The following is a 55,229-nucleotide window of genomic DNA, read 5'->3' as shown; positions in this document are numbered from 1 at the left end:
CGTGCTGCCCCACTTGGGCCCGGCGGGGAGCGTGACGGTGGCGCCACCCCTGTGAGGCGTCCAGCGGTAGACGGAGGTGTCCGCCTGCCGGCCCGTGCTGGTCAGCATTCCGGTCGGACCCGTGCTGAGCAGTTTCGAGTCGGCCGGGATGTCGAGCGGTGCCTGCTCGTCCGCCGGTTCCTGGGCGGTGGCGGGCGGCGCCGGCTGCCCGGCGGCGACCGCCGGAGCCGTCAGCGCCCCGGTCGTCACCGCGAGGGCGACGGCGACGGAGGCGCTGAGGTGACGCCGGGTGATGCGTCTGTGGTGCTTCACGGGGGTGGGTTCTCTCCGAGTTCTGAGGAGGGTGAGGGCATCGGCAAGTCCGCGGAGCCGGCGGACTTGACGCGGATCAGTGGATGTCGTGCGGCCAAGCCGTGCAGTCCGCGGACGCGTACTCGACGGGGCCGAGGGGGGTCTGCCACCGGCCCGTCCCGCGGTGGACGAGCAGGCCCGGATCGGGGCTGGTGGGCGTGCCGTTCGCGGCCAGGTCGTTCAGGCTGTCACCGTCGATGTCACCGAGGCCCGGGGCTCCGTCCGGAAACCGGTCGGTGCACCGGCGAACGCCGTGGTGCCCGGCGGCACGCCGAAGGGCTCTTGCCGGTCGGCTGCCGGGGCCGCGGCAGCCGTGCTCGCTCCGAACGCCGGGCTCGTCACTGCCGCACTGGCCGTCGCTGCGAGGGGGACCGTGGCGGCCACGGCGAAGCGTCGGCCGGCGCGGCGAAGGTGCTTCAAAGGGGGATTCCTCCGGAGGTCCGTGGTCGAGTCGGTGTGCCACGCCCAAAGGACTCATGAAGGCCGTTCAAGGTTGTACAGCAGTTCGGAAGACAACCGCCAGTTCTTCGAGTCTGGTTCAGGTCCGCGTGCGGTCGCCACCTCGCGTAGTCGCCCAATCGTTGGAGATCGCACGTCCGAGTGCGAACGCGTATACAACCCCAGAGGGCTGTCGTGAGTCCTGTGATCGTGGTGCATGGACGCCACGACCGCAGCGCTCCTGGAGAATCACCCTTGAAGCACCAAAGCAGTGTCGGCCGGCTCGCCCTCTCCGTCTCCGTCGTTCTCACGGCGACGGCCGGCCCTGCCATGGCAGCCGGTCCGGGAGCCGCCCTTCCCACGGCGGACGGGGGCCCGGTCTCGACCACGGCCCCGCAGGAGCAGAAGCGCGCGTTCGTCATACCCGGCGACGCAGATCTGTTGGCCGGAGGCCCGTCCGGCTTCGTGACCTACGCACCCGTCGGATCGAAGTTCACCTACCAATGGCACCGGTCCGAGGACGGGGCGACCACCCCCCTTCCTGCCAGTTCCGACGGCTCCCTCCCCGGCGTCGCCCTCGACAGCGACCATGTCGTGGTGCGGGCCCAGGAGAACGTCTACCGGATCCTGGACATGGCGGGCGGCGAGCCCGTCGATATCGACGCGTCCTCCGTCGGGACGGGCAGGAGCTTCAAGATCCTCGTACAGGGGACGCTCGTGCTCTGGAAGATCGGCACCGACGAGGAGAGCCTGCACCTCCTGTCCAAGTCGGCGGACACGACGATCCACCGTCAGGTCACCGGTCTCCCTTCCGACATGACGATCAGGGGCGTGGGGTATTCCCTGCCAGGCACCCTCGCCGTCCACTACCAGGTCAACGTCGGCCACACGTCCCAGGAGCGCCTGGCCGTCATCGACCTCGCGGAAGCGAAGGTGATCGAAGACCGGGCGCTGGCCGACGCCTCCCCCTTCTCCGACATCGCAGTCTCCACGACTCATGTGGCCTGGATAGAGCAGAGGCCCGACGGATCCGGCACCCTGGTGACCGCTCGCCGCGGCACGGAGGAAGCGACACGTCACCCGGCCATCATTTCCACCACCGCGCAGATCGGGCTGCTGGGAGACTGGGCGGTGTACGGGGGTCGCGACCAAGACCTCTCAGCCGTCTCCCTGGAGGGCGGCGCCACGATCAAGCTGCTCAAGGGCATGAAGGTCCTGGCCGGCGCCGATCAGGGCCTGCTGGCGCAGGGCACCACCCCAGAGCGCGGCACGGGCGTCTACCGGATCGGGCTCGGGCCGGACGGCCGGCCCGCCGCGGTGTTGCTGGCGACCAACGGCGTGACCACGGCGACCACGGTCGTGTCCCAGCAGGTCCCCGCCATAGCCGACTTCCGCGCGGCCGGCGCCAAGACGGTGCTGCGGTGGACATACGGCCGCAGCGACCTGCTGGTGAACCTGCGCGTCACGCACAAGCAGACAGGCAGGACCTGGACCGCCGGCACGACGCTTCTGGGCACGGACACCGAGGCCGCCTTCGAGTGGAACGGGACCTTCAGCACAGGCATTGCCGCCTACAACGGCCCCTACGAGTGGAAGATGACCGCCACCCCGACCAGCGGCATCGGCGGCACGGCCGAGCGCACTGGCACCCTGACGGTCACGAGCGGCACCGCGGCGCACGACTACTCCGACAACGGCTCACCCGACATGCTCGTCCGAACCGGCGAAGGCCGCCTGGTCTCCTACGACGTCGGGCAGTTCCTCCCCCAGCTCGACGGGTACTGGGAACGGACCGATCGGGGCGGCGGCTGGAACGTGTACGACCGACTCCTGTCTGCCGGGAACCTCGACGCGACCCCGCACTCGGACATCATCGCCCGCAACAAGACCACCGGCGATCTGTGGCTGTACCCCAACACCGGCCACTCCCTCGCCAAGCCGGTCCGGATCGGCGGCGGATGGAACACCTACGACAAGCTCGCGGCAGGATCCGACCTCACCGGCGACGGCCGCCCCGACCTGATCGCCACCGACAAGGCGGGCGTCCTGTGGCTGTACAAAGCCACGGGCTCCGTCGCCAAACCGTTCGCGCCCCGTGCCCGGATCGGCGGCGGATGGAACACCTACAACCTCCTCACCGCCACCGGCAACATCGGCGGCGCCAAAGCCGGCGACCTCTTGGCCCGTGACAAGGCCGGCGTCCTGTGGCTCCACCTCGGCAAAGGCGACGGCACCTTCGCACCCCGCACAAAGGTCGGCGGCGGCTGGAACGCCTACCAACAGATCATCGGCATCGGCGACGCCGACCACGACGGACACCCCGACCTGATCGCCGAAGACGGCTGGGACGGCGTCTCCTGGGTCACCTTCTACAAGGGCACCGGCGACTGGAAAGCCCCGCTCGGCCCCCGCCAGTCACCCGGCCGCGCCCCGTACTCCGCCCTGGGTGCACCACACCCCCTCCTCTTCTGAGACCCCCTGGCTCCGTCCTGAATCCCCTGAAGATCCAGCACGGCACCTCAATCCGCCGACTCCACGCCGGCTCGTCGGTTGCGCCGGCCCGACTGTCGCTGGACCAGGCGCTCGCCGCAGCCGAGCGGCGAATCCGCAGCCGGCCGACCTGGCCGTCGGCCTTGATGCCGGAACACTGCTGGACGGCCTTGACGGCGGCTTCGGTCCCCCGCCGGGCGCAACCGTCCAGCAGGCAGTTCAGCCCCCGCTCGGTGCAACCTCTCCGGGATGGGCGCGCCCTCCAGCCGGTCGAGCCGTTCGTCGAGGACGCGGAACAGGCGGGCCCGGTTCTGGACGCAGTCATCGACGCCGACACCAAACTCGTGGTCGCCGCGACACGTCCGGTGCCCGACAACACCGCCGGCGCGAAGGCCTGACGCGACTCCGGCCTGGCCGCGACACAGGAACGGCTCGGCAATCCGGGCGACCGCTCCGGGCAGTAACGGCGACTCATCACTGTAGGAGCCCCGATGACGTGGCCAATGCGCAAGCCATCCCTGCGGGATGGGCGGACTGTCGCTCCGCCCTCACCCAAACGTACGCTCGCGCGGGTTCGACGACCAAGACCCACCCCGGCCGCAGTCGGCGGGGCAGCACCGCTATGAACAGGAGAGCGCGGTGCAGGACGACTTACTCGTGGTCGGCTTCGACCTGGAGACCCTGCGGGAGGTACACATCGCCGAGGGACCGCCGGAGCGCCGGAAGCGCCTCGGGCACGGCGGCACGGGCCAGCTGGTGTGCTTCTCCTGCTTCCACGGGTTCGAGACCCCCGTGGGCACCCGGGTGCCACTCGCGACACGCGGGCGGCCGGGCGGGAAAGCCCACCGGCACTTCGCCCACCCGCCCAGGCAGGCCCCAGCCGGCGGCCACGGCCCGGAGACCATCTGGCACATCACGACCAAGCACACACTGGCGGCCTGGGCACGGACGAGACCCGGAATCGCCCGAGTGCGGCAGGAACAAAGGACCGAGGACCACAACCACCAGGCCGACGCCGAAGTATTACTGGAGAACGGAACGAACATCCCACTGGAGGCACAGCGCAAGCAGCTCCAGGCCATGAGCCCGACCGGCTTCGAACACGCCTACGCCGAACTCCTCGCCCGGGACGGCTTCCCCCACCCCCGGCGAGTCGGCGGAGCCGGCGACCTCGGCGCAAGAGCAGGACCGGTAATCCGACTCGTACAGGTCGCGGTGTTCGGACGTTCGGCATCGAGTTCCGCAGCTCCACGCCCGTCGCGAGCAGCGCCAGAGGCCAGAGCGCGAACAGAGAAGCCCAGCCGAGCGGCCGGTCTATGCGGCAAGCAGGTCCCCACGATCAAGGGCCTGGCACAGCACCGTGGAGATCTCCTCGGGCAGCAGGTTCAGGCCGGCGATGGCCTTGGTGGTGAGCGGGACCTCTTCGAGGACGTACTCGCCACGGTCGGTCCGAGCGAATTCGGGGCCGGTCCGGTTCTCGAAGTCCCACGTGTCGATACGGGTGAGGTAGAAGAACTCCTCCTCTCCCTTGGCGTTCTCCATCTCGTGAAACAGGCGGACGATCTCGGCGTCGCCGGCGATCTCCTCGCGTACCTCGCGCAGGAGGGCGTCCTCCCGAGTGACATCGCTCTCCTCGACGCCACCCCCGACGATCACCCAGTAGGGGTCGGAGCCGGGGCGGACGCGCTTCATGACGAGCGTGGTGAACTGCGGGGTGATCAGGATGGCGCGGACGCGCTGCTTCATGGGGTTCCCTTTCCGGGCTGGGCGTCGGGGCGTGGTCAGTGGAGTTGCCAGCCGCCGTCGATGTGCAGCGACTGGCCGGTGATGAACGATGCGCTGGGTCCGGCGAGGAAGGCGATGGCAGCTGCCACGTCTTCGGGCTGTCCGCGGCGGGGGACGCACTGGCAGGCGATCTGTTCCTCGGGCCGTGCTCGGTGGTGGGCGGGGAGACTGTCCTCGGCGGCGACCTGGATCGCTCCGGGGACGACAGTGTTCACGCAGATGCCGTGGGTGCCAGGTTCCCTGGCCAGCGAGCGGGTGCGGCCGATCAAGCCAGCTTTGGCGGTGCTGTAGGCGGTGAGGATGTACGCCACACCCACACCGCCGGCCTGACCGCCATCGCCGTCGCCTACGGCTACGCGAGCCGCGAGGACCTCATCGCCTCCGGGGCCCATGGGCTGCTGGGCACCGCTGCGGACCTGGCCGCCTGGTGCCGGACCCAGACCGCCAACGGGGGCCCAGTACCGGCGCCGGCTCCGTCCCGCACCACCTGACCGCATCCCGAGCATCGCCCGCCCACCCCCGGGGAGCACCCGATACCCCAAGGGCCGGTAGGCCCTGCCCGGAAGGACCTTCCGCATGGCCGACACAACCACTGCGGCGCTGGACCGGCTGGCCCGCACCGTCACCACCGCACACCCCAACAGCCAGCCGCTGACCGACACCGACCGGGCAGCCCTCGCTCCCCTGCTCATCTCCCCCAACGACCTTCGGGCCCGTCTGGAGACCCATCTGGACGGCGAGGAGGGGCGGGTGAGCGCTGCCGCCGCGCGAGTCGCGCGGATCACCGTGGGCGCGAGCGCCCCGGCATCGGCGCGGCTAGCGTCAGCCGTCGTGGTGACCGTAGGTGCCAAGGATCTGCTCGGGGCTCTCACCTCTGAAGACCACGTGTACGTGCAGGTGCTTGGACTCCTGGTAGAGCCCCAGGTTCGTGGTCACCGAGCACGATCCATGCTCCTTCTCGACGTCGGCGGCCACCTCGCGCACCAGGGCGAAGACCTCCGTCAGGAGACCCGGGTCAGCACCGCCCAGATTCGTCAGCGACGATACGTGCTCCTTCGGAATCACCACGATGTGCACCGGGTGCGACGCGTTGGTGTGGTGGAAGGCGAGGGCCCGGTCCGTCTCGGCGACGATCTCGATCGGCACCAGGCCGGACAGCGCCTGGTGGCAGTAGAAGTCGGAGACGGCAGCATCATCGGTCGTCACAGTCAGTCGCCTTCTGTTTGCGTCGGACGGATCGGACGCCGACCTGCGTGGCGCGGCTCACCGTCCCTCGGGAATCCACTGCACCCGATCACGATCGAACTCACGATAAGCAACGGGTTGTTGCTGGCGGGTCCGATTCCCCAAGCCACCCTCGAACCCGCGCTAACCCCCACCCGATCAGGTGACGCGGCGCAGACGCAGGACCGCTGGCGCCCGGCCCGGCACAAGGCGGGTGGAAGAACGCCGGGCATCGCCTCCGAGTCAGTCGGCCTGTACTGGCGCGCCAATCGCTCGGGCGATACGGCGGCCGACAAGGCGCTCGGCAACGTCCAGCGCATACCAGCCGGCCCCGGTCACCTCGGATTCCTGGATGCGTCCGACCTCACCGCGGATCGTGGTGCAGGCGTATCCGATGTCCAGGTGGTAGTGCTCCGGCTCGTTCTTCTGGGGTCGGGCCGGCACCTTGCCGTACTCGACGTAGACGGGCGTCGGCGAGACCACGGAGACCTGGCGGGGGTCGATGCCGGTCTCCTCCGTCAGCTCGCGGACCGCCGCCTCGACCAGCGCGGCATCGGTCGGCTCAAGGTGGCCGCCGGGCCGCAGGGTGATCCCGTAGGCGAGGTGCTCGATGAGCAGGATCTCGGCGTCGTCGCGGACAAGCAGGGTACCGACGGTCACGTGCATGGGGAAGCTACACCGGGAGGCGAAGCCTCGGCCCTGCTCCAGGAGTCGCAGGGCCTCGGACAGCTGCTCGGCATCGTCCGGGTAGCGCTGCAGATAGGCATCAAGGGCGTCCGGGATATCGGAATCAGTGATCGCCATGAGTCACCTCCACGATGGCCAGGGAGGAACACTCCTGATGAGCAACTGCCCAGATTCGGGAAACCAGCACGTGCACCGTCAGCTCCGGTGAAGGTGCGCGGTGTACGGGGAAGCCCGCAGCCTACAAGCCGGGCCGGAGTCGCTCCACGCCAACGCGCCCACCGCGACCTCCGTAGCGGCATCGTCGGCGTTTCGGCCAACCACCCTTCAGTGCACTCCTGTTGCGGGAAGCGGGTCGATGCATCGCTCACGCTCCTTCGCCCGCACCATCCCGGGATTTCATGCCCGACCGAAATACACACGTTCGATATCCCGGCCGGCTCGTTGAGCCTCACGAACCGGCCCCGACCACGAGACTGGGGGACAGCTTGACCGTGGAAAGCACATCCAAACAGGCGCACGCAGGCGAAGCTGGGGGAACTCACCCGGAGAACACGAGCAGCGCCCAGGAGGAGGAGTTCCAGTTCCGGGACGAGTCCCGGCTGGGGGCCGGCGCGCAGATGACAGCCGCCACGATGGCACGGCGCCTGCCCTCGTTGGTACGGCGGTCGCTGACGATGGCCTGGCAGGTGGACCGGGGCGCGACGGCCGGGCTGCTCGCGTGCCAGATCGGCTCCGGCGTGCTGGCCGCCCTGGGGCTGTTCGCCGTCACCGGGACGCTCACCGCGCTGATCTCCTCCGGCGACATCACCGAACGACTAAGGGAGGCGGCTCCGCAGCTGGCAGTCGTCGCCGCGGCCACCGGGCTGCGTGCCCTGCTGGGAATCACGGTGACGTGGCTGACCGGTCGGCTGCGGCCCGTGCTGGCCCGGGCCGCGGAGGTGAGCATGGTCGAGGCGGCGCTCGGCGCCGAGGCCGCGGCGAACAACAAGCCCGGCTACAACGACTCCTACGACATCGCCGACCGCGGCGCCCAGGTCACCCCCGACCTCGTCGAGGAAGCCCAGGACGTCCTGGCCTCCACCGCGACCCTCGCCGCCGGAGCGACCGTCCTCGCCGTGATCCACCCCCTTCTCCTTCCCCTCCTGCTCTTGGCGTGCCTGCCGCAGGCCGCCGCGTACGTGCGAGCCGCGCGGGTGGTGTATCTGGCGGGACTGGAGACGTCGGGGCGCCGGCGGATGCTGCACAAACTGCGCTGGCACATGTCCTACATGGAGTCCAGCGAGGAGATGAGAGCCTGCCTCGCGGGCCCCTTCCTCCTCGGCCGCTACCGGCGCCTCGCCGCGGTGGTCAACGCCGCCGAGCGCAAGGCCGCCAGCACCGGGGCCTGGATGGGTCTGGTCGGGGCGGCGGCTGGCGGCGTCGCCTCGGCGGCGGTCTGGGCGACGCTGCTGTGGCTCCTGGTCTCCGGCCGGATGGACCTGGCCGCCGGAGGCGGCGCGGTGTTCGCTCTACAGACGGCGACCAGCTCCGTGCGCGGCATCATCAACGGCGGAGCCCGGCTGGTCCGCACCGGCTGGTACGTGCAGGACTGGCAGCATTTCCTCGACAACGCCCATGGGCAGGCAATGTCAGCCTCGCGCGGTTCCGAGTTGCTGCCGGGGGCGCCGGAGCGGTTCGAGGTCCGCGACGTGACCTACCGGTACGACGGTGCGCAGAAGGACAGTCTCACCGGGGTGTCGCTGCAGGTGCGGCGCGGGGAGATCGTGGCGCTGGTCGGGGAGAACGGATCGGGGAAGACGACGCTGTCCCGGCTGATCTGCGGCCTGCTGCTGCCGACCTCGGGGGAAGTCGCCTGGGACCATGCGACGACTGCGCGGATGGATCCGTGGGAGGCGTGGAAGCACGTCGCGCTGGCGCCGCAGCGGTTCACCTACCTGCCGCTGACCCTCCGCGACAACGTCAGCCTCGGGCAGGGCGACACCAGCGACGCCGCCCTCATGGCTGCCTGCGAGGCGTCCGGCGCCGCGGACATGCTGCCCGACCTGCGGTCCGGGCTCGACACCCTCTTGACGTCCGAGTGGTTCGGGGGCCATCAGCTGTCCGGCGGGCAGTGGCAGCGCGTCGTCCTGACCCGGGCGTTCCACCGGCAGGCGGCCCTGCTCGTGATGGACGAGCCCACGGCCGCCCTCGACGCCCGTGCTGAGCATCATGTCTTCACCGGCCTGCGGCAGTTGGCCAAGGACCGGGCCATCCTCCTGATCACCCACCGGCTCGCCAATGTCGCCGTCGCCGACCGGATCGTCGTCCTCGACCGGGGACGCCTCGTGCAGGAGGGAACGTACGAACAGCTCACTGCTGAACCCGGGCTGTTCCGGACCCTGTGGGAGCTGGAGCAGCGCACCGGCCATGAGGTGAACCGTCCCGCCTGACTCGGTGCCGTCGCCCTGGGCCGCCCCGGCCGGCAACAGCCGGGGCGGCTACCCCGTATCCGCCGATCCGCCGCCTCACCGAGAGGGCTCCCGATGGACGAAGAACCGACCGCCAGCCGGGGCACTACCCCGCCGCAAACGACGTACCGGAGCATCTGCCACGTGATGGTCTTGCTCCAGCGTCCCGGTGATGGCCGGGTGCTCACCCTCCGGCACCAGCTCAGCTCCTGGCACTCGCCCGACTTGCTCACCGTCGTCGGAGGCCGGCTCGAAGCCGGCGAGTTCTTCGACGAGGGCTCGGCGCGCGAACTCGTCGAGGAGACCGGCATCCGTGTTCCACCGGCCCGGCTCGAGTTCTGCCAGCTGGTCCACCTGCACGCCGCGGACGGAGAGCGGCTGGCCGGCGTCGTGTTCCTGGCGCGGGAGTGGGAGGGCGATCCGTACAACCGGGAGCCGGACACGCACACCGAGCTGGTCTGGGTCGATCCCGCCAGCCCGCCGAAGGGCTGTCACCCCTTCACCCATGAGGTCCTGCGCCGCTTCGCCGCCGGGGACCGGTACGCCAACGTGACCGCCCCCGAACTGGCCGGCGGGGGTGGGTCCCGGTGACGGTCGCCGCCGGGGTGCGGAAGTCCACGGCCTGGACGGTCCCGGGCTACCGGTGCCTGCTCGGGAGCGAGGTCGTTCCTCCAGGTCCTGCCGGTCCTCCTGCTTCTGGCGTCCCCCGTACGCGCTCTGCGGACCATGCCCCCCGCCCGGCTGTGCCGCCCGTCCGAGAGGGAGCATCATGACCACCACCACGTCCACCGCGAGCCCCGCCTACTGGGAACCGCTCTGGGCCGACGGCCGCCGCTACCGGAAGCTGTGTGAGACCGAGAAGCAGCTGATGGCCGAGCACCTCGACCTCGGCTGCGGCCTGCCCGCCCTCGACGTCGGTAGCGGCGACGGCGCCCTGGCCCGCTACTTGCAGCACAAACTCGGCTACCGCACGGCGGGGATCGACTGCTCCCCCAGTGCCATCGCGCTCGCCGCCGCCCAGGACACCGGGCCCGGACCGGTGCCGGCCTGGCAGTGCCTGGACTTCGCCACCAGCGACCTCACCACCCTGCCGGATCCTGCCTACGCTCTCATCGCCTGCCGCCTGGTCTACCGGTGGATGGACGACAAGCGGTCCTTCCTCGACCGAGTCCACCGACTCCTCGCACCTGGCGGCACCTTCTGGGTCGTCACCGAGATCGCCGGCCGCCGTACGACCACCGACCCGGCCCTCCTCGGGCTCGGGATCTCGCCCGCGGACGCCGAACTGCTCACGACCGGCTGGTCCGTCGTGCGAACCGCCGACCTCGGCGTCCTGCGCTGCTACGCCCTGCACCCCTGACCACCGCTCTGCGAACGGAAGGAAACCTCTCGTGCTGGACATCGAAAAGCACGCCGGCGAGATCTGGAACCTCTACGGCCTCCACCAGCTCGGCCGGACCTTCGACCTGCCGGAACTGGACGGCTGGGCCTGGGACATCCTGCAGGCCGGCCCCGGCATCGACGTGCTCGGCGAGGTGGCCGGTATGCGCGTCCTGGACCTCGGGGCCGGAGTCGGCCGGCACGCCGCACGTCTCGCCGCCCTCGGCGCCGACGTCACTGCCATTGACGCCTCTTCCATGCAGGACCAGCGTGCCCTCGCCCGCTACCCCGACACCCCCGGCCTGCGCCTGGTATGCGCAGACGCGGTCGACCACCTGCTGGAAGCCGCCCCGTACGACCTGGTCTACTCCGTCAGCGGCGTACCGTTCATGGACCCGCACCGCCTCCTGCCTGCCCTGGCCACCGGCCTCAAGCCAGGCGGGCGGCTGCTGTTCAGCGCGCTGCACACCAACTCGGCCGGCGACGGGCCGTCCGACTCCGTCACCGCGCGCCCCGAGATCCTGCGGCTGCCCGGCACGGATGCCGAGCACCAGATGCACATGTGGGTCCTCGAACCCCAGCTGTGGGAGGACCTCCTCGTCGACCACGGCCTGGTCGTGGACACCGTGACGGCCATGGACTCGCCGCAGGCCGGCCAGCCGCTGTCGTACCGGCTCTACACGGCCCGCCGTCCGGAACGGGTGCCGAGCCGGCCCCGCTCGAACAACCCGCCCCTGCCTCACGCCGCCGTCGGGGTGGGTGTGATCGTGCATGGTCCGGACGGTCTCCTGCAGGGGAAGCATCGACGTGGTACCTGGGAGCTCCCCGGCGGCTCCGTGGAGCCGGGCGAGACCTTCGCCGAGGCCGCGGTACGGGAACTTGCCGAAGAAGCCGGTCTCGTCGCCGTTCCCACCGACGTGCGGGTGCTGGGCACGCTCCTTGACCGCGTCGGCGACGTCGTCCGAGTGACGGTGCCCATCCTCGTCACCCGGTGGTCCGGCGTCCCGCAGCAGCACGAGGACGCCATCGGCCCCGGCCGAGTGCCGTCGCTGGAGGCGTGAGTCGTAGATCGAGGACGTCGAACTCGACCACGGCGCCTACCGCTTCGAGCTGTCCTGCTGGTGCCACGAGGCGGAGTGGACGAAGGACGTCACCGTCGCCGAGACCTGGACGCTCGCACAGGAACGTGCTCTTGGCCGAGTGCGCTGGCGCGGTATGGGCTGCAACGCGGCAGTGGGGGCGGGCGCGGTGCGGGTGGGGGCACAGACAGGACGCACATGGCCCAGCGCGGTGCAGGCGACGACGCCGGGCCGTGTGTCGGTGAACTAGTGACTGCTTCGGTCAGTCGGCCGTGGGCTCGAGGAAGTACTCGCAGGTGTCGAGGTCGAAGGTGAGACCGGTGAGCACCGCGAGCTTGGTGGCCTGCTCTTCGGTGACCAGGTATGTGTCCCCGAGATGGTCAGGATGTGCGATGCGGAAGATCTTCGCCAGGGTTTCCTCGCAGAGCGAGCTCACGTCCCACCGGTCGTCGGTGAAGTCCTCGGTCTTGCGATACTGGGCGATTCGGTAGATCACTTCTCCACCTCTCGTGTGGGGTCGCGCGGCGTGGTCTGCTTCCCGGTGCGGTAGTCGTACACCCCGATATGCTTGCCGTTCTTGCTGTACTTCTCGACCGTGTCGTGCTGACGGTCGTGCTCGTAGATGTTGCCCTTGGAATCCTTCCAGCGGGCACGCCCCCCTGGACTGGCGTCTTCGACTTGGTGCGCTGGGTTCCAGGAAGGCAGGCAGGTCCTTCGGGGTAGGCGCGGGACCGGTCTGCACCTTCTGGGAGGCGTTCGTCCTGCCCGTGCGTTGCGGAGCGCGACGTTGAGGCCTTCGTCGATCCGGGGATTGCCGTCCGCGGGCCACGACGGCGCCGCCGACGATCAGTCCGGCGCCAACGGCGATTGCGGGAGCCCCGGCCAGACAGCCGAAGCTGGTGAGGCAGACCGCTCCGCCGCCGACGATGCCGCCGACGCCGGCTTCCATGGCGTAAGTGTTCAGGGCGGTCTCGAAGGCTGCGGTCAGAACGTCGGTGTTGGTGAAGATCTCGGTGGCGTAGATGCCGACCGTGTTGGCCTTCTCCTCCAGCCAGTCGGGGACCCAGCCTTCGTCGACCTCCTGCTCCTCGGCTCCGGCCTCGGCCTCCGCCTCACGCCGGAGCAGGCGGGGAGCAGAAGCGGGTACGCCCCCGGGGAGCGGACTCCCAGGGGCGTGCGCCGTGCCGAAGACTCAGCGTTCGCCGTTCCACGACCGCCACAGGTCCGAGTACGGTCCGCCCGCGCCGACCAACTCGTCGTGGGTGCCCAGCTCGACGATGCGGCCGGACTCCATGACGGCGATGCGATCGGCGTCGTGCGCGGTCTGCAGCCGGTGGGCGATGGCGATGACGGTGCGGTCCGACCGGACGGCGGCCACTGCCCGCTCCGCCTGCCGGGCCGTCGTCGGGTCGAGCAGTGACGTGGCCTCGTCCAGGATCAGGGTGTGCGGGTCCGCCAGATGCACCCTGGCCAGGGTGAGCTGCTGTGCCTGGGCGGCCTCCAGTTCGACTCCGCCTGAGCCCAGCGGGGTGTCCAGGCCCTCCGGCAGTTCGGCCACCCAGTCCGCTTCCACCGACCTCAGGGCCGCGAGGACGGCCTCGTCGTCGGCTTCGGGCGCGGCCATGGTCATGTTGTCGCGAAGGGTGCCCATGAACACGTGGTGCTGTTGCGTGATGAGGACGATGCGGTTGCCCAGTTCGCCCGCCGCGGCCTGGTCGGCGACGGGCACGCCGCCGACCAGGACGTGGCCGGTGTCAGGGACGTCCACACCGGACAGCAACTTGGCGAGGGTGGACTTGCCGGCTCCTGACCGGCCGACCACCGCCAGCCGTTCACCGGGACGGACCAGCAGCTCCACGTCCTTGAGGATCTCGTGCCCGGGGACGTAGGAATACCCCACGCCCTTGACCTCGATGAGGTCGTCCACGGGGGCCGACACAGGAGCGTCAGCTGTGTGCGACAGCAGCCCGACACCCTTGATGCGGGCGAACGAGGCGCCGCTGCGCTGCAGTTGTTCGACCCAGATGAGCATCTGGTTGAGCGGTTCGACCAGCTGCCACATGTACAGGCTGCCCGCCACCACGACTCCCAGGGAGATCGCGCCGTTGAGGTAGCCGAACCCGCCCACGAGCAGGATGAGCGCCATGGGCAGCGTGTGCGCGAACTCGGTGACCGGGAACAGCACCGTCCGTAGGGAGAGGGTGCGCATGCCGGCGCGGTAGGTGGTGTCGATGGCCTTGTCGAGGGTGCTGTTCCGCAGTTCGCGCAGCCCGTAGGCCTCGACGGTACGGGCGCCGTGCGCGGTGGAGTTGAGGATCTCGGAGACATCGCCGGCGGCCGCTCCCTCGGCGAGGTAGGCGTCGCGGGAGCGCGCGAGGTACCAGCGGCTCACGCCCCACACGAGTGGCAGTCCCACGACCGAGCAGAGACCGAGCAGCGGGTCGAGGAGGAAGACCGCGGCGAAGATGAACACGACCTGGATGCCGGAGATGAACATGTCCGGAGCCGCATTGCGCAGCGTGGCCGCGACGGTCGAGACGTCCAGGGTGGTACGGGTGACCAGATCACCGGTGCTCACCTCGTCCGCGACACGCCCCGGCAGCGAGAGGGTGCGGTCGACGGCCTCCTCGCGGAGCCTGGCGAGCGCGCGCTCGCCGAAGCGATGGGAGAGACCTCGCGCATAGCGCGACAACACCAATCGGGCCGCCGAGAAGCCCAGAACCGCCGCGGCCAGTCCGTCGACCGCGGAGACGGACAGGTCACCGGACTCGACCCTGGTCACGATGCGGCCGAGGAGCCAGGGACCGGCCGCGCCGGCAAGCGCGGCAAGGCACGTCAGCAGCAGCATCGCGCAGACGGCGCCCGAGTCGTCCCTCAACAGCTGCCAGCCGGCCTGGCGAACCGTCCTGGCATCGGCGATCGGCAGGCGGGGCGTCTTGTCGGACCTGCTCATCGGGACTGTCCTTCCACGGGCTGTGCCACGGCGGCTTCGCCAGGGATCTCGGTGCTGCCGCGGAACACCAGTGCCGCGTATCCCGGCTGGTCGGCGAGGAGCTCTCCGTGCGAACCGGTCGCCTGCACCCTTCCGTTCACGAGGTAGGCGACTTCGTCGGCCTGGCCGAGCACGAGCGGCGATGTGCTGACGACGAGGGTGGTCCGCCCGTGCCGGTGCGTTGCCACCCGGGCGGCAACGGTTGCCTCCGTGTGCGCGTCCAGTGCCGACGTCGGTTCTACGAGCAGGAGCACTGCCGGATCCGCGAGCAGGGCCCGCGTCAGCTGCAGCCGCTGGCGCTGTCCTCCCGAGACGTTGCGGGCCTGATTCTCCAGGCGGGTGTCGAGCCTGTCGGGGAGCGCGTCGATGATGTCCTCCGCTGCGGCGGCGTGCAGCGCCCGCCGGATGTCCTCGTCGCAGCGGCCGGTGCTGCCGGAGACGACGGAACGCAGGGGGCCCGGGAACATATAGGCATCGTTGTCCGTGAGCAGAATGTGCCGCCTGAGAGCCGTGCGGTCCCAGTCGGACAGCTTGAGGTCCCCCCAGGAGGCCTCGGAGTCCGTGTAGCCGGCCAGCCGGTCCACCACGGCGCGCGGCTCGTCGGGACGGGCACCGACCAGAGCCGTCACTTTCCCCGGGGCCACCACCAGGCCCGATACAGGGTCGTGCAGCAGGCCGGGAGCGGCTGGGGGGTCGAGCCGGGTCCGGTGCTCCTCGGGAGCCGGCGCGAGCGCCAGGATGTCGACCACCCTCCGTGCGGAGACGAGCCCGCGCGGCAGGTCATCCGCCCCTTCGATCAAGGATGAGACGGGTACCAGCAGAGCGGCAACATATCCGTAGACCGCCACCAGCTCACCTACGGTGATGGCCCCACTGGCCGCCATCCGTGCGCTGATCCACGTCACCACGGCAAGGAAGACCATGGGCAGGCACGCGGTGAGTGCCTGGACCCAACTGGTGATGGCAGCGACGCGGTATCCGAGGGGGACCAGAGCCTGGGAGCGTTCCCGGTACCGCCCGGCGAACAGGGGCTTGCCGCCGATCCCGTTGAGGACGCTCAGGCCGGCCACCATGTCGCCGGCGAGGGAGGTCAGAGCACCCTGGTCCTCCCGGTAGCGGCTTTCGGCGCCGTGCAGTTTTCCCAGCAGAGGGCCGACGGTGAGGGCCAGGGCCGGGACGCCGAGAAGGACCACCACGGCGATGACGGCCGAGATCCGGACCAGCAGGACGGCCGTTGCGGCATACGCGATGACCGCACCTACGCCGGGTCCGGTGATGGTCAGTGTCTGGGCGATCCTGCTGATGTCGCCGACTTGGAGGTGTGTGAGCTCACCCGCAGACACCTGTCGGGGTAGCGCCGACCCCAGCCGGGTGACGTGGCGCGTGACGACCTGGACCGTCCGGTAGGCCGCGTCCACACGGATGCGCGTCATGGTGCGGTGCCGCAGGATGCCGAGGATCGCTGTCCCGGCCCCGGTGACGACCACGGCTCCGATCCAGAGGAGCAGCATCCCGGTGTCCCGCGCCTTGAGCCCCTCGTCGATCGTCTTCGACAACAGGTACGGCGGAAGCATGAGCGCACACATCCACGTACTGCCCCATAGGGTGCCGACCAGTACCCGCCTGTACTGACTTGTCGTCAGCCACCACAGGAACCGCAGCGGGCTCCGATGATCCGGCAGGCCCGGGGACTCGTAAGGAACCCGGCGCGCGCCTTCGGGCAGGTCTGGTCCATGTATCATCTCGGCCGTCCTTGCGTGGGATCGAGGGGCGTCAGCGAATGATCCGGCTGCGGTACTGCATGCGCCGTACGCAAGAAAATGCCATACGACCGAAGGGCCATACGCCGTGAGGTCGCAATGCGCCAACGAAGGTGACAACGTCGAGCCCTTCGCCTCGGCGTATCGCCATCCGCTCGGCCTCATCGGGTAAGCCGGAGCAAGGTTCCTGGCCGAGTACGCCGACTGACTGCAGTCTGTTGGGGAACGATCACTCGCCCCACGGGAAAAGATCTTCAAAGGGGCGAGTAGCGCCTGGTCAGACACACTCGTGAACGCCCCCGAGCAGGGCCGAACCCGATCACGGCCGGGCAGCGGGGGGCTCACCGCAATTCGGACCCGTGCCGGCAACGGTCCGCGTGCCCCGCATCGGGCCGGCCGCGCGTCCGTCCCGATCGCGTGCGCGCCGGCAAGGCGTACGCCTCCCGCAAAAACCGCGCCTACCTGCGCCGCCGGCGGGATCCGCCACGCACCTCGGCCCTAGCCTCTGCCCCGCCTTGTCCCTCAGGCTGCGTGATTCACATCGTTCGGGGGATCATGAACTTCACGCGATATCGCAGGCCGTCGGCCTTCCTGCGGCTGACGGTGGCAGTCGTCCTCGGCGTCGCGGCCGTAGCCGGACTCGAGTCGGGAGACGAGGGCGCGCTGATCCTGCTTCTCCGGCTCCGCGAGTATGTCCTTTTGCTGGGATGCCTCTCCCTGGCAGCACTGACGGGCGGTCCTCCTGGGGCTGGCAAAGACCTCGCTACGCGTGCCACTGGCCATCATGCTGCTCGTCATCGGCGTCCCGACACTGCTAATCGGAGGCTGGGCCTCGGCGGTGTTCGGCGGCTCGGACGAGGCGGTGAAGACCGAGTCGGCCCCCCGCCGCGGCGACCGCCAACTGGTTGTGATGGCACGCAGCGGCTCCCTCGACCCGGTTTGGTGCGTCTACGTCCACCAGGGAAACCCACCATTGGAACGCCGTTGGACCGCCGACTGCTTCAGCGGCGACTCCGAAGACAACGCACTCAGCGGGACCGTGTGGACGGCTCCCGACCGGATTCGCATGACCACCGAGGGTGACGTACGCCATCACGTAACCATTGGCCCAGGTGGACGACCCGACCGGATTACTTCCGTGCGGTGGGTGCCCCAATGCCGGCGCCCTCGGCGAAGACCGGGGCGCGATCGCGGCAGACGACATCGATCTCCGGGTGCTCGGCCAGCCAGGCCGCGGCAGTGCCTGCCTCGCGATCCGGAAGTAGGTCAACCGGCTTGAGGGTCTCGACGCCGACCAGCACGGTCCCGTAGACACGGCCCTTGCGCATCGCGTACTCGTCGACGCCGGCCACACCCGGGGCCTGTGGCTGGGGCGCCGGGAGAGCGTCGACCAACCGCAGGACCGTGTTCCGGCTGACTCTCGCCCCGAAGACATCGGCCGGCCGGGCACCAGCGCGACCGGCCAAGGCGAGGCCGACCTCGGCCGGCACCGACCGCATTCGTTCGGTCCGCTGGCTGTATCGCCGGGTCAGACTCGCAACCTGCTCGACGAGAATCCGCCGCCCGCAGGAGCCGTCTTCGCACGTGAAGCGCCGGACACCCCGCCACGGGAAGGTCAGCGGAAACCGCAGGTAGGAACCATGCACGCGCCCGGACCAGCTTCCGTCGAAGTAGCGCGCGACGGCGCGGGCGTCCGCTGTGTGCGCTTCGGGGTGCAGTGCTCGTTCCCACCGCCCTCGTCGCGGCCATCAGCGAGTGGCTGTGATCAGCGCTTTTACCAGGGACACGGAAGAGCCGTCAGCGGTGACCCAGCACGTTGACCACCTGCCCGCTCGGGTCACGGACGAAGAACCGCCGCACGCCCCACTCCTCATCCTGCAAAGGGTGAATGATCTCCGCGCCACTCGCCCGTATGACTGCATAAGCCGCATCCACGTCGTCCACCTCGACGCTCATATCGGGGGCGACAGGCGCAGTCTTGTCATTGGTCATGACGCTGATCTGCGCTGCCGGACTGGACGGGGATGCGAGCGTCATGATCCAACCGTGGTTCATGACCTCTTCGAAGCCCAGCAGGCCATAGAATTCCCGGCTCTCCTGCGCTGCCGGCGACTGGATGTTGGGCACCACACGGCGAACGGCCATCGACGACTCCAAACAAGAAGGTGTCTCTGTCTCCCAGGAGTACTACGACACGCCAACCGCCGCACGCACTTTCGACACACGCTTCAGCCCGGGGCGGGGTCGCCAGAGCCTTCTGTCCCGCCGGGATCGGATTCCGGATCGGATGCGTGGTCGGGTCCGACACCCTGCCGCCCGTCATGGGGCGCAGACGATCAACTCATGAGATCACTCGGGAGTGTGCCCGGGCCGGACCGTCGTGCGAAGGCGCGGACTCACGTGGCGGGGCGACAGTGCACGCTGACGGCGTAGCCGCAGCCTTGGTAGTAGGGCTCACCACTCCAGGTGGCGTAGCGCTGCCGCAGGGTCAGTCCGGCCTGGGTGCACCAGTGGTCGAACTCTGTCAGGGTCACTGTGGGTTCCGGCAGCGGCAGGTGTGCTGCGTCCAGTCCCATGCCCGTGACCAGTAGACCGCCGGGGCGCAGTGCGGCGGCCAGCTGCCGAACAACCATGGGTTCGGTGCCCGGGGCCAGCAGGGGGATGACGTTTCCGGCGGCGAGCGCCATGTCAAAACCCTGATCCAGGCCGAGGGTGTCCAGGCGGACCAGGTCACCGAAGAGCCATTCCTGCGTGGGGGCGTCTCGGCGGGCCACGGCGAGCATCGAGGGGTCGACGTCCACACCGGTGCAGTGGTGGCCTAGCTCCGCGAGTCGGATCGCGATCCGACCGGTGCCGCAGCCGGCATCTAGCACCCGGGCGGCAGGCTTCAGCAATGCGGTGCAGAAGGTGGCCTCGCCGTGGATGTCGTGGCCTGAATCGGCGAGCTGCGCGAAACGCTCAGCGTAGTCCTCTCCGGATTGTCCGCCGGTCAGTTCCGCCCAACGGTCGCGTTGCCCAGTCATGTTCCCAGCGCCTTCCGGTCAGCCTCGCCCAGCAAGCAGGAGCGAAGACGGTGGCATCACCCTACGTGCGGCCGTAGGTGCGCACATCGCGAGGCACCCCGTTCGTCACCCTCGAGCAGTACGCCGGCTCGATGGCGGGAAGGGCTCTGTTGGTGTGGATGTGCGGGCTGGTAGCAGCCGATGCGCCAGCGCGCAGTCGCTCCTGGGCAGCCAGCTGGTCACCCCGTGACAGATCAGCCAATCCGGTGCTCTCTCTAAGTGGCTGTTGTTGTTCCGAACTTGAGGAGTTCTGGTCGAACGGGAGTCACCTGAACTCCCGACCCGACCGGTCCTCCCCCGCCGTCGTGACCTCCGCGGCCATCACATCGAGCGGCAGCATGACCGCGCGCACCGGGTGGACGTCACGTCGCCGAGGTGCCCGGCCGCACGGCGAGGCCAGAGCACCCAGAGCACCCACAGGCACGACGCCTGGCGTACCGCCATCACCAGCGTCCTCGCAGCAGTGCGCAGCTTGTCACCCGAGCGGTGGGAGGCGAGGACGTCCGCAATGGCCAACCGGCGGCGACTGTGAAAATCGCTGTCCGATCATCGGAGCACGGTGATAGACATCCGGCGTGGAAAAGAATCTTGAGTTCCCTGACCTGTTGCGACTGATCGATGAACGGTCGACCGCCTTCCGCGCCGTGGTCGCCGCCGCGCCCGGTCTCGACGCGCAGGTGCCGACCTGCCCCGGGTGGACGCTGTTCGATCTGGTGAAGCACCTGGGTGGGGGAGACCGTTTCTGGGCCGCCATCGTCGGCGCGGGGTCTGCCGACGCTCCCCCGGCCGCGGCCGTCGCCGCGCGCGCCGCGCTGGAAGTGCCGCAGGAGCGTGAGGCCCTGCTGGCCTGGCTGGACGCGTCGACGCAGCTCCTGCTGGGCGCCCTGCGCGCGGCGGGACCGGAGAGCGGTTGCTGGACGTGGTGGCCCGCGTCGCAGTCACCGCAGACCGCCGGCGGCACCGCCCGGCACCGGGTCCAGGAGACCGCGGTGCACACCTACGACGCCCAGCTCGCCGGGGGCGACCCGCAGCCGCTGCCGGTCGAGCTGGCACTCGACGGTGTGGAGGAGTTCCTGTTCACCGTCTGCGGAACGCCGAGTGCCTGGCCGCACAAGCCCACGGCCTTCGACTTCCACGCCGCCGAGGGCCGCTCCTGGCGCCTCACCGTCGACGGCGACGGCGCACGCACCACCCGCATCCCCGCGCCCACTGCCGCGACCGGCCAAGACTCGGACGCAGCCGGCGCCTCCGTCCACGGCACGGCCAGTGAGCTGGTCCTCTACCTGTACGACCGGATCCAGGCCGACTCCTTGCACGTTGACGGAGACGCAGGGCTGCTCGACCTGCTCCGCGCCTGGGAGCCGGAGGAGAAGTAGGACGTAGCGGGGGCTGTTCGCCGCGCCTCGAACCGGTAGGACACGACTCTTCGCCAGGTTCGTCAGTCGCGGCACCGGACTCAAACCCGCGAGGCGGCCTCGGGGCGTCACCAAGCCGACCGTCTACCTGGATGGCAGTGCGAATTCTTCCGTCCCAGCGATCACGAGAAGCGACGCGACTGCCGTCGTCCCGATCTCGTCGAGAAGTCAGTCGATCGGGTGACTGCGGCGGCTGCCGTGCATGAGAGCAGGGCCTCTTGGCAGCTCGAAGGGTGTCAAAGCCAACGTGCGGTCCAGGAGGCCCTGTTGTCGCATTTCTACGGCAACGCGGGAGTGGGATCCAGTTCAGCCACTCTCGCGTGTGACTGTCTGGCTCACAGGTTCGGGAACTCCAGAGAGCACGGGGCGCGCGAGCGTCGGTATCCCCCCGACATGTCGGACGCCGAGTGGGCGGTGGTCCGGCCACTGCTGCCGGTGCCGGGCTGGCCGCGGGGCCGGGGCGGGCAACCGGAGGCTTATTGCCACCGCGCGATGCTGGACGCGATCCGCTACCTGGTCGACAACGGCACGAAGTGGCGGGCCATGCCTGCCGACTTCCCACCGTGGGACCGGGTCTACGCGTTCTTCCGGCGCTGGCGCAACCACGATCTGGTCCGCGAGTTCCACGACCGGCTCCGCCGCCTGGTCCGCGAGCGGGCCGGGCGGGACTCGGAGCCGGGCGCGGGCGTGATCGACTCGCAGTCGGGCAAAACGGACGCGGCTCCCTGGTCCTCGCCATCGTCAAACGCAGCGACGACATGCGCGGCTTCGTCGTGCTGCCCAAGCGGTGGATCGTCGAGCGGTTCTTCGCCCACCTGATGCGAAGTCGCCGTCTCGTGCGCGACTTCGAGCGTTCCATCGCCAGCGCGGAGGCGATGGCCTGCTGGTCGATGACGATGCTCATGACCCGCCGCGTTGCCCGGCCACGTCCTTCGCGAGCGTGAATCGGCCAGGTGCCGGCTCAATCAGCCAGCCGCGCGCCGTCAGCCGCTTGGCCTTCGATCGCAGTGCCTCCACCGTTCCCGGTACGGGGTCCAGGCCGAAGCAGGCGGCCATCTCCTGGCACGTCAACGCTCCTTGACCGAGTCCGGTTACGGTCGCTGAGGGCCTGCAGGATGCGCTGGTAGTCCACCGACAGCGCCGACCAGGCCAGCCCCGCGCGCCACACCGGCACCACTGTTCTCGGCTTCGCCGCCTCCGCCGGTTCGGGCCGCGCCGGTTGCACACCGGGAGCCGGCAGACCCTCGGAGGCGGCGGGGCCGACGACGGCGTCGTTACCCGGGGCCAGTACCTCGCCAACGCGTGAGCGGGCGATGACCCACTCGTTCCACTCCCGCTCAGCCAAGGCCGGCTCCGCCTGGAGGCGGTCGGCCTCCTCCCGCAGATCGTCGACACGACGGCATCCTCGACCGCCACCATCGGTGTCGGGCCAGAGGGCGATGATGGTCCCGCTCGTGGGCGTCGGGCCTGCGGTGGTGGGCGGGGTGAGCGCGATGCCTCGCGCGTACTCCTGGACGCAGTGGACACCCTCGCGCCGTACCTCGGCTGTCAGGCGGCTCGATAGGGCGTTGGTGAAGCAGGGCCCGACGCCGAAGAGGCTCATGGCCACAGCCTGACGGCCGCCTTGGCTCCACCCCAGGGTGCATGAGGGTCAGCAGGGCTTCGAGGCCGGGAGTACCGATGTCCCCGGCGGCCTCGATGGGGACACCCGGCCCGTCGTCGGCGACACGTACACCGCCGTCGGGCGTGAGGGTGACGTTGACGGTGCCGGCACGGCCGGCCAGGACTTCGTTCACGGCCCGGGCGGCGACATCGAACACCATCTGGTGCAGGCCGCGCTCGCCGGTCGAGCCGATGTACCTCCCGGGCCGCTTCCAGACGGCCTCAAGCCCCTCCGACACCTGGGTCTGGGCGGCATCGTACGGGTTGGCGGCGTCACTCATGACGTCCCCCCAATGGTGTCTCCAGCGGAGCCCCAGCCTAGGCGGGTCTAGGGAAAATGCCAGGTCAGACCCTATTCATCGAGGGCGTGGACGGGCGAGTGAGCGCCTACTCAGAGGAGGCCGGCCCAGGGATCGCGCGCCGCTGTCGGATGGGACCCGGAGACCTGCGAAGACCGCGGCAGGCCCCATTTCCGGCGATCCCGAGGCCTTCGATTCCGATGCGTCACACGCCTGCCCGGAACACAGTGTCCGGTCGCTTCGTCACTGGCTCTCGGAGCACGTACGTGGCCGGGCAGGCCAACTGGCCTGCCCGTCGTCCCTTGACCGGCCGGTCAAGGGACGGTGTGGAGGGGGCGCGGTGCGGGCGCAGTTGACGAGGTGGCTGGGACTGAGGCCGGTGGGCGACGTTGGTGGGGGCGGCGCCGGTAGCGGCGCTGGCGGTGATACCGGTGTTCAGTTCGGGGGTAGGTCGGAGTCCGGGGTCAAGGGCCCTTCAGTCGACCCGAAGACCGACCGCCAGCGTCAGTTCAAGGACCCGGTGTGGCGATGCGAGATCCGGAAACAGCTCCCGCAGCTGCGACATCCGGTACCGGACTGTCTGGGGATGGACGAACAACGCCGCCGCCGCCTCGTCCCGCCTGCCCTGGTGCAGCAGCCACGCCCGCAACGTCTCCTCCAGCCGCCGTGCGGTCGCGACAGGCAAGGTCCGCAGCGGTGCGAGGGCTCGGGCACGCAGGTCTGCGAACGCATCCATGTCGGCGCTCAGCACCAGCTCGGGCAGGTGGTCCTCGGTGTCGCGAATATCAGAGGAGAGGGAGCGCGCGCGTACGGCTCGTGCGTACGAGGCGTACGCGCGCGTCCATGGCCGGGCCGGGCCGACCACGGGGGTGCGGTCGGTGAGCTGCCGCAAGAGATGTGGTCGGTCGGCGTCGGGGACGAGCAGCACACCGGTGGCGTCCGGCAGATCGTCGAGGACAAGCGTGCTCGGGTCGAGCGAGCGGTAGGCAGGCCGGGCCTGGGCGGCGGGCAGCAGGACCGCGGTCAGCGAAACCGGGGGCTGCCACCCGGCCCGTTGCACAGAGGCCAGCAGCACGTCCGGGCTCGCGCCGGCGAGGAGGTCGCGGGCCAGGTGTTCCAGGTGACGCTCGTGGGCCCTGCCCCGGGCGGCCAGTTCGTCGGCGTGGCCCGCGGCGCTCGCAGCGGAGAGCTCGTCGATGTAGGCGAAGGTCAGCTCGGCGAACTTGGCGACCTCGGCGGCGGGCAGACCTGCCGGTACGGCACCAGCTGCCAGGCATCGCCAGGCTACACGGGCGCCGACGCGGTAGGCGCTGAGCAGGGCGTCCATCGAACGGCCATCGCGCACTTCGCCGCGGCCCAGCTCGTAAGCCGCGTCGTCGCCGTCGCCGCCCGTGGCGTTCCCGCTCGCGAGGTCCAGGTAGTGCCCCAGGGCGGTGCGGACGGCTCGGCGGATGGTGCCGCCCATGCGGCCCGAAAGGGCGTTGGCGTAGGACGGGACCTCGTCGATGATCGCCTGGACGACCTCGTCGGCGGTGGTCTTCAGCGCGGCCCGAAGTACTGTGACGGTTGTCTCATCCAGGGCCAGCTCGGTGGCCCTTCGGATTGCATGGCTCATATTTTTGTTCCTTGCGAACAATTCGGCCGACCAGATTCACGTCCTACGGACAGGACTTTACGTCCTGAGGCGCATCAAGCTGGAGTCATGACGAGTGCAGCCCTCCGCAGTAGGGCGTGGAAACTGCTGGAGATGGTCACGACGCCGCTGCTGCCGTCGGATTACCTCGACCTGATCAGCCCGCTGCGTGCGAGTGCTGACCTGCGTGGGCGCATCGAGTCCGTGCACCCCGAGACGGGTGACGCCGCGACCATCGTGATCAGGCCGGGGCGGGGCTGGCGCGGCCACACGGCGGGGCAGTACGTGCGGATCGGGGTCGACGTCGACGGGGTGCGCCTGTGGCGTGCCTACTCGGTCACCTCGCCGACAAACCGCCAGGACGGCCGCGTCACGATCACCGTGAAGGCGATCCCGGACGGAAAGGTCAGCAACCACCTGGTCCGCAGGGCGAAACCAGGCACGCTGATCCAGCTCGACCAGCCGACCGGTGACTTCGTGCTGCCGCAAGCCAAGCCCGCCAAAGTGCTCTACCTGACGGCCGGCAGCGGCATCACGCCCGTGATGGGCATGCTGCGCGACGTCGAGTTCGACGACGTCGTCATGGTCCACTCCGCGCCACAGCCGCAAGACGTGATCTTCCGCAGGGAACTGCACGACCTGGTCGCGGACAAGAAGCTGCGTCTCACCGAGTTGCACACCGACACAGACGGCATGCTCGACATCGCCCGTCTCGCCGAACTCGTGCCCGACTGGGCCGAGCGCGAGACCTGGGCCTGCGGGCCCGCGGGCCTGCTCGACGCCGCCGAAGAGCACTGGACCGGGCACGGCGTACGAGAGCGCCTGCACACCGAACGCTTCCGCCCCAGCATCGTCGTCGCCGGCGACGGCGGCGAGGTCACGTTCAGCGCCACCGGCAAGACCGTCGACGCGGACGGCGCCACGCCGTTGCTGGACATCGGCGAGGAGGCCGGCGTGCTCATGCCCTCCGGGTGCCGCATGGGCATCTGCTTCGGCTGCGTCACGCCGCTCAAGGCGGGCGCCGTCCGCGACCTGCGCACCGGCGAGATCACCGAAGCCGAGCCGGGCGTCCTCATCCAGACCTGCGTGTCCGCCGCGGCGGGCCCCTGCGACATCGAACGGTAGGAGCACCTTGACCGCCATCGACCCCACCGCCCACCTGACCGCGGAGCAGATCGAGGAGCTGGGCCGCGAGCTGGACGCGATCCGCGACGAGGTGATCGCCGACCGCGGCGAAAAAGACGCCGCCTACATCCGTAAGGTCATCTCGGCGCAGCGCAAGCTCGAGCTGGTCAGCAGGGGCGTGCTGCTGTTCTCGATCTTCCCGCCCGCGTGGCTGATCGGCACCGCCGGTCTGTCCGTGGCGAAGATCATGGACAACATGGAGATCGGTCACAACATCCTGCACGGCCAGTGGGACTGGATGCGGGACCCGAAGATCCACTCCACCACCTGGGAGTGGGATCACGTCTCGCCGGCCGAGCAGTGGAAGCACTCGCACAACGAGCTGCACCACACGTACACCAACGTGATCGGCAAGGACAACGACCTCGGCTACGGCATCATGCGCGTCGACGAGGACCAGAGGTGGCACCCGTTCCACCTCGGCCAGCCGCTGTGGAACTTCATCAACGCCTGCTTCTTCGAGTACGGCATCGCAGCGTACGACCTGGAGCTCGGCAAGAACCTGCACAAGCGCCGCCGCAAGAACCCGGAATTCCGCGCGCGGGCCAAGGCAGTGGGCCGCAAAATCCGCAAGCAGGTCCTCAAGGACTACGTGATCCACCCGCTGCTGTCCGGCCCGTCATTCCTCACCACGCTCGCCGCCACGTTCACCGCGAACCTGGTCCGCAACATCTGGTCTCACTCGGTGATCATGTGCGGGCATTTCCCCGAGGGCGTGCAGGTCTTCGAGCGCCGGTCGATCAAGGGCGAGACGCGCGGCCAGTGGTACCTGCGCCAGATGATGGGCTCGGCGAACATCAGCGGCAGCAGGGCCATGCACTTCATGACCGGCAACCTGTCACACCAGATCGAGCACCACCTGTTCCCGGACCTGCCGAGCAACCGGTACGCCGAGGTCGCAGTGAAAGTGCGCGCGCTGTTCGAGAAGTACGAGCTGGAGTACGTCACCGGACCGCTGCCCAAGCAGGTGTTCTCCGCGTGGCGCAAGGTCTTCCGGCTCTCGCTGCCGAACAAGAAGCCCAAGGTCAAGAGGCCGGACCGCGAGCAGGAGCTCGTCGCGGCCTGAATCCCGGTATTAAGACGTCGCACCGGTCCACGGACGGCCGGTGCCGGGCGGGGTGAGGTGCTCGGCGAGCACGCGGGCGGCGTCGGCAGGCCGGGGCCTCAGGCTGCGAACCGGTCGGTGTGGCCGGGCAACTGCTGCCCCGGGCGCAGGAACCGCTGGCCGCCCTGTTCGTCACGCACCGCGAGGAACCCGGCGTCCGTCAGGCGCTGTGCGATCTTCCCGCGGCGGATCGCGCCCACCTTGAACGCCACGGTGAAGAGCAGCGCGACCGCCCCGCCTGAGGCGACCGCTTCGACCGACGACCTGTCGATGAGCAGGAGGACGGGCAGGACCACGCAGGCGAGGTAGCCCGTTACCTTCTGTCTCCGGTCGGCGACGTACTGGGCCATGACGTCGAAGGTAATGAGGTCTTTCAGCACGGCCACGGCACCGACCGCTTCGGGCAGCGGCTTCAGCAAGCCCTGCTCCAGCCTGGCACTGTCCCGCCATTGCCCGCCGGCGGATGGGCGGTGATGGTTGCCGCCTCGCGGACGCGCGCGTCGGGCTGCGGGTCCCGGTACATCCGGACCTGGACGAGCGAGTTCTTGAACCCGGTCCTGTACGCCGTGCCGTACGTGTAGCCGTACTGCTCCGCCACGCGCGCCAGGGCGGCCGCCTTCGGCGTGGAGCCCTGGGGGGCGATCTCGACGATGTCCTGCTGGCGGGCGATTCGAGAAGAGCGACTCGCTTCTCCTGGGGTGTTGCTCTGATGCGTGGCGTGGCAGCGCGACGGGCGAAGGGGCGGGCATACAGGCATTTCTTGTACGGCCATCCGGCGGCGCGTGCTGAACCGGCGGGAGTGAATGGTGCTGTCGCCAGAGGGCAACCTCTTCAACAAACCCGCAGTCAGCCTTGTCCAGGTGCCCCGTCGGCTGGAAGGGACTCCGCCATGGCTTTGGAGCTGATCCGGCCGACCCACGAATTTGATGTCAGGGGGAACCACACGATGTCGATCTCGACACCATGAAAGGTGTGGGTGAGGTCTGCCAGCGACGTGAAGACTGCAGACTGCACGTCCTCAGGGACCGAGTCGGCGGGCATCAGAGAGGGAGGCAAAGAACAGTGTGGCCATCGCCTCGAACGCATCGTTCGGAGGCTGGACCAGGACCTTCACCGACCCCCGGCTCTGCGCGGCCATCGTCGACCGTCTCACCTTCAACGGCGCGATCATCGAGACCGGCACTGAGTCATACTGCCTCGCTCACACCAAGGCCCAGCAACCGATACGGGTCTCGTGGAGGTCGTGGAGCGCGCAGAGCAGGGCCGTGTGGGCGGGATCGGCGCCCTCCATCGCGGCCAGCGTGACGCCGATGACGGAAGTGCGGTGACTGTGCTCGGCGACGGTCTCGGCGGCAGAGACAGGAACGCCGTCGTAGGGCCAGCCGGTGCGCGTCTGGTTCCGCAGGGCGCCGGTCTCAAAGAGCAGCGCGGCTGTGGCGGCGGTCTCGGAGTCTGCGGGCGTGTGTTCGTGCACGTCGTTGCTCCTGGCGGTGCGTCAGTTCGTCTGCTGGAGACGGTAGTAAACCGATTCGATGTCTCGCCGCGATACCGGGGACAGAACCCGAGCGTCGAGGAGTTCGACGGCTCGCTCCCGCAGGTGCCGGGCGGCGGAGGGCTCGTCCCTTACGGACCTGCCTGTCCCCGAAGCGGGGGTGATCCCTCGTCCGCCCGGACGTACCCACGCATGAGGTTGGGGCCGTCCGGGCAGGCAGTCGTCCAGACGGCCCTTGCGGGGCGGCGACGGGACGAGGTGCAGCGTGGCACGCGGCAAAGCACGGCACGACCGGGGCGCCGGGCTGCTCACGCGTCTCCGGCGCGACCCCTTCGCCGTCCAGACGGTACGGTCCACGGCGGCTGCCACTCTCAGCTACGTCGTCGCCCTCAGGCTCAGCAGGGAACCGGTCCCCCTCACCGCACCCCTCACCGCCCTCCTCGTCGTCCAGGTCACGCTCTACTCCACCGTGACCACCAGTCTGCGCCGGGTGACCTCGGTCGTCGTCGGCGTCCTCATCGCCATCGCGTTCAGCGTCGTCGTCGGCCTCTCCTGGTGGAGCCTCGCCCTCGTGATCCTCGCCTCGCTGCTCGTCGGCCGGCTCGTCAGGGTCGAGGAGTTCATCCCCGAGGTCGCGATCAGCGCCATGCTCGTCCTCGGCGTCACCCAGGTCTCCGACACCGCCTGGGACCGCGTCCTGGAGACCCTCATCGGCGCCATCGTCGGCATGCTCTTCAACCTGCTTCTCGCCCCGCCCGTCTGGGTCGACACCGCAGGCGACTCCATCGAGGACCTCGCCCGACGGATGCGACTGCTGCTCCTCGACGTGGCGGACGAGTTCACCGGCGCACCCCCCGTCGAGCAGGCCGCCACCCATCTCCACGAGGCCCGCCGCCTCGACAACGACGTCGCCGGCGTCGACGGGGCACTGCGCACCGCCGAGGACAGCCTGCGGTTCAACCCCCGCATCAAGGAGGGCCTCCTGCACCGGGTGGTGTTGCGCACCGGCCTCGACACCCTGGAAATCTGCGCCGTCGTCCTGCGGGTCCTCGCCCGCACCCTCACCGACCTGGCGAAACATCGTGGTGGGCACCAGCTGCTGCCCGAGGGGGCCGCCCCGGCCATCCGGGAGACCGCCCAGCACACCGCCGACGCCCTCGTCAGCTTCGCCGTCCTGGTCACCACGCGGGGTAGCGAGGGCGCCCAGGCGGCGGAAACCCGGCTTGCCGCCGAGCTGCGGGCGGCCAGGGCCTGCAGGGACCGCGCCGCCGACAGGCTCCTCGCCCTCGCCCTCGCCGATCCCGGCAGTTGGCAGCTGTACGGGGCACTGCTCACCGAGGTCGACCGAATCCTCGACGAACTCGACCCCGAGCACCGGGGCCATCGGCTGATGGAGGAGCTGGACCGGCGGGTCCGCGAGCGCAGTGACCGTCGGCGTCTTCCCGCCCTCCGTGACCGGTGGGACACGCGGCGGACCACCCGCGCCGACGGATGACCGCTCGCGACGGGGTACCGGCACCGGCGGGCCTCTACCTCGCCTGCCTCGACCCGATCGGCAACCGGCTGCTGGACGCCATCCGCGCCGCCATGGCCGGACACGACACCGACGCGCCGCCCACTCCCCTGCGCGTCCGGTACGCCCTCTTCACCGCACTCGACGGGCAGCGCAGGGCATGGTTCGTCCTCTACGACCCCACACTGCCTCCCGGCAGCGACGCCGCCCAACGCGCCGCGCACTGCCGCGACGCCATCGACGGCCTCGCCGCGACCGGTGCCGCCGAACTCCTGCGCACGGCCGGGAACCACCAACCCACTGGACGCCGACGCCCTCAAACACACCTGGCGCGGCCTGTGCACCGCTCTGGTCCGCTGGTGGATCGACAACCCCGACCAGTCGCCCGAGGCCATGACCCGGCGCTGCACCCGGCTCACCGAGGCCGCCCACACCATCTTCGCCGCTGGCGACGACAACACGTGAGCCAGACCGACGCCCACCTTCTGCTGTCGCATCCCGCATTCCGGAATCCTCGCGAACGGAGTCCGCAGGTTCGCCGCCGGCACCGAGACCGGGGTGAAACCGTCCAGCAGCACTCCGGCTCACGGCTGACAGCCAGGCCGACTGCCGGCTTCGTCAGGGACGATCGCTCCGCTGCTCCCCAACGGTCCTCAGGTCACAGCCGCCCGGTTGTGGCCGCAGGGAAGCGACGGCCTCGATGACGCGGAGGTCGGCTTCCCGGACGGCCTTCGGGGCCAGGCGGCGCCCCGCGGCGGGTCTGCGGAACCGGTTCTCGGTGCCGTCGATGATCCTGGTCTGCCCGCTCGCGCCGAGATGGTCAATGGCCTCGGCAAGGGAGCTGGATGCCGGGCGGGATGGTGCAGCCTCGTTCGGAGAGCAGCGGCCGCACCTCACCGATCGCACGCGTGATGGTGGACCGGTCGGCACCGAACCAGCAGGCAGTACGTCATGGGTGGCACCGTGGCGAAGCTGGACGACAGTGGCCAGCAGCCGATCGACGAAGACCAGCCTGTGTTTCGCCCCGGCGCCCACTGCCCGGCGCCGAGCCCGCGAGGCAAGCACGGCCTGATGCCGTTCGAGCCACAACGGGCCGACCACCGCAACGAGTTCAGCAATCACCTCGGGCGACAGCCCCGTGATCTGCCGACTCCGGATGATCAGTGCACGTGCCCGGTTCCCCACCATGCAGACAATGCTCAACGATCAGAGGTCCGACGCACCAGCGGCCAATCATGCACGAGCTCGTTAGGGCGTGTATCGAAAGTGGATCTTGGGCTGTGAATGATCACGGTTCATGGGTCGGGGAGATCTCACGGACGAGCAGTGGGCAACGCTGGAACCGTTGTTGCCGAGGAGGACGAAAGCGGGGCGGCCGCCCGTCTGGCCTCGGCGGCAACTGATCGACGGCATCCGGTTCCGAGTCCGGACCGGTGTTCCGTGGCGGGACGTGCCCGTCGAGTACGGGCCGTGGGGCCGGGTCTACGACCTGTTCCGCCGGTGGCAGCGGAACGGCACTTGGGGCCGCATCCCCACCCGGCTTCAGGCTCTGGCCGACGCGAAGGGCGCGATCGCGTGGGACCTGAGCGTCGACTCCACGGTGTGCCGCGCCCATCAGCATGCCGCCGGAGCCCGCAAGCGGGGCGATCTGCAGAAGGAACCACCGGGCGGTGTGTTCATCGAGCCCGGAGATCACGCACTGGGGCGCTCGCGCGGCGGGTTCACGACCAAGCTGCACCTGGCTATCGAGCAAGGCCAGAAGCCCATGTCGATCGTGGTCACGGCCGGGCAGCGCGGCGACTCGCCGCAGTTCGAGCCCGTGCTTGAGAAAGTCCGCGTGCCTCGCATCGGGCGGGGCCGGCCACGTGTCCGCCCCAATCGGGTCCGCGCGGACAAGGCGTACGCCTCCCGCAAGAACCGTGCCTACCTGCGTCGCCGCGGAATACGCTGCACCATCCCTGACAAGGCTGATCAGGCCCGCAATCGCCAAAAGCTCGGATCTTACGGCGGCCGGCCACCGCGCTTCGACCCGATTGACTACCGCGAGCGTCACGCGGTCGAGTGCGGGATCAACCGCCTCAAGAGAAACCGCGCTGTCGCCACGAGGTACGACACGCTGGCTGTGCGCTACGAGGCGACTGTACTGGTCGCTGCGATCAACGAGTGGCTGTGAGCCTGCGACGTCAGGCCAGGCTGCGGCGTGCCAGGGCGAGGAACTCCGCCTTGAATGGCTCGAGGCGCTCGGACAGGTTCCCCTCATCACGCTCCTGCCAGACCGCTTGATTGAGAGCGCGGGCGTAGGCGGTCGTCGGTGAGTGAAGGCCAGGAGCACTCAGCAACTCGATGCTCTTCTCGGCTATTCGAAGACCGTCCATCGCGGGCCTGGCCGTCACATACCAGTCATCACCAACCTCCCATTGAGGCGGCCGCGCATGCGCCACGCCCTCGGCCTCCAGCGCGCACCGGATGAACTCCAGCACGGTCCTGATCTGCTCGGTACGACGCTCCTCCGCCCACGCCGCAGCCCGTCTTTGTTCTTCAGCCCGGTCGGCTGCCCGCTGCGTCGTGCGCTGGGTCAGATACGTCAACGCACCACCTACAGCCACACCGACCATCGAAATCACTGGGGTCCACAGGTCTACTGCCACGGCCGACTACTACCAGTACCTGCCCACCGGCCGCTACCGATCTTGCGAGAGAGGCATGCCTTCCCAGATACCGAGCCGCTCTAAGACACACTTCCGATACACGCTCTAGTCCCTTTTGCCTCGGCGTACGAGAGCGACGATCGCGCCGGGTGCCAGGACGATCGCCGCGACGAGCATCACGAGGAAGGTGGGGGACTCGCCCTGGTAGGAGTCGCTGACCTCCACCTGCGAGGCGAAGAGGCCGGCAACCAGAACGAGGACAACCGAGACACCCAGAACGATCATGCCCCACGCCCTGCCGGCCGGGATGCTGCGCATCGGGATGAGCGAGATCGACAACCAGACCACCGCGACGACCAACAGCACGGTCAGTGAACCAAACATCGGCACTCCCAAATCATCGTTAAGCCACCTCACATGGCTTCGATGAACTTAGGACGGATGCAGCACGCGCAATGTGTCATGCGTGCAGGGAACCTTGTTGCCTGTGCACTGTTGAATGCAGTCTCTGCGCCTCGACCTCGTTGCGTGGCATGACTGGCCTCTGTCATCCTGGTGCCTGGCTGACTGCGCTGGGGGCGACTTGTGAGGTTAGGAGCCGCGGCGTCACACCGCAGGGCCGACAGCGAGTCCCGACCCGTGCCTGTCCGGTGAGCCCCATCCTGGACACCAGCTCTGTTCCACCGCGAGACCGGGAAGAGGTGGTCCGGTACGCCGTGTGGGAGTCCGTCGTTCGGATCGACATCGAACACCATCTGCCGCCCGATGACCTAGCGGTGCACATCGGGCTGGATACCGTAGGGCCCATCGGGGTCTGCTCGGCGCGAGCGACTGCGCTCACTATTCAGCGGACTCCGCGGCTGGCGCGAGAGGACGTTGAGCCGGCCGTCTTCCTTGGCCTTCAGGTGACCGGGACCAGTGTGGTGGTGCAGAACGATCGCGAAGCCCTGCTGAAGCCGGGAGACTTCGCCCTCTACGACACGTCCGCCCCCTACACCCTCCTCTTCAACGAGGGGGTCGACCAGCACTTCCTCCGTTTTCCCCGCGCGGCACTCGCGCTGCCTGAGAGGTCGCTCCGGGATATCACCGCGGTAGCCCTCGCCTCCGACAACCCTCTTGCGCGTCTGGCCTCTGCCTACTTTCGCCAACTGGCCGTCAGTGAGGAGCTGCACCGGGGCCGGCCCGCCGAAGCGGTCGTGCAGCCTAGTGTCGAACTCGTCCGGGCCGTCGTGGCAGCCCAGGCCGGAATGGTGGACCTGGCCCGTGGACCATTGGCGGAAACACTCGGCCTGCGCATCACGCAATACATACGGGCACACCTCGCAGATCCTGACCTGTCGGCGGCGCGGATCGCAGCCGCGCACGGCATTTCGGTCCGTCATCTCTACACCGTTCTGGCCCGGTCGGGTATCAGCCTCGGAGACTGGATCCGCACGCACCGGCTGGCGGAATGCAAGCGGGAGCTGGCCACCCCACAGGGTCGGCACAAGACCATTGCGGCGATAGGTCGAAGCTGGGGCTTTGCCGACGCGACCCACTTCAGCAAGATGTTCAAACAGGCCTATGGCATCTCGCCCCGGGCCTGGCGCGACCACAACCGCCCCCACCCCTCCGCCTGAAGAAAGGCGTCGTTCCGCCCGTCGCCACACGAATACGTCGTCATCTCCCGCTGGCCCCGGCTCGATCACGCCGCGGGGTGCCGGACGGTGCTGCAGGCGGGCGGAGACCTGGGCGGAGGCGTTCCTGCCGCCGGCGGCAGGCCAGGCCGATCCGGGCCGGAGGGCATCCGAGGGCATCCACCCGACCACATCGTCGGCCCGCCCCGGCACATTCGCCGGACCTGTCGTGCCGAGCGGCCTGCCCGGCCCCAGGGGCGGCCCGAGACTCACCCGTGACCTGCGGAAAGATCCACGACGGGGTTTCCGCCGGTTTAGTCGCCACGCGCACAGGATCGTCACCGAACCGACATACCAAGCGGTCGGAAACCCCCTTACGCAGGGGCTATACCCATGAGTAACGTACGCGGACCACCAGCGCCACCCGCCCGTTTCCCGGGGCGGCAAGGAGCAAGATCGATGTCGTACCACCAGCCTTTCCCCGGCCCACCGCCCGTACCCCAGCACCGGAACGCCGGGCGGCACCGCCAAGAGGCGGCGTCGCAGTCCTGGGAGGGTGGATCGCCGTCCTGGAACACCGATCCACAGGCAGCCTGGGACTCGTCCCCGCGAGCGTGGGACTCCTCGCCACAGGGCCGGGACTCTGCGCAGCAGCTCTGGGACGCGTCCCCGCAGCCGCCCGCCGCCACCGACGATCGTGATGATCTGCACCGGCTCGGATCGGCTTACCGCAGGCTCCGCCGCGTCGCCACCTTCACCGCGCTCGGCTACTTCGTCATCTTCCTTTTCCTGTCCGGCTACGCCCCCTCGATGATGACCAGCAACATCACCGGTGGTCTCACCACCGGTCTGGTCCTGGGGCTCCTCCAGCTGCCCGTGGCGCTGGCTGCGATCGCGCTGTACGAGCGGATCGCGCGCAAAACCGTCGACCCGCTCGCCGCGGCGATCCGCGAACGCGCCGAGCAGGCGGCCGCGGCAGCCGCGCCCCGGCCAGAACGCCAGAGCCGCTCCGGACGTCCCGTGTGGCAGCAGCCCACCGGAGGTGCGCGCGCATGACCAGCTTCAGCTCCGAGGCCCAGACCATGTCGCTGATGGCGTTCATCGCGGTCATCACTGTCACGCTGCTGCTGTGCGTGATGACCGGACCCGATCGTGACAACCTGGGCGATTTCTACACCGGCTACCGCTCGCTCTCCCCCGTGCAGAGCGGCCTCGCGATCGCCGGCGACTACATCTCCGCCGGCACCGTGCTCGGCACCATCGGCATCATCGCGCTCGTCGGCTACGACGGCGTCACCCTCGCCCTGAGCACCGCGCTCTCGCTGGTCCTGATGATGTTCCTGCTCGCCGAACCGCTGCGTAACGCCGGCCGGTTCACGATCGGCGACGTCTTCACCCGGCGTCTACCCGGCCCCGCCGTGCGGATCACCACGGCCGCGGTCACCCTCGCCGCACTGCTGCCGCTCGTGATCTTCCAACTCGCGGGCGCCGGAGATCTCCTCTCCGTCGTCCTCGGCTTCGACTCCGACGGCTTCAAGACCGGGGCGATCGTGTTCCTGGGCCTGCTCATGATCGCGTACGCGGCGATCGGCGGCATGAAGGGCACCGCCTTCATCCAGATCGTCAAGACCGTCACCCTGCTCGGCGCGTCCCTCGCGATCGCCGCGCTCATTCTCAACCGCTTCGACTTCAGCCTGCCCTCCCTGCTGAACGCCGCCAAGCGCGGCAGCGGGGCGGGAGACGCCTATCTCGCCTCCAGTCTGCAGTTCGGCGGCAACGAGCTCGACATGATCAGCACTCAGTTGACGGTCGTACTCGGCGCCGCGGTGCTGCCGCAGATCACCATGCGCATGTTCACCGCGCGCAGCGCGGCAGCCGTGCGGCGCTCGATGTCCTGGGCCGTGTCCATCGTCGTCGTGACCTGTCTGCTGATCGCCGTCATCGGCTTCGGCGCGGCGGCGATCGTCGGCCACCAGGGGATCGTCGCCGGCGACCCGCAGGGCAAGACAGCGTTCCTCATGGTCAGCCAGGCCGTCATGGGCACGGACCAGACGACCGTCGAGACACTTCTGTTCACGGCTGTGGCAACAGCCATCTTCCTCACCCTGTTGGCCTCGGTCGCCGGGATCACCCTCGCCTGCGCCAACACCCTGGCGCACGACCTCATCACGCACGGGTTGCGCCGCAAGGCGCAACTGAAGGACTCCACAGAGATGGCCATCGCCCGGACCGCCGCGGCGGGCGTCGGGTTCGTGGCGATCGCGATCGCCGCCGGTACACGGCATCTGAACCTTCAGGCACTGCTCACCCTGTCGTTCTGCATCGGCGCGTCCGCGGTCGCACCGGCCCTCATCTACAGCCTCTTCTGGCGCCGCTACTCCCGTACGGGACTGCTCTGCACCCTCATCGTGGGCAGCGCCTCCGCGTTCATCCTCATGACCGGCAGCAACCTGGTGTCCGGATCGCCCCAGGCGATCTTCCCGGACCAGGACTTCAACTGGTTCCCGTTCACCACATCGGGCATCCTCTCGGCCCCACTGGGCTTCCTCGCAGGCTGGCTCGGCACGGTGCTCCACGAACGCGACCCGGCCGACCAGCGCATGCGATACGAAGCGGTGGAGGAGACGATCCTGGCCGGCACACCCGCGGCGACCAGCGCCTCCGCGTCCTGATCCGCACGCCCTTTCAGCTGTCCCTAGGTGCCTATACCTTGTTTCAACCTCCCGAGTTCGAACGCATGGCGGCATGGCTCTCGAAGGGCGGCCACGTGGGGCTCGTGCACGGGGTGCGCTGCATTCCGAGGACCGGGGTGTACGGGAAGTGGATGTCTCCGACCCGCAGCCAGTGCCCGAAGCAGGTCTCCCACTCGGCCTCAACGTCCGGGCGGTCCACGCCGTTGTAGCCGGCGATCGTGATGCCTCTGGTCAGCAGACGGTAGGTGTCGAGCACGGCAGGTGCATTCCCACCCGCTCGGTCCGGGGACAGCTGACCGTCCAACGCGCCTACCAGGGCGATCCGGGCGCCACGGTTCGCTGCGTGGACAGCGGCCGTCAGCAACTCACCGCCCACGGTATCCAGGACGACGTCGATGCCGTCCGGCGCCGCCTGGGCGAGTTGCTGGCCGAGAAAACCCGCTCCGCGCAGCAAGGTGGCGTCATAGCCCAGCTCCCGCTCAAGTCGCTGAGCCTTCTGCGGTGAGCCGGCACCGCCGATCACCCGGGTGGCGCCCAACAGTCGGGCGATCTGGCCCGCCATGGTGCCCACGGCTCCGGCGGCGCCGGTCACGAACACGGTGTCTCCCTCCTCGACCTCGGCCAGCCGGGTCAGCGCGCGCCGTACGCCGCGGAGCCCTGGGCGAGATGGGCCACCGGGTCAGGCAGGGCGCCGTCCAGCAGCCGGCACTCGGTGGCGGCAGGCGTCGCGTACTCCCGCCACCCCTGAAGGTGCAGTACCAGCCGCCCCTTCTCCAGCGGCCCGTCGACCACTTCGCCGATCGCGGGGCCGAACAGGGTGTCGCCAGGGCGCAGGGGCGGCAGCGGGACATCGCGTGTCTCGCCCCCGATTAGGGTGCGCAAGCCCGGGAAGACGAGAAAATGGGTGTTCCGGACGAGTACCTGGCCGGCCTCAGGCCGGGGTATGGGCGCTTGTACCAGGGTGAAGTCGTCCGGAGTCGGCAATCCATCGGGGCGGCGGACCAGGCGTACGAGACGGTGAGACGCATTCATGGCCGGACGCTGAGCCCTGCCCCCTGGGGCAGGGGCAAGGCTGCTCAGCGCCGCCAGGTTCCCGTACACCGGCCAAGCAGCTCTTCTGTCAGGACCGTGTCCCAACTGTCAGTGGGCCGTGGGGGCCAACGCCGCCAGTCGCGACGCGCAACAGGCCGGCAGTGGGGACGGGCAGGCTACACCACACGCCCGACTGGCGTGTCGCACCCCACACGACTCCAGGCGCCCTCCGCAGTGCCGGCGCTCGCTGTACTCGGCGACGAGCTGCATGACTGTGGGACTCCCGGTTCAGGGGGTGACCTTCAGGAGCGCCGAGCAACCTCAGGCCGCTCATCCTCGTTGCCCCGGTGGCCAAGGGAGGGAGCGGGAGATGGTCACGGCCGAAGTCGCCGGCCTCATCAGGCGTCGGTATCGAGAAGGGATCAGCATTCGCGCAGTGGCCATGGAGCTGGGGATCAGCAAGACCACTGTGCAGCGGCAGCTTCCGCCCGGGGAACGACGAAGCGCGGTCGACGCGGCCCGGCAGCGCCACAAGAACCGGCCGGAATCTCTCGACGCCAGGAAGCTGCGCCTCCAGGTCGTCCAGCTGTACCGATCAGGGATGTCCGCCGCTGAAGTCGCGTCCGCTCTCGGCATCACCACATCCAAGGTCTGGTCGCGATTCCCCCGGCAACTGCGGCGCTCCCGCAGTGATACCGCGGCACTGGCCGGCAGACGTGTCGCTGACCGTCTACCTGAAAGGGAGATCATCCAACGCTATGCGGCTGTGAGTCGCTGACCGCTCTGGGGCTGCGCTATGGGGTTCACTCCCCGACCATCCGACGGCGCATCCCGCAGGACGTGATCCGTCCCCGCGGGCGGATCTCCCCCCTCGCAGCGCAGAGGGCCACGAGATCTACCGACGGAAGAGATCCGTCAGCGCTACCGAAAGGGCGAGAGCGCCTACAGCCTCGCCAAAGCCTTCGCGGCGTCCCAGACAGCCATTCGCTGCGGATTCCCGATGACCAGTGGCGCGGCCTCCCACTCCGGAAATCCGCCCCACCGCCGCCGCAACCAAACCCCGCACGTCGTTCCCCGGCACGCAGGACGATGTACGCGCCACTGGGCGCGTTGCCTCGCGTCCTATGGCCCCCAGCAGAGAGGCCAACCCCCTGCCCGCCGACGAGGCGAAGCCGGCGGAGGAGGGGGGATTCTTCGTGCACCCCGAGCTGAACGGCGAGCCGGCGGAACGCTCCGTCTCCGCACTCGTCGCCTGGGCCGCCCCGCCGGACGCCGAGCCCAAGAAGCGAGACCAAGGGACTGACGGGTGACACGCCGAGCAGACCGGGCTCGCGACGCCCGGCACCGCCCCTCTCCCCCTACCGTCAGTTCCCCTCGGCCTCGAAGGTGCGCAGCAGATCGGCGGCGACGCTCACGGCGATCGTCGCGGGTTCCTTGCTGGTGATGTCGCCCAGCCCGATCGGCGTCTTGATCCGGTCGATGGTGGCGTCGTCGTGACCGCCCTCGGTGACCAGGCGCTTGCGGAACCGCACCCACTTGGCCGCCGAGCCGATCAGCCCGACCGAGCCGAGACGGGATGTGCGCAGGGCGGCGTCGCACAGAGCGGCGTCCTCGGCGTGGTCATGGGTCATGATCAGGACGTGGGTGCCGTGCGGCAGCTCCTCCAGTACCTCCTCGGGCAGCAGCGGCGTGTGATGCACGTGTACCTGCGCCACAGCGTCCGCCAGCACGGCGAGCCGGTCCTTGGTGAGCATGCCGGCGCGGGTGTCGATCAGATGGAGGTCGAGGTCCTGGCGTGCCAGGATGCGCGCCAGTTCCAGCCCGACATGCCCAACGCCGAAGATCGCCACTGCCTGTACCACCGGCAGCGGTTCGAGTAGCACCAGGACCGTCCCGCCGCAGCACTGCACGCCGTGCCGGTTGACCACCTTGTCGTTCAGCGCGAAGTCGATCAGTTCCGGTTCCGGCCCGGCCGCGGCGATCATCTCCCGGGCCCGGTCGATCGCGACGGCCTCGACATTTCCGCCACCGATCGAGCCCCAGGTCTCGGTCTGTCCGACGACGAGTTTCGCACCGGCGTCGCGCGGGGCGTGGCCGCGCACGGTCGCGACGGTCACCAGCACGCCGGACTCCCGGCGTGCCCGCAACCGCGCGACCGCGGCGACCCACGTCATGTCAGGCACCGCTCAGCGCTTCCGCGTCGGTGCGGAGCCGGCCGTCGGCGGCCTGCTCGTCCCCGGTCGGCCCGTCCCCGGCGTGCCCGTTGCGGGACGGATCGCCGTGCCGAGCCGCCTGGATCGCCCAGTACACCGCCTCCGGCGTCGCGGGCGACGCCAGCTCGACACCGACCCCGCCCGGCCCGAACGCGGCCGCGGCCTGCCGCAGTGCCTCGCGCACACAGAACGCGAGCATCAGCGGAGGCTCACCGACCGCCTTGGACCCGTAGACCGCGCCCTCTTCGGTGGCGTTCTCCAGCAGCGTGACGTTGAACTCCTCGGGCATCTCCGAGAAACTCGGCAGCTTGTAAGTGCTCGCGGCCTGGGTCAGCAGCCGGCCGCGGTGCGGGCCATCACCGGAGTCCCAGCGCAGGTCCTCCAGCGTGAGCCAGCCCGCGCCCTGCACGAAACCGCCCTCGACCTGACCGATGTCGATCATCGGGGACAGGCTGTCGCCGACGTCCTGCACGATGTCCACCCGCCGGATGCGGTAGGCGCCCGTGAAACCGTCCACCTCCACCTCGGCTGCGGCAGCCCCATGGGCGAAGTACTTGAACGGTGAGCCCCGGAACGTCTTCGCGTCCCAGTGCAGCCCCTCGGTCCGGTAGAAACCGGCCGCCGACAGCTGGACCCGCTGGAAGTACGCGGTGCGCACCAGGTCGTCCCAGGCCAGCTCCGCGTCGCTGCCCAGAGCGCGCGCGACGCCCTCGACGATCCGGATGTCGGAGGCACTCGTCCCCAGCTGGGTGGCGGCCACCTGCAGCAGCCGCTGGCGCAACTGCTCGCAGGCGTTCTTCACCGCCGCACCGTTCAGATCGGCCCCCGCACTGGCCGCGGTGGCGGAGGTGTTGGGCACCTTGTCGGTGCGCGTCGGGGCGAGCCGCACCTTGTGCAGCGGGATGCCCAGCGAGGTCGCGGCCACCTGCAGCATCTTGGTGTGAAGGCCCTGGCCCATCTCGGTGCCGCCGTGGTTGATCAGGACCGAGCCGTCCTTGTAGATCAGCACCAGCGCGCCGGCCTGGTTGAAGGCCGTGAGATTGAACGAGATCCCGAACTTGAGGCCGGTGACGGCGAGCGCCCGCTTGGTGTGCGGGTGCTCGGCGTTGAAGGCGGCGATCTCACGCTCGCGCTCGGAGACGCGTGCGTCCGCCTTGACCTGGTCCCAGACGGCGGAGATCCGCTCCGGGTGAACGACCGGCTGTCCGTACGGCGTGGACTGACCCCGCCGGTAGAAGTTGCGCTCGCGGAGCTCTGCCGGGTCCAGGCCGAGCAGCGGCGCGCACCGGCCCATGATGTCCTCGATCACCAGCATGCCCTGCGGGCCGCCGAAGCCGCGGAAGGCGGTGTTGGAGACCTTGTTGGTCCTGGCGATGCGTCCGGTGACGCGCGCGTGCGGAATCCAGTAGGTGTTGTCGATGTGGCACAGCGCACGGGCCACCACCGGCTCGGACAGATCGAGGCTCCAGCCGCCGTCCGCGGTCAGGGTGGCGTCCAGGGCCTGGATGCGGCCGTCGGCGTCGAAACCGATCTTCCAGGCGGCGTGGAAACCGTGCCGCTTACCGGACATGGTCAGATCCTGGGTCCGGTTGAGCCGCAGCCGAACCGGCCGGCCGGTCAGCTTGGCACCGAGCGCGGCGACGGCAGCGAACCCGTGGGGCTGCATCTCCTTGCCGCCGAAGCCGCCACCCATCCGCAGACACTGCACGGTCACCTCGTGGCTGCGCAGGCCGAGCACGTGCGCCACGATCTCCTGGGTCTCGGAGGGGTGCTGGGTGCTGCTCTGGACGAACACCTGATCGGCCTCGTCGACATGGGCCAGCGCCGCGTGTGTCTCAAGGTAGAAGTGCTCCTGATCGGAGAACTGGAACTCGCCGGTGAACACGTGGGCGGAGTCGGCGAAGCCGGCGTCCACGTCGCCGGTCACCATCACGGGCCGGGCACCGTGGAAACTGTCCGCCGCGATCGCGTCCCGCAGACTGATCAGGGAGGGCCGCTCGTCGATCTCCACCTCGACGGCCGCCGCACCGAGCCGGGCCCCCTCCAGGGTCTCGGCGAGCACCCAGGCGACCGCGTGGCCGTAGAACATGACCTCGTCGGGGAAGAGCGGTTCATCGTGCTTCATCCCGGCGTCGTTGACGCCGGGCACGTCGGCGCCGGTCAGCACGCGGACCACGCCGGGCACGGCGAGGGCCGGCTCGGTGCGCAGCGCGGTGATCCTGCCATGGGCCTTCATGACCTGGACCGGGTAGGCGTGCAGGACGTCCTTGGTGCGGTGGACCAGGTCGTCGGTGTAGAGCGCGGTGCCGGTGACGTGCTGGAAGGCACTCTCGTGCGGCATCGAGACGCCGACGACAGGATTCTCGGGGCGCTCGGACAGATGGCTCATGAGGAAACCGCCTCGGTGGTCTGGGCGTACAGCTTGAGCAGGCTCTGGCCGAGCATCGCGGAGCGGTAGAGGGAGCTGGCCCGATGATCGTCCATCGGCGTGCCCTCGCCCCGCAGCACCCCGGCCGCGGCCTCGACGGTCTCGGCCGTCCACGGCTCGCCCTCCAGCGCCGCCTCGGTGGCGAGGGCGCGGATCGGGGTGGCGGCCACACCGCCCAGGCCGATGCGTGCCTTGCGTACGGTCCCGTCCTCGACGTCGAGCGCGAAGGCGGCCGCCACGCTGGAGATGTCGTCGAAGCGCCGCTTGGCGATCTTGTGGAAAGCCGTGACCGACGACAGCGGCAGCGGCACGCGCACGGCCCGGATCAGCTCGCCGGGGCGACGCACGCTCTGCCGGTAGCCGGTGAAGTACTCCGCCAGAGGGAGCTCGCGCTCACCGTCGGCGTCGGCAAGCACCACCGAGGCCTCCAGCGCGAGCAGCGCCGGCGGGGCGTCACCGATCGGGGAGCCGGTGCCCAGGTTGCCGCCGAGGGTCGCACCGTTGCGGATGAGCCGGGACGCGAACTGCGGGAACAGCTCCGCCAGCAGCGGGACCCTCCCGTCCAGACGGCGCTCGATCTCGGTGAGCGTCAACGCCGCCCCGATCTCGATGTGCCCGGATTCGACGCGCAGCTCGCGGAGTTCGGACAGCCGGTCGATCGCGACCACGCAATCCGCCCGGCGGGAACGGATGTTGACCTCGACACCCCAGTCGGTGGATCCGGCGACCACCACCGCGTCCGGCCGCTCGCGCAGCACCCGCAGCGTCTCGGCGAGGGTGCCCCTCCGGAGGAACACCCCTTCGCCCGGGGCATATTCGGTGGCGACCGGGGCGGGCGGATCCTGTTCGCGACGCCGTGCCAAGGGGTCCTCGTCGGTCGGCGCGCCGACGGCGAACGCGGCATCGCGAATCGGGCGGTAGCCGGTGCAGCGGCAGAGGTTGCCGCTCAGTGCGTGCAGGTCGAAGCCGTTCGGACCGTGCTCGGCGTCGGTGCTCCCGGCCGGGTCCTCGTGCGCGCAGCGGTCGGGCCGGTAGTACTCGGCCGCCATGCTGCAGATGAATCCCGGTGTGCAGTAGCCGCACTGCGAACCGCCACGGACCGCCATCTCCTCCTGCACCGGGTGCAGGGTGGGCGGCGTTCCGGGTTCGCCGGCGGTGGCGAGTCCCTCGGAGGTGATGATCTCCTGACCGTCGAGTGCCGCGACTGGCACCAGACAGGCATTGACCGCCACCCAGTCGGTGGGCTTGTGCACCCCAGGACGGGCCACCAGGATCGAACAGGCACCGCACTCGCCCTCGGCGCAGCCCTCCTTCGAGCCGGTGAGCGCACGCGCGCGCAGGAAATCCAGCACGGTGGTGTGGGATGAGGCCGGAGCGAGGGGTGTTTCTTTCCCGTTGACCGTGATCCGCGCCCCTACCATGACGGGCCTTCGTTTCGGTGCGCGATCGGTCGGTTCATCATGTTCGCCAATTTCAGGCAGCTTTCTGTGTTCAGGGGCGCCACATGCCGGAGGCGGGCTCGAAGGGGCACGTGACAGCGACGTGCCAGAAGGTGGTGAAAGGAAGATCAGAAGGTGCCACGGAAGGGCACGTCAGAACGGCGAGTCAGCAGCCGTGCGCGATACGACCCGGCACCCAGATTGTGCTGTGGGCGAGGCGACTCAGATCAGTGGCGGTGTACATCCGCTGGTCGCCTCCTCTCGGTCGTGGTGGGTCCACGTCGACCGCAAGTTAGTTGCTGACACCACCGGGGTCAAGAGGGCACCGCCCGCTGCGGAGGAATCCACCTGACGCGTCCCCCGACCTCAGTGCGGCGACGGCGCCCTTGGCGGACCACTAATCGAGGCCTCCGAAGCCGCGGGCACACCCTTGTCGCCCACCTCGCTCCGTACGGCGGCCCGCCCACGTCTCCTGCTTCGCCACGGCCAGCGCAGCGGGCAAGTCCAGGCCCAGGTCCAAGTCCAGGTCCAGGTCCAGGACGGTGATGCCCGGCAAAGCGGCCAAGTGCTCGGCGGTGCCGGGGCGGTCTCGGTCAGCTTCGACGAGCGCGCACGAGGGGGCGTAGAGGAACCAGCCGGTATCGGCGTGCGCACGGTGGATCAGCCGGAAGGCCAGCACGTTACCCTCCCCGGCCGCCGCCATCGCCGACTCGTCCAGCACGATGGCATCGCTTCGCTCACGGGCGCTCCACCCGCGCAAGACGCCGGTCCAGCTCATCATCGAGCTCGCTCTGCTCGGCCGAGTCGGCGCGTACCCGTTTCATGGCCGCCGGCGCCTTCCTCGGAGGCATGGGCGGCATCCTGTGGACGGTGAACTCCCGCACCATCGGCCAGCGCCTCGTCCCCGACGCCATGTTCGGCCGCTACAACGCCGCGGCGCGGCTCTTCAGCTGGGGCGCGATGCCGCTCGGCGCCGGCCTGGTCGGCGTACTGGCCGAATGGCTCGGCATCCGCACCGCCTTCGCCGTCTTCACCCTCGCCACCCTCCTGACCATCGTCCCGTTCCTGCGCACCGTGACCCCACGGGCCCTCGCCGCAGTCGACGCGGCTCCCGCCCTCGACTGACCTCCGACGGGGACCGCCAATCCGGGCATTCGACGGACCTGCCTGACGGGTCGGCGTGCGGATGACATGGCTGTTCGTCACTCGTGTCGGCACCAGCCCGTCACGTCACTGCCTGTCGATGTGGCCACGAGGTCGTTGGGGCCGCACCGCTGACGAGCAGAGGACACGCCTCCGCCGGCACTCCCCCGCAGACCATCGCTCAAGGGAGGTACGTCACTGCCGGGAAGGCCGGGGACGGCCCGTCGAGCAGGTGTCCCCGGCGGTGGCGCAGGTGCTCGTCGAAGAACGCGAGGGGGTACGCCTGCTGGATCTTCACCGCCTGGTCGGGATCGAGGGTGCCGATCACTTCCTGAAGCTGCTGCCCGCTCCATCCGTACAGCTTCGCCACCTGTGGGAACAGTGCCTCGTTGTCACCGTAGGAGATGTGGGCGGCGCCCTGCGCCTGGATGTTCAGCCGCCAGCCCCGCAGGTGCGACCAGAACGCGGCGGCCTCGGGATCCGTGGCCCGGGTGAACTCGGCGGACATCATCATGAACGGCCGGTGCAGGTCGCCGGTCAAGGGCGGGTTCATCTGCATCGGGGCGTCGAGGCTCAGCCCGGCCCGGATACGCTCGTCCGCGAGCGTGGCGCAGGCGGTGGCCGTCCCGCCCTTCGACCAGCCGAACGCGCCCATGCGCCGCGGGTCGAGGGAGCCGAGGAGCCCGGCCGGCAGCTCCTTGTGTTCGACGTCGGGATTGCGCCCGGCGGCGAGCTCCTCGACGCAGTCGAGGACGAAACGCAGGTCGGCGGCGAAGTCCCCGGGGAACGTCGGTGCCGGCCTATCGCGGAGCGGGACGGCGACGCGGCCGTCGGGGAACTCGGTGTACGTGTCGTATTGGTGAGCCACCGTCACCACCGCGTACCCGTGGCTGGCGAGCTCCTGGACCATGACGGTGTGGTCGCCCTGGTGGCTGCGCGCGCCGTGCGAGAACACGACGACGGGCAGCCGCCGGCCCGACCGCCGTACCGGAGCACCCACGTGACCGGCGGTGAGCGGTCCCAGGGAGGCCAGTTCGCTGAACCCCACGTCGGCGAGGAACGCCTGGAATGCGCCGGCCGGCATCCAGGGCGCCACCGGGTACCGCTCGACGTTCCGGGCGGGGTACCAGAGGGTGGCCATCAGCTCGCGGAAGTGCCCCGGGCCCGCGATGCCGTCCGGACGCGACCGGTCGACAAGGTGCAGCTGGACCATGCCCACCGGGTACGGCCCGGTCGGCCCGGGCAACACGAGCCGCGACGCGGCGGGGGTGGGGGCGGGGGCGGCCTGGTCGGCCCACGCGGGGCCGGCAGCGGCGGCAAGCGGCAGAGCGGCACCGGCGGCCAGCGCGGCTCCCAGTATGCCGCGGCGTGTCATGCCCTTACTGCTGATGAACGACGTGGTGGTGGTCATGGAGCCTCCCGTGGTGACGGATCGTCAACCGTGCCGCGACGGGGTGTCCGTGGGCACACAGGAACGCTGTCACGCGACCCTCCCGCGCAGCATCCGCCCACCGTTTGATTGCGACGTGAGGGCATTGGCCCACGGGTTTACACCCTGGGGCTGACGCAGTCACCGCTCGAGGCCGTCGGGCTGCCGGCGCAGACGTAAGCGCTGGAAGCGTCCGCGTGACGGCAGTGCGCGGCCCTCCCCACCCCGGCAGGCCCCTGAAGACCCCGCCGGGGCGGCGGGCGACGACACGGGTACCGGGGCGGCGGGCGGGCGGCGGAGGGGTGAGGGGATCAGTCGGTGTCGATGCCACGCGCGGCGAAGACCTCCGCCGCGTCCAGCACGGCCAGGACGCCGTCCTCCACGAAGGTGACCTCCCGCAGGTTGGGCAGCAGGGCGAGGTCGTCGAGCGAGCGGACGTCGAACAGGTCGTCCTCGCCGTCCCAGGCGGGGGCACAGTGCCTAAAGACGTCCGCCCCGGCGTCGAAGCACAGCTCCTCGACGCGGGCGAGGAGCTCGGCCGGGATCTCCAGGGCCTCGAAATGGGCCCGGGACTCCGCCAGCGCCTCCGTATGGAGGCCGTTTGCCAGGACGTAGGACGCGGGGTCGCCGATCCCCCGCTCGGCCAGCCGCGCGGGCAGGTCGTAGACCGGGAGGAGCGGCTCGAGGCCGTACATGAGCTCCTCGATGACAAGCAGCTTGAAGTTGAAGTCGCGGAACTGGCTCATGAGGCATGAGTACCACGGAGGTACGACACGGCTCCTCCGCCCGGCCCCCGCCGGTCCCCCGGCCTGGCAGAGGAAGACGGCGGACCGGGCCCCCGGCCCGGCCCGGCCCGGCCCCGCTCGGCCTGAGCGGGGCCGGGCCAGCCCCGCTCGGGCCGCCGTGACGGTCAACCCTGCACAAGCGCATGTCGTGGCGGACGTGGAGGCGGTGCAGCTCCAAGGCAGCGACCTGAGTGGTGGCGAGTGGTGGTGGCGAGGGCGCCGTCGAGGCTGCCAGGGCGGGGACGTCCGGGCAGGCGTTCAGCGAGGAGAAAGGTGTCCCGCGGGGCGAGTTTCCCAGCAAGGGCCACCGTGATCAGGGCGGGGAGCGCTGAGAACTCCTCACGGAATGACTCTTTGGGGTCGGTTCCTCGTCGTGGGGTGGTGTCGGGCAGCAGGCCGTCCGTCATGCTGATGACGGCCGGGATCCTGGCCCGGTAGGCTAGTGATCTTCGGCTGGCGCAAGCTCCCGGAGTCCCCAAAGGCGAACGCCCGTGATGAACCTCGATCAGTCCCGCGCACGACTTCGTCTCGGGGCCGCGCTGGGCGGCCTGGCCGTCACCTTCCGCGGGATGACTGCTCGCCCCGACGAGTTCAACTGCGAGTGCCACTGGGGCAGCGCGGAAGACCTCGCGCAACTCAAGGTGGCGGACACGGAGCTGGACCTTGATCTCCTGCAACGCGCATGGCAGGCCACCGACTGGACAGACAAGGCATCCGTGCTGCGCCGGATCCTGCCCCAGTTCGCCTCGGCCCTCGTCAGCGGCGTCATCGAGCCCCACTTCGGCATGGAGAGGGTCGGACTCTCGTTCGCACTCGCCTCCTGGCAGGGGTGGCCTGCCGAGCAGACCGCCGCAGTGGGCGAATTCCTCAATGCCTGGTGGGCGTACACGCTCACGGATCCGGATCCCGTCGTACCCGCACATGACCTCCTCGTCCTGAATGCGGAGGCCACGGGCACCCTGAGCCCGTGGCTCAACACCTGGGAAGCACTGAGCGGCCCTGTGGCCGACCGACACCTGGCCGCGGCGGCAGCCCACTGGGAGTACGAACTGCTCGGCGACCAACTTCCCTGGCGAGCCTGGGAGAACGAGGAGGAAATGCGCGCCGAGCTGACTTCCTGGCTCGTCCGCCACGCGCCTGCCCGGCTCCGTGCCCATGGCGCACCGGAGGACCTCCTTCACCGGATACGGCTGCTCGGTGTCACCGGACCCGACCGCTGGGAGGACCCGCACTGGCCCGGCCACCACTACTGACCCACCAAAGCGCACGATGCTCTCCGGTCACCGCCCAGTTATGTGGGCCTGAACAGGCAGCGTCACAAGATCTGCGAGAGAGTCCCTTCGCGTGCCTGACCCGCCTCAGTCGCCCCACCTGGATCGAGACAAGGCCTGCCCGCCGTCTCACTCAATCCGAGGCACACCCGGTCACAGGCCCCGTCCTGCCTCACATCGGCTGAGACAGGACAGGTCAGCTGTGACAAGCGTCGCCACCAGATGACTGCGCGCATCCCAGGACGAGGAAGGCTCCGTGAATGTCGTCGCGGATCTCCCAACGGATCCGCGGGCGGCGGAACCCGTGCAGGAGGGCGAAGGCACGCTCGACGCGGGCGGCCTACTGCGCCTGTCGCCAGGGCGCTCCCTCAGCCGTCCGTGCGGGCAGCGCCACTGGTTCGTGCCGGAGATCCCGTTCAGCTGGAACAGGATCTGGCAGCGGGCGCACATGACCGATGACGGCATGCCGAATCCACACTTGCCTGCGGACTAGCAGCTACGTCGAACCTGTCAGCCATGCCGTCGACCCTACGCGGCCGCCACCCTTCGGCCAGACGGCACAGTGGCCTCACGAAGTATCCGACGCAGCCTTGAAACGGCCCGTTCACGGAGCACCGCTCTGGCCTCGGGGACCTCTGGACACCCGAGGGCAAGGATCCACGCCCCGCCGGCTCTGACGTCGGGGTGCGCATCTTCGAGAGCACACCTCCCTACCTCGTACACCTCGCTTTCGGAGATGGCGGCAGCCCACTCCTGAAATGCCCCTGGACGCAGTGCCGGTTCAGGTTCACTCCGGGCCCGATCCTGAAGGACCGCAGGAGTCTTAGACGAGTCGAGAAACGCCTGCGCCAGCAGCTGGAGCGCAGCCCGACGGGGGTCTTCGTGGGGGTCGGTGGTGGCACGGTCGGTCAGGAGCGGGAGCGTGCCCGGCGATCAGCAGCGGGGCACAGTACGAGCTCTGGGTCCGCGTCACCGGCCCCTGACACAGGAACCCTGGTGCGCCGTTTCAGCCCGGCCCGTACGGCACATCCCTCGTCGTCCAGCGGCCAAGGACACCGGTCTCCGGTTCGCCCGGAATCGGAAACCCGGGTTCGAATCCCGGCGAGGCCCACCGCGCACCCCTTCCCGCGCGCAGCCAGGAGTGCGATCACGAGCCGGGGCTGCATAGCCTGGGACTGTAGATCTAGCGGCTGGCGGCACACGTCACCGCTGTGACCTGGGGCTCCCGGATCTGTCTCACCACCTGTCGGGGTTGATCAGTCTCACCACGGTGGCGGATCCCCAGAGCTGGGCTCGTCACTCGTTTTCGCCATCGAAGTCGTAGGGCGGGATGGTCCATCGCAACACCATCCCGCCCGCCTCGTCAGCTTCGAGCGTGACTGGATGGACCTGTCCGGGGTCCCGTTCACCGCGGTGTCTGATCGAGCGATCGCCTTGGTCCCATTCGATGCCGAGCAGCGCCGGCCAGCGGGCTCGCCGACGTCACATACTGGGGCGACCGGTACGAGGACAGCGGCAGGGGAGCGCCTTGGGATGGTGCCGTCGCCTCCGCGGCGGCCTGCCGGACTACCGCTCGGCCGGTGTCTTGGGCTGCTCGGAGATCCGGCCTGTTTCTCGTGTGTGCGGGTGGTTCAGGTGCGGGCGAGAGCGGTGAGGATGCGGTGGCGGGGGAGGGTGCGGGCGGCGACGAGGAGGAGGCGGTTGGCCGTGCCGGGCACGACCGTGGGGCGGCTGCGGCGGCGCAGGGCGCGTAGGGCGGTGGCGACGACCTGTTCGGGGGTCTGCACCAAGGCGGCCGGTGCGTCGTCGTGCGACTGCGACTCGGTGGCGGTCATGCCCGGGCAGAGCGCGAGGACGTGGATGCCGGATGCCCGGTGCTCGGACCAGAGTGCCTCGGAGAAGGCGGTGACGAACGCCTTGGTGGCGCTGTAGACGGCGAGGTCCGGCAGCGGGGTGTGGGCAAGGGTGGAGGAGACGTTCAGCAGGGCGTCGCCGGGGCGGGCCTGGGCGAGGAAGGCGTGGGAGAGGGTGACGAGGGCCTCACAGTTGAGGCGCAGCATCTCGTGGGCGTGGGTGAGTGGGGTCGTGGCGAAGGGGCCGGTGGTGGCGGTGCCCACGTTGTTGACCAGGAGGTGGACGCGTCGGTCGGCGAGGAGTTGGGCGGCCTTGTGGAGGCCGTCGGGGTCGCCGAGGTCGGCGGCCAGGTGGTCGTGGCCGGGGCCGAGTTCGGCCATCAGTGCTTGGAGTCGCTCCTCGTTCCGGGCGACGGCGATCACCCGGTGGCCGCTCGCGGCCAGGTGGTGGGCGAAGGCGCGGCCGATGCCGGCGCTGGCTCCGGTGACCAGGGCGGTGGGGCGGTGGGCGGTGTCGGACGGCCGGGGTGTCGCGGCGGTCGGCCGGGTGGTGGTCATGACGGCTGCGTCTCAGTTCGCGGCGGGTCGGGTGGCCGGCTGGAAGCGGAAGGAGACGGCCTCCATCAGGGGCTTGCGCTGGGTCTTCTGGACGGCGGCGATCCGCCACCGGCCGTCGGCCTCGCGCACCACCGTGTACGTGGCGAGCTTGCCCTGCTTGCCGTCCTGCTCCAGGGTGCCGCCCTTGCGGACGTCGCCGCGGGTGACGACCACGGCCGCGTCGGTGCCGCAGAAGCGCAGGTCGGTGATGTCGAGGATCAGCCGGGTGCCCTTCAGGAAGCTGTCGAACAGGGCCTGGTGAGCGCGGCCGATCTCCTCGCCGCCGTGGTAGACGGTGCCGACGTAGGTGACGTCGGTGGCGTCCTCGGTGAAGCAGGCGCCGTACGCGGTGCCGTCGCCGTAGGCCCAGGCTGCGGCGCCGCGCTCCAGCAGGGCGCGGATCGCGGCCGCGTCGGTCGCGCGGGGGTCGGTGGTGTGGTGGTTGGCGGTCATCGTGCCGTCCTCCGGGGTGGGGTGTGCGGTGGTGGTGACGTGCAGGCGCGGGGTGCCGGTGTGCGGGCGGATCCGGTCGGTCACTTCTCGGCCTCGGGCATGGTCGCCGAGTCCCAGAGGAAGGAGAGCCGCTCCATCACGTTCTGGCGCTGGGTGTTGTGGAAGGCGGCGATGCGCCAGCTGTGGTCGCTCTGGCGGACCAGCGTGTAGGACTGCGTCTTGGTCAGCTCGGACGGCTTCTTGGGCGTACTGCCCTTGTAGGTGTCGCCGCGGCTGGTGACGACGGCGGTGTCCGGCCCGTAGAAGCGGATGCCGAGGACGGAGTCGGTGAGCTTGGTGTCCTTGACGAATCCGTCGAACAGGGCGCGGTGGGCGTCGGCGATGTCGCGGCGGCCCTGGTAGTGGGTGCCGACGTAGGTGGTGTAGGTGGCGTCGACGGTGAACTGCTCGCCGTACGTGGTGGCGTCGCCCCGGCCCCAGGCGTCGGTGAGAGCGCGGATGGTGTCGCAGACGGCACGGTGATCGTCGGTGGTGGGCGTGCCGGCCGGGGTGGCGGTGACGGCGGGGGTGACGGCGGTGCAGTCGGTCTGGCCGAGGTTGCGGACGTCGGACGTGGCGTCCAGCCAGAAGTACCCGCCGGCCGCGGCGACAGCGAGGGTGAGGGCAGTGATGCCGAGGGCGCGCTTTACGGTGCGCCGACGGTTGGTGCGCCGGTCGTTCCCGGTGCTCGTCGGGGCGCTCTTCAGGTCGGTCGGCTCGCCCGTCGGGTCGGTCGCCTCGGTGGTGGTGACGGTGCTCATGGTCTCCCCTTCCATGATAACTTCTTTGAAGAAGTTACTTCTTTGAAGATTTCTCTTCATTGAGGAAGAGATTAGGGAGTGGAGGAGCCCATGTCAACGCCTGCCGTGCCATCCGATGCGAGTGAGGTCTACCGCCGGTACCTGAGCGCCGTGATGCTGCACGGCCATGCCAGCGCCAAGGCCTGCGAGCTCGGCGCCACCGACCTCTACGCGCTGAACATCCTTCAACTGACCGGCCCGATGACCCCCGGCGAGCTCGGCACCCGCACCGGCCTCACCACCGGGCCGACCACCCGCCTCATCGACCGCCTCGAACAGGCCGGCTACGTGCGCCGGGCCCCGGACCCCGGAGACCGCCGCAAGGTGATCGTCGAACCGATCGGCAAGCCCGCCGACCTCGACCGGGTCATGGCCCCGGCCCGGCAGCGGATCGGCCAGCTCCTCAGGGGCTACTCACCCGAGCAGCTCGAAGTCCTCTTCGACTACTTCGCCCGCGCAACCGACGCCTACCAGGAAGCCGCCGAGCAGCTGCGCACCCACAACGCCGACTGAAACGCCGACGCGGCGCCGTTGCGCTCTGCCAAGAGCGGCGGGCGCGACCGGGCGGTGTTGGTTGGTGGGCATGACGGCGTGCGGCGTCTCCTTCGGAGGCGGCTCACAACTGACCCAGATGCCTCCGGGGCATCCGGCTCGCGGAAGCCCGATCGACCGCGCTCTTTCAGCTCGCCACCGAGCTGCCCGCCGCCGCCCTCGCCCGCACCCTCGGCATCGACATCGACATCACCGTCGCCGTGAAATGGCAGCGAGCCGCCGCCGGGGACTGGGGGCCTACGCGGCCGAAGTCAGCCGCCGCCACCATGACGTCTGAAATCCGAAGACAAGGGAGCAACACAGATGCTGCTACGTGATGTTGAAGACAGCGACGTCGACGCATACGTCCGGATGCGATGCGACCCGGTCATGATGGCCGAGCTGGGCGGACCGCTGCCTCGCGAAGGCATGGAGGCAAAGGTCCAACGTGATGTTCAACGGGTGGCAGCGGACACCGACTGGACAAAGATGATCGTGCCCGAGGAGGCCGAGCTGGACGTGGTCGCGGGAACCGTGACCTTGTGGCCCCACGACACAGACGGCGAGCGCATCTCCGAGATCGGCTGGATGGTGCTGCCGGAGTACCAGGGACGGGGACTCGGAAAGCAGGGCGTCCGCACGCTGCTTGAGCTGGCCCGCGACGACGGCCGGTGGGGGCTGATACACGCATTCCCCGCAACAGCCAACGCCCCGTCCAACGGCATCTGCCGCACCCTCGGCTTCCGATTCCTCGGCAAGCAAGACGTGCCCTTCGCCGGTCGAGTCCTGCAGACCAACCACTGGGCTATCGACCCTTGCACCGACCTGCCCTGAGGCGGACGAGTCGCTTGTAGCAGCAGACGGCGGCAGCGAGGCCGAGGAAGGCCAGGTAGTTGCGGGGGTGGCGTTCGTAGCTGTGGTTGAGCGGGCGGTAGCCGGTCAGCCAGGCATGATCCGCTCGATGACCCACCGGCGGCGCCCAAGTCGCTCTCAGGACTCGACACCGCGTGATTCGGGGCGCCGGTCAGGCAGCGTGGTCGAATCCGAACCCGATGCTGTAGGACCAGACAGTTTGGGCGCTGAGGAGTGGGGCCTTCCAATTGCCGGTGCCCCGGTAGAGCGACATGTCGCCGTTGCTGCGGATGGCGAGCAGGTCGGGGCGGCCGTCCTTGGAGACGTCTCCGCTGGCGATGAGGTGACTGTAGGTGTTCCAGCCGCCGCCTACGCGCGTGCGAGGGGCGAACGTGCCGTCGCCCTTGCCCAGGTAGCTCCACAGAACGCCCGCGGTGTCGCGTGCGAGGAGATCTCCGGCCGGGCCTCCTGCGATGTTTCCGACGGCGGTGATGTCGTTGTAGACGCCCCAGCCGGCGCCGAGCTTCTTGCGGGCGGTGAAGGGGCTGGTGGCGTTGCCGGTTCCGGGGTGGAGCCAGAGAACGCCCGCCTTGTCAGCGGCGAGGACGTCCGGCCTGCCGTCTCCGGTCAGGTCGCCGCCTCCGGTGATCCGGCTGTAGATCTGCCAGCCGATGCCTACCCTGATGCGGCTGTAGAAGCCGCCCTTGCCGTTGCCGGCGTGGAACCACAGTGCCCCGGAGACGTCTCGGGCCAGGACGTCGCTCACGGCCGAGCCCCCGAGGTTGCCGACCGCCTCGATCCGGTCGTAGGCCTGCCATCCCGGGCCGATGTACTCACGACGGTAAGCGGCCATCTCCAGCTCGCCGCTGTAGTACGTGCTGTCGGTGCGGTACAGGCGGCCGTCTTCGGTCCGCTGGAGGAGGTCGAAGGCGCCGTTGACGTTGAGGTCGTGCGCAGCGGGCCGGCGGACGAGCTTGAAGGAACCAGATGCCTTGAAGTCCAGCGGGGTGCCGTCAGCCGTTTCCGTCGTGATCGTCCAGGTGTAGTCCCCGTCGGGGACGTCGCCCCTCTCGGCGTCGAATGTGTCCCAGGAGAGACGGAACGTGCTCGAACCCGAGGCAGTCCCTATGTGGTCGGTGGTCGTGTGACCTGTGCGGATGTTGCGGATGACGATCTTGGCCCACGTACCGCCCGACAGCTCCCAGTCCAGCCAGATGTACTGGCGGTTGGTCATGTCGATGACGGGCGGCACGCTGTGCCGGATGAGCGTGACATCGTCCTCGGCCGAGGCGGCCACGGCTGCCGGGCTGCTCACGGCGCTCGCGCCGGACGTGACGGCCAGGATGGTGGCGAGGGCAGTGACGAAGCGCCGGGTGGCACCGGGACAGGGCAATTCGCTTCCCCCTCA

At 69.5% G+C, this 55,229-nt stretch carries 54 protein-coding genes, 1 tRNA gene and 4 pseudogenes (1 of these 59 cut by a window edge); 25 read left to right on the top strand and 34 right to left on the bottom strand.

Annotated elements, in window-relative coordinates; translation table 11 throughout:
- A protein-coding gene (locus tag ACFC0G_RS33615) for an FG-GAP repeat domain-containing protein (protein WP_376410850.1) crosses the window boundary here: on the bottom strand, nucleotides 1-312 show its beginning. It extends 1,950 nt beyond the left edge of the window; 312 of the gene's 2,262 nt are visible here — the first part of the coding sequence; the start codon lies at nucleotides 310-312; the stop codon falls past the left edge of the window.
- 732 nt (nucleotides 313-1,044) lie between these two features.
- Here ACFC0G_RS33615 and ACFC0G_RS33610 point away from each other — a divergent pair.
- Together ACFC0G_RS33610 and ACFC0G_RS33605 are read left to right on the top strand one after the other, a co-directional pair.
- Complete coding sequence (locus ACFC0G_RS33610; protein ID WP_376410846.1) at nucleotides 1,045-3,261, top strand: FG-GAP repeat domain-containing protein; 2,217 nt, start codon at nucleotides 1,045-1,047, stop codon at nucleotides 3,259-3,261.
- A 251-nt stretch (nucleotides 3,262-3,512) separates the two neighbouring features.
- Complete coding sequence (locus ACFC0G_RS33605) at nucleotides 3,513-3,677, top strand: hypothetical protein (RefSeq protein ID WP_376410843.1); 165 nt, start codon at nucleotides 3,513-3,515, stop codon at nucleotides 3,675-3,677.
- Between the two features lie 253 nt (nucleotides 3,678-3,930).
- Here ACFC0G_RS33605 and ACFC0G_RS33600 read toward each other — a convergent pair whose 3' ends face one another.
- The 5 genes from ACFC0G_RS33600 to ACFC0G_RS33580 all read right to left on the bottom strand — a co-directional run bounded on the left by ACFC0G_RS33600 (nucleotide 3,931) and on the right by ACFC0G_RS33580 (nucleotide 7,092).
- The gene (locus ACFC0G_RS33600; RefSeq protein ID WP_376410840.1) at nucleotides 3,931-4,056 is read right to left on the bottom strand and encodes a hypothetical protein; all 126 of its coding nucleotides are present in this window, start codon (nucleotides 4,054-4,056) and stop codon (nucleotides 3,931-3,933) included.
- 537 nt (nucleotides 4,057-4,593) lie between these two features.
- Entirely contained in the window at nucleotides 4,594-5,025 is a 432-nt protein-coding gene (locus ACFC0G_RS33595) for an NUDIX domain-containing protein (RefSeq protein ID WP_376410837.1), read from the bottom strand.
- Between the two features lie 35 nt (nucleotides 5,026-5,060).
- On the bottom strand, nucleotides 5,061-5,375 hold the full coding sequence (locus ACFC0G_RS33590; protein ID WP_376410834.1) for an SDR family oxidoreductase: 315 nt from the start codon (nucleotides 5,373-5,375) through the stop codon (nucleotides 5,061-5,063).
- A 511-nt stretch (nucleotides 5,376-5,886) separates the two neighbouring features.
- Entirely contained in the window at nucleotides 5,887-6,270 is a 384-nt protein-coding gene (locus ACFC0G_RS33585) for an HIT domain-containing protein (protein WP_376410831.1), read from the bottom strand.
- A 261-nt stretch (nucleotides 6,271-6,531) separates the two neighbouring features.
- Complete coding sequence (locus ACFC0G_RS33580; protein ID WP_376410828.1) at nucleotides 6,532-7,092, bottom strand: NUDIX hydrolase; 561 nt, start codon at nucleotides 7,090-7,092, stop codon at nucleotides 6,532-6,534.
- A 482-nt stretch (nucleotides 7,093-7,574) separates the two neighbouring features.
- Between ACFC0G_RS33580 and ACFC0G_RS33575 the strand changes: the two genes are divergently transcribed.
- The 4 genes from ACFC0G_RS33575 (at nucleotide 7,575) to ACFC0G_RS33560 (ending at nucleotide 11,863) form a co-directional block, all read left to right on the top strand.
- Nucleotides 7,575-9,404, top strand: coding sequence for an ATP-binding cassette domain-containing protein (locus tag ACFC0G_RS33575; RefSeq protein ID WP_376410915.1), 1,830 nt, complete (start codon nucleotides 7,575-7,577; stop codon nucleotides 9,402-9,404).
- Between the two features lie 165 nt (nucleotides 9,405-9,569).
- Nucleotides 9,570-10,013 (top strand): NUDIX domain-containing protein, encoded by a 444-nt coding sequence (locus ACFC0G_RS33570; protein WP_376410912.1) that lies wholly within the window; start codon nucleotides 9,570-9,572, stop codon nucleotides 10,011-10,013.
- Nucleotides 10,014-10,191: 178 nt separating this feature from the next.
- Nucleotides 10,192-10,782: a class I SAM-dependent methyltransferase gene (locus ACFC0G_RS33565; protein WP_376410825.1), complete on the top strand. Its 591-nt coding sequence runs from the start codon at nucleotides 10,192-10,194 to the stop codon at nucleotides 10,780-10,782.
- 31 nt (nucleotides 10,783-10,813) lie between these two features.
- Nucleotides 10,814-11,863 (top strand): NUDIX domain-containing protein, encoded by a 1,050-nt coding sequence (locus ACFC0G_RS33560; protein ID WP_376410822.1) that lies wholly within the window; start codon nucleotides 10,814-10,816, stop codon nucleotides 11,861-11,863.
- Nucleotides 11,864-12,143: 280 nt separating this feature from the next.
- Here the strand turns inward: ACFC0G_RS33560 and ACFC0G_RS33555 are convergent, their stop codons facing one another.
- The 7 genes from ACFC0G_RS33555 to ACFC0G_RS33525 form a co-directional block, all read right to left on the bottom strand.
- Nucleotides 12,144-12,377, bottom strand: a complete 234-nt coding sequence (locus tag ACFC0G_RS33555; RefSeq protein WP_376410819.1) for a hypothetical protein — start codon at nucleotides 12,375-12,377, stop codon at nucleotides 12,144-12,146.
- Nucleotides 12,374-12,586 (bottom strand): colicin E3/pyocin S6 family cytotoxin, encoded by a 213-nt coding sequence (locus tag ACFC0G_RS33550; RefSeq protein WP_376410910.1) that lies wholly within the window; start codon nucleotides 12,584-12,586, stop codon nucleotides 12,374-12,376. Before ACFC0G_RS33550 ends, ACFC0G_RS33555 begins: the two co-directional genes overlap by 4 nt.
- Nucleotides 12,587-13,073: 487 nt before the next feature.
- On the bottom strand, nucleotides 13,074-14,834 hold the full coding sequence (locus ACFC0G_RS33545; RefSeq protein WP_376410816.1) for an ABC transporter ATP-binding protein: 1,761 nt from the start codon (nucleotides 14,832-14,834) through the stop codon (nucleotides 13,074-13,076).
- A complete protein-coding gene (locus tag ACFC0G_RS33540) occupies nucleotides 14,831-16,447 on the bottom strand; it encodes an ABC transporter transmembrane domain-containing protein (protein WP_376410812.1) in 1,617 nt (538 codons plus the stop codon). Before ACFC0G_RS33540 ends, ACFC0G_RS33545 begins: the two co-directional genes overlap by 4 nt.
- A 1,316-nt stretch (nucleotides 16,448-17,763) precedes the next feature.
- Nucleotides 17,764-18,279, bottom strand: a complete 516-nt coding sequence (locus ACFC0G_RS33535) for a hypothetical protein (protein ID WP_376410809.1) — start codon at nucleotides 18,277-18,279, stop codon at nucleotides 17,764-17,766.
- A gap of 151 nt (nucleotides 18,280-18,430) precedes the next feature.
- Nucleotides 18,431-18,778 (bottom strand): VOC family protein, encoded by a 348-nt coding sequence (locus ACFC0G_RS33530; RefSeq protein WP_376410806.1) that lies wholly within the window; start codon nucleotides 18,776-18,778, stop codon nucleotides 18,431-18,433.
- Between the two features lie 251 nt (nucleotides 18,779-19,029).
- Entirely contained in the window at nucleotides 19,030-19,656 is a 627-nt protein-coding gene (locus ACFC0G_RS33525) for a class I SAM-dependent methyltransferase (protein ID WP_376410801.1), read from the bottom strand.
- A 614-nt stretch (nucleotides 19,657-20,270) separates the two neighbouring features.
- On the opposite strand from ACFC0G_RS33525, the gene ACFC0G_RS33520 reads away from it, so the two are divergent.
- Both ACFC0G_RS33520 and ACFC0G_RS33515 read left to right on the top strand, forming a co-directional pair.
- Nucleotides 20,271-21,071 (top strand): maleylpyruvate isomerase family mycothiol-dependent enzyme, encoded by an 801-nt coding sequence (locus ACFC0G_RS33520; protein WP_376410799.1) that lies wholly within the window; start codon nucleotides 20,271-20,273, stop codon nucleotides 21,069-21,071.
- Between the two features lie 432 nt (nucleotides 21,072-21,503).
- Nucleotides 21,504-22,054, top strand: a pseudogene (locus ACFC0G_RS33515) (transposase).
- On the opposite strand, the pseudogene ACFC0G_RS33510 reads toward ACFC0G_RS33515, so the two are convergent.
- Together ACFC0G_RS33510 and ACFC0G_RS33505 are read right to left on the bottom strand one after the other, a co-directional pair.
- Nucleotides 22,011-22,554, bottom strand: a pseudogene (locus tag ACFC0G_RS33510) (hypothetical protein). The pseudogenes ACFC0G_RS33515 and ACFC0G_RS33510 overlap by 44 nt on opposite strands.
- A gap of 992 nt (nucleotides 22,555-23,546) precedes the next feature.
- Complete coding sequence (locus ACFC0G_RS33505) at nucleotides 23,547-24,686, bottom strand: PucR family transcriptional regulator (RefSeq protein WP_376410797.1); 1,140 nt, start codon at nucleotides 24,684-24,686, stop codon at nucleotides 23,547-23,549.
- An 87-nt stretch (nucleotides 24,687-24,773) separates the two neighbouring features.
- On the opposite strand from ACFC0G_RS33505, the gene ACFC0G_RS33500 reads away from it, so the two are divergent.
- A complete protein-coding gene (locus ACFC0G_RS33500; protein ID WP_376410793.1) occupies nucleotides 24,774-25,829 on the top strand; it encodes a ferredoxin reductase in 1,056 nt (351 codons plus the stop codon).
- 7 nt (nucleotides 25,830-25,836) lie between these two features.
- Nucleotides 25,837-26,955: a fatty acid desaturase family protein gene (locus ACFC0G_RS33495; protein ID WP_376410790.1), complete on the top strand. Its 1,119-nt coding sequence runs from the start codon at nucleotides 25,837-25,839 to the stop codon at nucleotides 26,953-26,955.
- A 98-nt stretch (nucleotides 26,956-27,053) separates the two neighbouring features.
- Here the strand turns inward: ACFC0G_RS33495 and ACFC0G_RS33490 are convergent, their stop codons facing one another.
- The gene (locus ACFC0G_RS33490; protein WP_376410787.1) at nucleotides 27,054-27,413 is read right to left on the bottom strand and encodes a hypothetical protein; all 360 of its coding nucleotides are present in this window, start codon (nucleotides 27,411-27,413) and stop codon (nucleotides 27,054-27,056) included.
- Entirely contained in the window at nucleotides 27,407-27,592 is a 186-nt protein-coding gene (locus tag ACFC0G_RS33485) for a hypothetical protein (protein WP_376410784.1), read from the bottom strand. Before ACFC0G_RS33485 ends, ACFC0G_RS33490 begins: the two co-directional genes overlap by 7 nt.
- A 442-nt stretch (nucleotides 27,593-28,034) precedes the next feature.
- Here ACFC0G_RS33485 and ACFC0G_RS33480 point away from each other — a divergent pair.
- Nucleotides 28,035-28,211 (top strand): annotated as a pseudogene (locus ACFC0G_RS33480) (ATP-binding protein); the annotation flags it as partial.
- Here ACFC0G_RS33480 and ACFC0G_RS33475 read toward each other — a convergent pair.
- A complete protein-coding gene (locus ACFC0G_RS33475; protein WP_376410781.1) occupies nucleotides 28,196-28,468 on the bottom strand; it encodes an HD domain-containing protein in 273 nt (90 codons plus the stop codon). The pseudogene ACFC0G_RS33480 and the gene ACFC0G_RS33475 sit on opposite strands and share 16 nt — an antisense overlap.
- A 283-nt stretch (nucleotides 28,469-28,751) precedes the next feature.
- Here ACFC0G_RS33475 and ACFC0G_RS33470 point away from each other — a divergent pair, with 283 nt between their 5' ends.
- Both ACFC0G_RS33470 and ACFC0G_RS33465 read left to right on the top strand, forming a co-directional pair.
- Nucleotides 28,752-29,981, top strand: a complete 1,230-nt coding sequence (locus tag ACFC0G_RS33470) for an aromatic acid exporter family protein (RefSeq protein WP_376410778.1) — start codon at nucleotides 28,752-28,754, stop codon at nucleotides 29,979-29,981.
- 276 nt (nucleotides 29,982-30,257) lie between these two features.
- Nucleotides 30,258-30,464 carry a hypothetical protein gene (locus tag ACFC0G_RS33465; protein WP_376410775.1) on the top strand — a complete coding sequence of 69 codons (207 nt, stop codon included), beginning with the start codon at nucleotides 30,258-30,260 and terminating at the stop codon, nucleotides 30,462-30,464.
- A gap of 153 nt (nucleotides 30,465-30,617) precedes the next feature.
- Here the strand turns inward: ACFC0G_RS33465 and ACFC0G_RS33460 are convergent, their stop codons facing one another.
- On the bottom strand, nucleotides 30,618-31,187 hold the full coding sequence (locus ACFC0G_RS33460) for a hypothetical protein (RefSeq protein ID WP_376410772.1): 570 nt from the start codon (nucleotides 31,185-31,187) through the stop codon (nucleotides 30,618-30,620).
- Nucleotides 31,188-31,296: 109 nt separating this feature from the next.
- On the opposite strand from ACFC0G_RS33460, the gene ACFC0G_RS33455 reads away from it, so the two are divergent.
- Nucleotides 31,297-32,172 carry an IS5 family transposase gene (locus tag ACFC0G_RS33455; protein ID WP_376410769.1) on the top strand — a complete coding sequence of 292 codons (876 nt, stop codon included), beginning with the start codon at nucleotides 31,297-31,299 and terminating at the stop codon, nucleotides 32,170-32,172.
- 10 nt (nucleotides 32,173-32,182) lie between these two features.
- On the opposite strand, the gene ACFC0G_RS33450 is transcribed toward ACFC0G_RS33455, so the two are convergent.
- Nucleotides 32,183-32,647: a hypothetical protein gene (locus ACFC0G_RS33450; RefSeq protein WP_376410766.1), complete on the bottom strand. Its 465-nt coding sequence runs from the start codon at nucleotides 32,645-32,647 to the stop codon at nucleotides 32,183-32,185.
- A gap of 105 nt (nucleotides 32,648-32,752) precedes the next feature.
- Entirely contained in the window at nucleotides 32,753-33,031 is a 279-nt protein-coding gene (locus tag ACFC0G_RS33445) for a hypothetical protein (RefSeq protein WP_376410763.1), read from the bottom strand.
- Between the two features lie 266 nt (nucleotides 33,032-33,297).
- Here ACFC0G_RS33445 and ACFC0G_RS33440 point away from each other — a divergent pair, with 266 nt between their 5' ends.
- The 3 genes from ACFC0G_RS33440 (at nucleotide 33,298) to ACFC0G_RS33430 (ending at nucleotide 36,935) form a co-directional block, all read left to right on the top strand.
- Nucleotides 33,298-34,266 (top strand): helix-turn-helix domain-containing protein, encoded by a 969-nt coding sequence (locus ACFC0G_RS33440; RefSeq protein WP_376410760.1) that lies wholly within the window; start codon nucleotides 33,298-33,300, stop codon nucleotides 34,264-34,266.
- 456 nt (nucleotides 34,267-34,722) lie between these two features.
- Nucleotides 34,723-35,319 (top strand): DUF485 domain-containing protein, encoded by a 597-nt coding sequence (locus ACFC0G_RS33435; RefSeq protein WP_376410757.1) that lies wholly within the window; start codon nucleotides 34,723-34,725, stop codon nucleotides 35,317-35,319.
- Nucleotides 35,316-36,935, top strand: coding sequence for a cation acetate symporter (locus tag ACFC0G_RS33430; protein ID WP_376410754.1), 1,620 nt, complete (start codon nucleotides 35,316-35,318; stop codon nucleotides 36,933-36,935). The genes ACFC0G_RS33435 and ACFC0G_RS33430 overlap by 4 nt, the downstream gene beginning before the upstream one ends.
- Nucleotides 36,936-36,978: 43 nt before the next feature.
- Here the strand turns inward: ACFC0G_RS33430 and ACFC0G_RS33425 are convergent, their stop codons facing one another.
- Nucleotides 36,979-37,554: a zinc-binding dehydrogenase gene (locus tag ACFC0G_RS33425; protein ID WP_376410751.1), complete on the bottom strand. Its 576-nt coding sequence runs from the start codon at nucleotides 37,552-37,554 to the stop codon at nucleotides 36,979-36,981.
- A gap of 32 nt (nucleotides 37,555-37,586) precedes the next feature.
- On the bottom strand, nucleotides 37,587-37,988 hold the full coding sequence (locus ACFC0G_RS33420; RefSeq protein ID WP_376410748.1) for a hypothetical protein: 402 nt from the start codon (nucleotides 37,986-37,988) through the stop codon (nucleotides 37,587-37,589).
- Between the two features lie 370 nt (nucleotides 37,989-38,358).
- Here ACFC0G_RS33420 and ACFC0G_RS33415 point away from each other — a divergent pair, with 370 nt between their 5' ends.
- Nucleotides 38,359-38,766 carry a helix-turn-helix domain-containing protein gene (locus tag ACFC0G_RS33415; protein WP_376410745.1) on the top strand — a complete coding sequence of 136 codons (408 nt, stop codon included), beginning with the start codon at nucleotides 38,359-38,361 and terminating at the stop codon, nucleotides 38,764-38,766.
- Nucleotides 38,767-39,112: 346 nt separating this feature from the next.
- Entirely contained in the window at nucleotides 39,113-39,298 is a 186-nt protein-coding gene (locus ACFC0G_RS33410; protein WP_376410742.1) for a hypothetical protein, read from the top strand.
- Between the two features lie 54 nt (nucleotides 39,299-39,352).
- Here ACFC0G_RS33410 and xdhC read toward each other — a convergent pair whose 3' ends face one another.
- The 4 genes from xdhC to ACFC0G_RS33390 form a co-directional block, all read right to left on the bottom strand.
- A complete protein-coding gene (gene xdhC / locus ACFC0G_RS33405) occupies nucleotides 39,353-40,162 on the bottom strand; it encodes a xanthine dehydrogenase accessory protein XdhC (protein WP_376410739.1) in 810 nt (269 codons plus the stop codon).
- 1 nt (nucleotide 40,163) lies between these two features.
- A complete protein-coding gene (xdhB, locus tag ACFC0G_RS33400; RefSeq protein ID WP_376410737.1) occupies nucleotides 40,164-42,590 on the bottom strand; it encodes a xanthine dehydrogenase molybdopterin binding subunit in 2,427 nt (808 codons plus the stop codon).
- Nucleotides 42,587-44,050: a xanthine dehydrogenase small subunit gene (locus tag ACFC0G_RS33395; protein WP_376410735.1), complete on the bottom strand. Its 1,464-nt coding sequence runs from the start codon at nucleotides 44,048-44,050 to the stop codon at nucleotides 42,587-42,589. The genes xdhB and ACFC0G_RS33395 overlap by 4 nt, the downstream gene beginning before the upstream one ends.
- 415 nt (nucleotides 44,051-44,465) lie before the next feature.
- Nucleotides 44,466-44,849, bottom strand: coding sequence for a hypothetical protein (locus ACFC0G_RS33390; RefSeq protein WP_376410733.1), 384 nt, complete (start codon nucleotides 44,847-44,849; stop codon nucleotides 44,466-44,468).
- A gap of 41 nt (nucleotides 44,850-44,890) precedes the next feature.
- Here ACFC0G_RS33390 and ACFC0G_RS33385 point away from each other — a divergent pair, with 41 nt between their 5' ends.
- A complete protein-coding gene (locus ACFC0G_RS33385; protein WP_376410731.1) occupies nucleotides 44,891-45,193 on the top strand; it encodes a hypothetical protein in 303 nt (100 codons plus the stop codon).
- A gap of 199 nt (nucleotides 45,194-45,392) precedes the next feature.
- Here the strand turns inward: ACFC0G_RS33385 and ACFC0G_RS33380 are convergent, their stop codons facing one another.
- The gene (locus ACFC0G_RS33380) at nucleotides 45,393-46,622 is read right to left on the bottom strand and encodes an alpha/beta hydrolase family protein (RefSeq protein ID WP_376410729.1); all 1,230 of its coding nucleotides are present in this window, start codon (nucleotides 46,620-46,622) and stop codon (nucleotides 45,393-45,395) included.
- Nucleotides 46,623-46,951: 329 nt separating this feature from the next.
- Nucleotides 46,952-47,386, bottom strand: coding sequence for a DUF6892 domain-containing protein (locus ACFC0G_RS33375; RefSeq protein ID WP_376410726.1), 435 nt, complete (start codon nucleotides 47,384-47,386; stop codon nucleotides 46,952-46,954).
- A gap of 608 nt (nucleotides 47,387-47,994) precedes the next feature.
- On the opposite strand from ACFC0G_RS33375, the gene ACFC0G_RS33370 reads away from it, so the two are divergent.
- The 3 genes from ACFC0G_RS33370 to ACFC0G_RS33360 all read left to right on the top strand — a co-directional run bounded on the left by ACFC0G_RS33370 (nucleotide 47,995) and on the right by ACFC0G_RS33360 (nucleotide 49,806).
- Nucleotides 47,995-48,678 (top strand): hypothetical protein, encoded by a 684-nt coding sequence (locus ACFC0G_RS33370; protein ID WP_376410723.1) that lies wholly within the window; start codon nucleotides 47,995-47,997, stop codon nucleotides 48,676-48,678.
- 274 nt (nucleotides 48,679-48,952) lie between these two features.
- Nucleotides 48,953-49,189, top strand: coding sequence for a hypothetical protein (locus ACFC0G_RS33365; protein ID WP_376410721.1), 237 nt, complete (start codon nucleotides 48,953-48,955; stop codon nucleotides 49,187-49,189).
- Nucleotides 49,190-49,726: 537 nt separating this feature from the next.
- Nucleotides 49,727-49,806, top strand: a tRNA-OTHER gene (locus tag ACFC0G_RS33360).
- Between the two features lie 521 nt (nucleotides 49,807-50,327).
- Here the strand turns inward: ACFC0G_RS33360 and ACFC0G_RS33355 are convergent.
- The 3 genes from ACFC0G_RS33355 to ACFC0G_RS33345 are packed head-to-tail and all read right to left on the bottom strand — an operon-like array spanning nucleotide 50,328 to nucleotide 52,399.
- A complete protein-coding gene (locus ACFC0G_RS33355) occupies nucleotides 50,328-51,107 on the bottom strand; it encodes an SDR family NAD(P)-dependent oxidoreductase (protein WP_376410718.1) in 780 nt (259 codons plus the stop codon).
- 12 nt (nucleotides 51,108-51,119) lie between these two features.
- Nucleotides 51,120-51,683, bottom strand: a complete 564-nt coding sequence (locus ACFC0G_RS33350; RefSeq protein WP_376410716.1) for an SgcJ/EcaC family oxidoreductase — start codon at nucleotides 51,681-51,683, stop codon at nucleotides 51,120-51,122.
- Nucleotides 51,680-52,399 carry an SgcJ/EcaC family oxidoreductase gene (locus ACFC0G_RS33345; protein ID WP_376410714.1) on the bottom strand — a complete coding sequence of 240 codons (720 nt, stop codon included), beginning with the start codon at nucleotides 52,397-52,399 and terminating at the stop codon, nucleotides 51,680-51,682. The genes ACFC0G_RS33350 and ACFC0G_RS33345 overlap by 4 nt, the downstream gene beginning before the upstream one ends.
- A 90-nt stretch (nucleotides 52,400-52,489) precedes the next feature.
- Here ACFC0G_RS33345 and ACFC0G_RS33340 point away from each other — a divergent pair, with 90 nt between their 5' ends.
- A complete protein-coding gene (locus tag ACFC0G_RS33340) occupies nucleotides 52,490-52,951 on the top strand; it encodes a MarR family winged helix-turn-helix transcriptional regulator (protein ID WP_376410711.1) in 462 nt (153 codons plus the stop codon).
- Nucleotides 52,952-53,293: 342 nt separating this feature from the next.
- Nucleotides 53,294-53,803, top strand: coding sequence for a GNAT family N-acetyltransferase (locus ACFC0G_RS33335; RefSeq protein WP_376410708.1), 510 nt, complete (start codon nucleotides 53,294-53,296; stop codon nucleotides 53,801-53,803).
- Here ACFC0G_RS33335 and ACFC0G_RS33330 read toward each other — a convergent pair.
- Nucleotides 53,775-53,977, bottom strand: a pseudogene (locus ACFC0G_RS33330) (transposase); the annotation flags it as partial. The gene ACFC0G_RS33335 and the pseudogene ACFC0G_RS33330 overlap by 29 nt on opposite strands.
- A gap of 16 nt (nucleotides 53,978-53,993) precedes the next feature.
- Nucleotides 53,994-55,214, bottom strand: a complete 1,221-nt coding sequence (locus tag ACFC0G_RS33325) for an FG-GAP repeat domain-containing protein (RefSeq protein ID WP_376410705.1) — start codon at nucleotides 55,212-55,214, stop codon at nucleotides 53,994-53,996.
- Nucleotides 55,215-55,229: the final 15 nt, after the last annotated feature.

Source organism: Streptomyces sp. NPDC056169 (assembly GCF_042268445.1).
In the GTDB taxonomy this organism is placed as follows: Bacteria; Actinomycetota; Actinomycetes; order Streptomycetales; family Streptomycetaceae; genus Streptomyces.
This window is presented reverse-complemented; position numbering and strand designations above follow the sequence as displayed.

What these genes read in the sequence shown, in the direction of transcription:
- ACFC0G_RS33395 (WP_376410735.1), bottom strand. Translation starts at nt 44,050, where the DNA reads ATGGTAGGGGCGCGGATCACGGTCAACGGGAAAGAAACACCCCTCGCT.
- xdhC (WP_376410739.1), bottom strand. Translation starts at nt 40,162, where the DNA reads ATGACGTGGGTCGCCGCGGTCGCGCGGTTGCGGGCACGCCGGGAGTCC.
- ACFC0G_RS33595 (WP_376410837.1), bottom strand. Translation starts at nt 5,025, where the DNA reads ATGAAGCAGCGCGTCCGCGCCATCCTGATCACCCCGCAGTTCACCACG.
- ACFC0G_RS33415 (WP_376410745.1), top strand. Translation starts at nt 38,359, where the DNA reads ATGGTCACGGCCGAAGTCGCCGGCCTCATCAGGCGTCGGTATCGAGAA.
- ACFC0G_RS33345 (WP_376410714.1), bottom strand. Translation starts at nt 52,399, where the DNA reads ATGAGCACCGTCACCACCACCGAGGCGACCGACCCGACGGGCGAGCCG.
- ACFC0G_RS33380 (WP_376410729.1), bottom strand. Translation starts at nt 46,622, where the DNA reads ATGACCACCACCACGTCGTTCATCAGCAGTAAGGGCATGACACGCCGC.
- ACFC0G_RS33460 (WP_376410772.1), bottom strand. Translation starts at nt 31,187, where the DNA reads ATGGTGGGGAACCGGGCACGTGCACTGATCATCCGGAGTCGGCAGATC.
- ACFC0G_RS33570 (WP_376410912.1), top strand. Translation starts at nt 9,570, where the DNA reads ATGGTCTTGCTCCAGCGTCCCGGTGATGGCCGGGTGCTCACCCTCCGG.
- ACFC0G_RS33390 (WP_376410733.1), bottom strand. Translation starts at nt 44,849, where the DNA reads ATGATGAGCTGGACCGGCGTCTTGCGCGGGTGGAGCGCCCGTGAGCGA.
- ACFC0G_RS33340 (WP_376410711.1), top strand. Translation starts at nt 52,490, where the DNA reads ATGTCAACGCCTGCCGTGCCATCCGATGCGAGTGAGGTCTACCGCCGG.
- ACFC0G_RS33455 (WP_376410769.1), top strand. Translation starts at nt 31,297, where the DNA reads ATGGGTCGGGGAGATCTCACGGACGAGCAGTGGGCAACGCTGGAACCG.
- ACFC0G_RS33525 (WP_376410801.1), bottom strand. Translation starts at nt 19,656, where the DNA reads ATGACTGGGCAACGCGACCGTTGGGCGGAACTGACCGGCGGACAATCC.
- ACFC0G_RS33375 (WP_376410726.1), bottom strand. Translation starts at nt 47,386, where the DNA reads ATGAGCCAGTTCCGCGACTTCAACTTCAAGCTGCTTGTCATCGAGGAG.
- ACFC0G_RS33580 (WP_376410828.1), bottom strand. Translation starts at nt 7,092, where the DNA reads ATGGCGATCACTGATTCCGATATCCCGGACGCCCTTGATGCCTATCTG.
- ACFC0G_RS33445 (WP_376410763.1), bottom strand. Translation starts at nt 33,031, where the DNA reads ATGTTTGGTTCACTGACCGTGCTGTTGGTCGTCGCGGTGGTCTGGTTG.
- ACFC0G_RS33335 (WP_376410708.1), top strand. Translation starts at nt 53,294, where the DNA reads ATGCTGCTACGTGATGTTGAAGACAGCGACGTCGACGCATACGTCCGG.
- ACFC0G_RS33500 (WP_376410793.1), top strand. Translation starts at nt 24,774, where the DNA reads ATGACGAGTGCAGCCCTCCGCAGTAGGGCGTGGAAACTGCTGGAGATG.
- ACFC0G_RS33355 (WP_376410718.1), bottom strand. Translation starts at nt 51,107, where the DNA reads ATGACCACCACCCGGCCGACCGCCGCGACACCCCGGCCGTCCGACACC.
- ACFC0G_RS33545 (WP_376410816.1), bottom strand. Translation starts at nt 14,834, where the DNA reads ATGAGCAGGTCCGACAAGACGCCCCGCCTGCCGATCGCCGATGCCAGG.
- ACFC0G_RS33435 (WP_376410757.1), top strand. Translation starts at nt 34,723, where the DNA reads ATGTCGTACCACCAGCCTTTCCCCGGCCCACCGCCCGTACCCCAGCAC.
- ACFC0G_RS33565 (WP_376410825.1), top strand. Translation starts at nt 10,192, where the DNA reads ATGACCACCACCACGTCCACCGCGAGCCCCGCCTACTGGGAACCGCTC.
- ACFC0G_RS33370 (WP_376410723.1), top strand. Translation starts at nt 47,995, where the DNA reads ATGACTGCTCGCCCCGACGAGTTCAACTGCGAGTGCCACTGGGGCAGC.
- ACFC0G_RS33410 (WP_376410742.1), top strand. Translation starts at nt 39,113, where the DNA reads ATGGCCCCCAGCAGAGAGGCCAACCCCCTGCCCGCCGACGAGGCGAAG.
- ACFC0G_RS33505 (WP_376410797.1), bottom strand. Translation starts at nt 24,686, where the DNA reads ATGAGCCATGCAATCCGAAGGGCCACCGAGCTGGCCCTGGATGAGACA.
- ACFC0G_RS33540 (WP_376410812.1), bottom strand. Translation starts at nt 16,447, where the DNA reads ATGCTTCCGCCGTACCTGTTGTCGAAGACGATCGACGAGGGGCTCAAG.
- ACFC0G_RS33385 (WP_376410731.1), top strand. Translation starts at nt 44,891, where the DNA reads ATGGCCGCCGGCGCCTTCCTCGGAGGCATGGGCGGCATCCTGTGGACG.
- ACFC0G_RS33530 (WP_376410806.1), bottom strand. Translation starts at nt 18,778, where the DNA reads ATGGCCGTTCGCCGTGTGGTGCCCAACATCCAGTCGCCGGCAGCGCAG.
- ACFC0G_RS33420 (WP_376410748.1), bottom strand. Translation starts at nt 37,988, where the DNA reads ATGAATGCGTCTCACCGTCTCGTACGCCTGGTCCGCCGCCCCGATGGA.
- xdhB (WP_376410737.1), bottom strand. Translation starts at nt 42,590, where the DNA reads ATGAGCCATCTGTCCGAGCGCCCCGAGAATCCTGTCGTCGGCGTCTCG.
- ACFC0G_RS33430 (WP_376410754.1), top strand. Translation starts at nt 35,316, where the DNA reads ATGACCAGCTTCAGCTCCGAGGCCCAGACCATGTCGCTGATGGCGTTC.